The sequence below is a fragment of the Mucilaginibacter sediminis genome (assembly GCF_051903035.1).
In the GTDB taxonomy this organism is placed as follows: Bacteria; Bacteroidota; Bacteroidia; order Sphingobacteriales; family Sphingobacteriaceae; genus Mucilaginibacter.
Map to the genome: position 1 here is coordinate 4,668,466 of NZ_CP170602.1, position 57,671 is coordinate 4,726,136.

The following is a 57,671-nucleotide window of genomic DNA, read 5'->3' on the forward strand; positions in this document are numbered from 1 at the left end:
GTAAAATACTGAATAAAAAAATAAAAAATCATCCCAGTATGGTCAGACTTAATTTTATCAAAATCTACTTTTAACGAAAAAAATATATACATCGTTAACACTATGGTTATCACTACTGCGTTCAATTCATTAAGAAAACCTAACCGTTGAGTCTTGTTGACGGTTAGTATTGGGTAAAAATTCAATAATTCATCCTGAATTGTTAAATTAATAAAAAAGAAGAGCAATAAGAAACCACATGTCCAACCAATTATTCTTAGTCGATTATATCCATAATTCCACCATGCCCAATCCACGAAATCCCATGCTTTACCGAATAAACCATATTGTGAAAGTTCGTATTTCTTATACTGAATATCAACATTTTGATAACTTGAGGTCTTACCGTCTTTTTTGAATTTATCCAAAAGGCGAATGTACGTTTGTCGTATTTCTTCATCGGATGAATCTTCTTTAAACGTAAGGATCAAATTGTCGGTAAAGTCAAATTCTAAATTTGAAACATCGGTATTTGTTAATGATATGTTCAGTTCACGATATTGATCTATATTCAATTTAAGCGGTTTCAAGATTTTACTATTGATAATAGATAGCGAATCAATGTTTCCAACCCTTATTTGACTAATATTTAACGAGCAGTTCTCAATTGCAACAGAACTGTTTTTAACATTGGATGTGACGTGTATATCAATTGGATTTTTATCAATGGCACAGTCAACAAAATTCGCCGCAATTGGATTGTAGAGCCATGCAGAGACCGAGAAGACAGAATCATATTGGAATCGAACAGTAGACGTTTTAAGAATATCTTGATTACGATAGTCGTTATATTTGAAATTTATATTCGATTCATTAATCTTGATTAAGATTTTGCCAGTCTTTGCTTTTAAACCATCAATATCAAGTGATACATCTGAGTGGGTACAATTCAGCATTGATGCTTGATACGTAATGTTTTTCATATATATATCACCATAACATTCGTCAAACGATAGAGATTTGAGAGAATCATTTTCGAGTGAAAGTCCGCCTATGCCATAAAAACCAATTAGATCCCACCGCGAAAATTCTACAGGAAATAATAAGGATGAGTTTTTTATTGTTAGGGATGAAATTTTCGAAAAACTATAGTAGTGGGGGATATTTTTATCAAATACTTGGTGAGTAAAATCTTCTATCACGGCCCAATGTTCTATAAAGATGTTGCGCGGATAAATGAACTTATCGTCTTTATTATTGTAGAATTGAAGGTGTCGATAATCTTTTGATTCAAGAAGATAGGAAAACTTCTCTCCGGCATGATACATGTGTTTCGACGGCCGAATATTTAAAGTTTCGTTACTATAGAAACGTGACTTATGGGATTTGGTGTATTTAAGTCCTTGGGCAACGGCTGAAAATTGTACGAGTTGTAATAAAATAAAAAAAACAGCTCCGTAAGCTATGACGTCATGATTACGAATCAATGCAGTATCTCGTTTTACTTTCACAGTTTAAGTTTTTCTAAAATAGTAATTATCTACTATAAAAAGTGACCGAGATTTTAAACTAATATAAAGCCATTTTGGATTAAACCAGGAGTTTAGTAACGATCAAAAAGACATTCCCAGAGTTGAAAGAAATAAACAGTTATTGAAAATGCCCTGATAACAAACAGCTATAGCTTTAAATTAATTATTAACCAATAATTATTCTTTTAAGCCTATAAAAATTAACCTATTCAATCATTTTGTGATTTGATAAAATATAATTTGACATGCGAAAAAAATACGTGTAGCTTTGCGGTTACCGACCGACAAAAAGGACATAAAAAACCTTGGATTCTGGAGGAGAATCGTTTATTTCAGCGGATTTTATCCGCTCTTAAAGCGACTGCAAATGTAGTGAAAAAAGTAACACTGCAAAATATACTTTGTGAAATATTTTTTTTTGATTTATATGAACTTGATTTTTAAACACTTACAATCAGAATTGCCTATGGAAAAAGCCATGTATGAAGTCGTAATCTGACTGAATTGGCAAATAAAAAGCCCGGGTCGGAAGCCCAGGCTCTAAAAAGCAAATTTCTCTCTGCACAAATTTAAGGTGCAATTTGTTTTTTTCTTATAAAGATTATCAAATAATAAGAAAAAAGCAAGTTTTTGCAAAAAAAGTTGAATACTTAGGGGCAATCCCCTGTATTCAACTTAGCATCTAAACATTTTGTGCATTTTTTAACGGATCCCTCAAAAAAGTTTAAAAATGCAAAATGGAAACCAATCTAATTCCGGTTAAATCACCGGGCAATAATGTCACAATCGGACGTTGTTTTCAACCTGACGCTCTAATTCAATTTGAGCCTGCATTAGCTTATCTGAATAATTTACAGATCAAGACAAAATTAGCATGCTTTGGCATTAATACCCCATCAATTTTAAATAGAAAAAAAGGGATATCGCAAAACACTCTTACAATATGTAATCAAGGCTATAGGCCACTGTTGTTATATGTGCAGAAACGGAAAGTGTTTTCATATCGATGCGTGTCAAAACGTTTCTTGACCTTTTTTGAATTAAATACAATTATGAGGATATGATTTAAAGAAAAACCCGGTGTCTGCCGTAGGAAGCAAATCGACACCGGGTGAAAGATTTCTTTTTAATACAAAGTAATAAAAAGAATGGCGAGTTCACAAAAAGGATTTTTACACTTCACTGCCTTGCTTTACGAGAGATAAAGACTCACAACGAAGGCGTGGAAAAACCCAAGAACAATACCATCATGAATGCAAATATATACATAATTGAAAATCAGCTTATTGCCGACATATTACAGGCTAATCCCGGAATGACTGCAAGAGAAATTGTATGCTTTTTTGTTCCTGAAGCAAGCGAATATTTTAGTTTAATTGAAATATGCTCGTTATACATGATTCTAAGAAATAGCGAGAAAATTTTTGTCTCCAATAGTGTCTATAGTGCTTCAAGTGAATTTAAGAAATGCATTGGGAATCGAATAAACGAGCTTAACTGGAGTAAACTTAAGCAGACTATGCATTTTTAATAAAGAGCTTAACGAATAAGAGGTTATGCGTGAATAACTGTGACAGCACTAAACCCCTTGCTCTCGACCCCGTCGATCAGCAATTTTAAATAGATATGATACTTCGGCAGGCTGACAAAGTCGTCGTAGGTGAATACCGGATAGAATAGCCTTTCCATCACCTTCGCGTCGTCCAGCCCGACCCGAAACACGATCAGCGTGCCGAAGTTGGCAAGGATGGCGCTTCGGGTGTCCGCTTCCAGCTGGTCAAGGTGCTGGCAGGCCAGGAACAGGCCAAGGCCAAACTTTCGCACCTGCGGGAGCATCGCGGCAAAGGAGGTAGAAACAAAGTGCTGCGCCTCGTCTATGAACACGTAGAAGCGCCTGCGCTGTGTTATCGGTATTGATGCCCGACGCATCGCAGCGTTCTGGATGCTCGTTATGATGAAGCTGCCCAATACGGTCGCCACGTCCTCGCCGATCTCACCTTTCGATAAATTCACCAATACGATCTTCTGCCCGTTCATGCACTGTTCAAAAGACAAACCCTGTGGCTGCCCGAAGATGCCGCGCAATGTGTCGTTGGCAAGCAGCACCCCCACCTTATTCAATATCGGCTGCACGGTGCTTGCCTGCATGGCTGCGGAGTACAGGTTGTACTCGTTCAGCCAAAACGAATTCGCATATGGATTTTGCACGTGCTGCAATACCCGTGCGCGAAAAGAGGCGTCGGTTAACAGTGTCGATATGTCCAACAGCGTGGCGCCGGGATATTCCAGCAGGGTAGCGATGGCAAAGCGCAGGATATATTCCAGCTTGTCGCCCCACGAGGTCGAAAAGAGCCGCTTGAACGTAGTAATCATTTCGGAAGCAACTAACTGCCGCTGGTGTTCGGGGACATCTGCCAATGGATTGAAGGCCGGTAGATTGGCGCGGTTGGTCGCGTCAAAATATATAACATCCTTTTTGCGATGTTCTGGTACGCGGTTTAGCACCAACTCGACGGTATCACTGTGCGGGTCAAGCACGCATATCCCGTATCCCTTGCGCATGTCGTCTACTGCCATGCTGACGAGCAGATGTGACTTGCCCATGCCTGTCTTGCCCAGGCAAAATATGTGGTGCAGGCGGTCGGCGGGCTTGATGCCGAAGATACGGTTGTGGTTGCGCCAGTTGGTTTCTCCTATCGGCGTGAATGGTTTTAGTTCGTGCATACAATTATCGTATCGAAAGCAACGAATGAATTATAGTATCGGCATTTCATTGTGCGCCGTTAACCACTGATACTACCTGTCTCGCCTACGGCATGCGAAAATACAGGAATGGAAATAAAGGAACACCAGCTGCAATCGTTTATCGGACTGTACGAGCAGGAGTTTGGCGTAAGGCTGACACGAAGCGAGGCGCACGAAAAGGCCTCCGCGTTGCTGCACTATACGCGGCTGTTTATACAACCTCTTGCAGAAATTAAGGAAAATGATATAAATAACGTGTCGAACGCAAGTGAATAACTGATAAGCTTTTATACCTGAAAAGAGGTAACAGGCCACTTGCGTTCGACGACAAAAGTGTTTACCTGTTGCCTCTTTTCAGGTTTTTACTATGAAGGACGAAAAAACTATTTACATACAATACGCCCGCAAGTCTTCCGAAGGAGAAAATCGGCAGTCTTTGTCTATCCCCGCGCAATTGCGGGACAACGAGGAACGGGTGATACGCCCCAACGGGCTAACCATACTTAAGACGATTACCGATGAGGCTTCGGCTTCCACCCCGAACAACCGCCCCGGCTACACGGAAATGATGCGCCTCATCAAGGAGGGCAAGGCATCCGGCATAGTCGCGTGGCATGTCGACCGCGTCGTCCGCAACGAGCTGGAAGACGGCGAAGTCAGGTGGCTGCTGCGTTCCGGCCTGATAAGGTCAATTTGGACGCCCACCCGCGAGTACAGGAGCGAGGACAACACGCTGCTGCTGGGCATCGAGACGAGCATGGCCTCGCAGTATACGATTGACCTTGCGAGAAAGGTGAGAAACGGCAACAGGCAGATGTGGGAGAAAGGACAGCCCGGCGGTGTCGCCAAACTCGGCTATCTCAACACGAAATTCCAGGAACACGGAAGCAACTACCTGCTGGAAGACCCGGAACGGTTCCATGTATTGAGAAAGGGGTTTGAGCTGATGCTGACCGGCAAGTACAACGTGCAAGAGGTTCACGCCAAGCTGACAAGCGAATACGGCCTTATCACCCGAACGACAAAAAGGCTGGGCGGCAAGCCGGTCGCCCTGTGCGTCCTGTACAGGATATTCGCGGACCCCTTTTACTGTGGCCGCTTCTATCGAAACGGCAGGCTGTACAGGGGTTCCTACAAGCCGATGATAACCGCCGAGGAATTCGATACCATACAGAAGATTTTAGGCCGCAAGAACAAGCCGATGCAGCAAAAACACGAGTTCGCATTTACTGGACTGATGAGGTGCGGCGCGTGCGGCTGCGCCATAACCGCGTCAAGGAAGCTGAAAATTGTTAAGGCCACGGGAGAATACAAGACGTACGCCTTTTATCATTGCACCAAGCGCCGGGGCAAGGAGGCATGCGGCGAAAGGCACTACACCACGGAAAAGGAAATGACCGAACTTATCGCGTCCGAAATCTCGAAGCTTAATCTCATTCCGAAGTGGAAGGAATGGGCAGTCCGCACGCTGGCAGAGGATTATCAGCAGGCTCTTGAAAACAGCAAGGAGCTGCTGTCATCCGCAAAGGGCTTTGAAAGCAGGCTTCAAGCCGAACTTGGCCGCCTGATTGACCTTAGAATTGCCAATGACCTGACCGAAGAGCAGTACAGGAGCAAGAAAGCGGAGCGCGAGGTAGAGCTGATTCTCATACAGGAAAAAATCAAGAGAATGGAATCCGGCTTTGACCTGCAAAAAAAGCAGATTGACGACCTGTTTGATTTCGTCGAAAACATAACGGAACGGTTCAAGGCGGCAAGCTACAGGGAACAGCGAAGCATCTGCGCCTATTTCGGTTGGAACTGGGTTTTGCAAGGAAAAAAGCTAACGTTTACAAGGCAAAGCTGGTTCTACGACATCGAAGAACTGAAATCCTTTTACGAGGCAAACAAAGGGGCGTTGGAACCGATAAAAAGCTATATAGAATTTAGACAAAGTCCCTATTTTGAGCGGGTACTTATCACTTTGCGGAGGCTGCGAGAGAGCATTAGAACCGAGGAAAGGCAAAACGCCCCGGTCGGAACCGAAGGCGCATTGCAGGATCAGGGCGAAATTGTGATTTGAGACAATGTGTCTCACGTTGCGGAGGCTGCGAGAGAGCATTAGAACTGAGGCGCAATAATTAATACGTTCAGCTTGACGACTAAATTAAAGGTCACTTTTTTACAAAAAAGAAATGCATGCAAATTTATTTGGTAACAATCTTGTTACAATTAAAATATTTTTTTATTCTACTTTTAAGGTTTAAGAGGCTTAGTTTCCTCAAATGAGAATGTATACGCCTATAGGGGCGATCTTTACTTAAAGGGCTTAAAATAGCGTTTAGCGGTTGATTATCACCTTGTCAGCACCATCGTACTTTGTTAACATTTCCACATTTTCAAATATATTGAGGTCATCAGCAATCTATTGCTGATTTATATCTTTTGGTATACCTTTGGTCGTTATAATGGTATCTGAAAGGAAATCGTTATGAAAAAACACATGAACGTAGCCATATCACCCCATTCTTACCAAGACCCTTTGGAATCTTTTTTAAAGGTGCTGAATGAGCTTATAGAGAGCTTAAGTCAATCACGTAAAAATATTTTCAATAACTTTTCAAACTGTCATCAAATAAGGAAGAGCCGTAAGGACTTTGAAAAACTGATGAAGGAAATATTAAAAAAATTCGACTGTCTATCAGAAAAAGATAAAGCCACAATAGAATTAAGTACTTATAGGCTTCTGCAGAGAATCGAAGTTTTGGCTCCGAGGGCCATTTGTGAAGTGAAGGAGGATAATATCCCCATATTTTCACATTTTCTAATTTGGCAGATAAGGAAGACTTTAAAATCGTTTAGGGCTTCTCAAAAGAAAATGGCCGACCAGCTGTACCCAGACCGCAGCAAAGAGATATTATCCAATCCTGACTTGTACCAGAATTTAGTTGCTACATGGGGTGATCTTGCCAACGATTAAGTATAGGCTACTCCATGAGGAAATTGTATCGTGGTGAGGTTATTTTAGTTTGGGCTCCTGATGGAAATAATGGACTAAAACAAAGACCTGTCATAGTTTTGCGAGAAAACAAAAAGAACGATGATGCGATATCCGTTTACTGTACTACTAAGAATAATGGAGACGATGCCAACAATATTTTTGTAGAAGCAAATTCGGAAGAAGGAAAAAAAATGGGTCTGACGGAAGATACCTATATTCGCCCTAAAAGTATATTAACTATACCGTGCGTTTCTATTATAAGGCCGATAGGAAAATGCTCGTTACTGCACGAGATAGGCAGAATCATCGACAATAATATGGCAAGGTAAATAATAGAGGGCATAAAGTTATCAGCTTTCCAATTTTCGCCTTAGATTCCTGTTGCTCGTTATTTTTTTATTCTTATTTTTAATACGAATTGCAGGGTTATATCAAGATTTCTTTCGATATGTTTTAAGAACATGAATAGTTACTTGAGATGGTATGTACAGCATTATCTCAAGTAACTACGTCTATTGGTTCGGCTGTGCGACGTTGGCAGAATTAACTAACGAGTTTGAGTTTGTTTTCGAGGTCTTCCATTGAAGCCCACTCAACGCAGTTGGTAGGGGGATTCGAATCATGGTTTATCAGTGAAAGCAATAAGCATTCAACAATTTCAAATTTCTTCGGATCTTCAGAAATTGCCTTGAGGGCGTGATAAGGTTTTTCACTATCTGTAAACTCTCCAAAGTAAGCCCGTTCAAAATTGGGAAGAGAGGCCAACAGTCGTACTTTTATTTGCTCCGGGTGGTTATTTAAAGCCGCTAATATGTTAGGATTGTTGCCCCATGCGGGATTAGCCTTGTCTCCCTTTTTTGTTAGCGGAGTATCGCTATCATGCAACACGGAATAGCTCGTACCGAAATGATTGAGAATCTTTATCAATGAAACAATAGTCGCCTTTCCTCGTGCCCGGATAATATGGATGTCTTTATATTCTAAAGGCTTTTGAGCTTTAATATAATTGAACGCAGTATATTCGGTATCGCCCTCAACGATAATTACCTTTCCCCCAAAAAAGAATTCAGCAACGTAGGGGTCGCATATGTTCATCAGTTTCAGATTCTTCTTGTCATCTTCGTCTAACTTCACTTTATCGGGCCTAAAAACCGTTGTGCCCTGGATATCACCCTGATGGTTTCTTTCCACCTTTACTATGGTTGTATTATTTCTGGAAAAATCGATAAATATAGGGCAATGCGTGGTAACCATGACTTGCCACTTGCCAGTGGCTGGCAGATCATAGAGCACGTTGCAACAGTCACGAATAGCCGTTGGATGAAGGCATATCTCAGGCTCATCAAGCAACAATAAGTGCGGTCTTTCAATATCGCTTTTTTTCTCCTTTTGATTGTTTTCCGAAATAAACTTTAGCGCTGTCCATAAGAGAGTTCTTCTGGCTCCGCTTCCTTGTCGGTCCACTGTGCTTAGGTAGCCATCGGCGGGTCCCATTAATAACTGCGGATCTGCCTTAAACAGGCTAATGGTCTTATCCAAGTCATCTTCGGGCTTTGCGTCGAAATCTATCTTATAGTTAGGGAACACCTTATTTACCAGGTTGGTCAACTCCTGGTTTACTTCATTAATCTGCTCTTGGGTCTCCGCCAGTATCTTCTTTTGCAACTGCTTTACTTTACCCAAAAGCTGATGATACTCATTTTCCTCATCACCCGGTTGAGCGCTGAGGTTTTTTACACGATCCTTTAACCCTTTCATAAGCAGTTCTTTGATCGCTTTAGATTGAAGGTCTGGCGACTCAAAAGCGTCAACCCTGTGTGGTTCAGGCCGCCTTGAATTCGCTACGTTTGGCGCTCCCCACGGCACGTTAGAACTCCAGGTATCTTCCGCGACATGCCACCCCTCCCTTATAGGCTGCTTGTCTTCGCCGCTCCAAATCCACCGTTCCTTAACCAGCTTCTCCCCGGATGGCAGGACCTCGATCCATTTTTCATTGGGGCTATTATCATAAACAATGGTGTCAAGTTGTATTTCCGGCAGATTGTGCGAATCAATTACGCCGTTGGGGAAATCCTCTTTTCTCAGCTTAGCCTTATCCGAGCCCTGGGACATGGCAAGTTCGTACGCCTTTAAGATCGAACTCTTTCCAGCGTTGTTTGAGCCTACAAGCACAACAATCTCATCGAGATCAATTAGGACAGGATTCGGCCCGATGCACCTAAAGTTTTTTATGGATAATCTTACCAAACGAGGTTTGGGCACGTTAGGGTCTGTGGAAACAAGAGAGTGTTCAGCTTCAGCTTCTTTTTTAGGTTTGGCCATTGTGATAAATTTAGTTAGTAAATGTAGTATAGTTTTCTCATTGAACAAAGGCAACATTTAATAGGTGCCCGCGCTTATGATAAGTGGCAAAAAACGTAATTCGCTGTTGCACTTCAACGTCGGTACTACGGCAGACCGCTTCGCTTTGAAAAGAAAAAGGGTCTATCCGGCGCCGAAAGGTAATACTCCTGCGTTGTCTGATTGCCGATTGTAATAGCCGATTGGGAATTGTAGTGCGGTGAGATATATTGTTGAGATATATTAATATTCAGTAATTTAGTTCACGCTAAATATATAGCTTTATAGCACCAATCGACTTAATATATTTTAATGGAATTATTAAAAATTTACTTCACTGTTGAAAAGAATCTCGCAATCAGCGACATATTAAAACAAATGATAAGTAACAAGCTAACGGGCACATACAATAAGGATAGGAGCGGTTACTTGGCTAATGCTAATACTGCCATCAACGCGGACGAGGACATTCGCTCACAAATTAAGGAGATTTTAAAGAAAGACAAACACTCATATGAAACAGTGAGTTTCAAGGCGAATATAACCGTAGCAAATAATAATGAGAGCTGGTACATAGATTTTCCACAACATAATTTTGAAGTCAAAATAAAAGCAAAGTCGATAGTATATCACTGCTTAAAGGTCATTGATGGGAGTACTTTTGTCGGTTTTGATCCTTCTAATAATGAAATCCTTACGTTAAAGAAAGACAGTTCGGAGAAAGTATATTTTTTTGAAGCTAAAGTTTAATATTTCAAAAAATGGCAAAAGATCAATCCAAAAAACAAGCTGAGGCCACAAAAGCAGTCGCGGAGCTGCCAAAGGCTTTGAACATACCGACAGCTACTTACAGAACAGGTAAAAAACAATGCACATATAAGGGATGTACAATCAACTAATGCAATTTTTCCGACTTCAAAACTCCGTCCACCAATAGTGTTGAATTGATTATTTCTTTCCCGTCTTCAGAGAGGATAACTATAACTTCAGGGGATATAAGACTATCTTTATATATGTTGTCTACTTTATTTCTCCAATCGGACTCGAAACCGTCGATGTCTATGTTTTTTAGATCTGCATCGATTTTATTACCCCTAACGCCTTGATAGGTAAATTTTATGTTTTGCATGATTTTATAATTAGCAATAGATATAAATAATTTTCGTCACAGGCTATTTAATAGTCGCCATTAAGCAGCTTAACTGAAGTGCAACCCCACTGCATTCGCGGCAGGTTAACGATGGCTTGGCAATCGTTGACTACCCTTTTTTCGGCCCCGGCTTTACCACATTTGGCTTTGCGACCGCTGTGGGCAGCTTCTGCTGGCCGTTCTTAACTTCCACTGCCGGGTAAATCATCTTGACTTCTTTCTTCATTATCTGGTTGTTTTGTTTTTGCTTGTTCAATGATTACTTTGTCCTTTGGAAAGCACAGGTATATTTTCGGAACGTCGTACAGTTCCTTGTATTCCTTGTCCTTGAAATACCTGTAAACGGTAACTTCATTTAGCACAATTTCCTTGAACTCGTCACTTTCAGAGAACGACTGCACTGCACCGCAGTAAACGATTTCGTTGGGAATGTCTTTGACGTACACCCACGATAGGCAATTCTCGTTCAGAAAGTTGGAATAGAGGTTCTCGTCTCCATACTTGTTAGATATCCTGTATCTGATCGCGTACTTATTCAACAGGTTGTGATGACTTATATATACTGTAGCCATCGAAATTGCGAAAGCGGCAATACTCGCGCAAATAATCTCTTCATACGGAATCACCTTGCTATCTGACAGGTCCCTGAATGCGTGGAGCGTCTGGTAGTCCCACGAATCTCGCCATATTAAGTTGTGTCCGAAAACGGCAACAACATATAGCGTCTGTACCGTAAGGTAGGAAAATATCCCTTCCGTTATTGCTATAAGCACGAACATAAAGTCTGAGCGTTCCTTATGCTTAACGGTAAGCCTGCGATAGAGTAATGCAGCTACAAGTCCGGGAAATAGCAGCGCGATAAGCTTGAGGGTCAGGGCGGACATATCCATTTTTTTATTTCGATAACCCAAATCTAAAAAAATTAGTAATTTAGTTGCTAATAAACTTATCAACAGGCACGTTAAAAATAAACAACATGAATCCAATCTACATATCCTCCGCCCTTAACATTCTGTTTGTCGCCGCCTTCATGCTTGACCGAGTGTTTCGACTCAGGTCTATAAGCGAGTACAAGGATGCAAAAGCCGAAATTATCAAGTCCAAGGAGGCACAGATAGAGAGCCTTAAGCAGCAGCTTGAAATAGAAAGGAAGAACAACGACCTCGAGGTCACCGAGATGCACAAGAAGCGGTACGAGAACGTGAAGCTCATCCTAGACGAGAAGCAGGCGGAAAACGACAAGAACAAGGAGGCCTTGCTTGGACTACAGGCGTCCTTGGAAACAGCGATGAAAGAAACCGAGCTCAAGAAGAATTTGGGAGAAATGCTCCTCGCTGAACTCAACCGTGTTGAGCGAGTGAACCACACGTTGGAAACCGAGAAGAGGCTCCTTCAACAAAATTCTAACCTTAGTTTCGTCGGAAATCTGCCGTCCTTTAGGCACAGTTCATTCAATATTCAAGAGGAATACTACAAGAGCAACGAATAGTCATGATCACGCTCCTCCCCAGATATCGTTCTTTTTAAAATTGGTAATATATCACTATATCAGCTACCTAATCTACCGAGAATTTTAGCAACAAAAATACTTGAATCGGCCGGTTAGTTTTCTGTGAGCTTACCGTGCCATATTTCTTTCATTAACTGAACCAATGCTTATCTTCTTAAACTTCGGCTGATTGATAATCTGGAATTGGCGGCAAGCCTGTGATGCTTGAATAATGTTTATGCAATCGTTGTTGAAACTGATTTTGTATATATTTTTTATGTTCAGAAGCCTTTTGTTTGAATCGTAAAACTAATTTTGAGTTTGTTGGCTTTAGTTTTTTTATATTAATGTCGACGTAGACGATTTTGAACCAACGAGGATTTAATGTGATATCGGATTCAATAAACTGCTCCAAATATTCAGATGAATTTTCTCTAAGTGAAAGATTATAGGCTATGCAATACCTAATGATGTCGTTATAGGCTACTGGATTTTCTATGATATCTGACCATATGCTTTTTAAGGTACCACCAAACTGACTTGAATCAATAAACTCATTAAAAAAGCTCCTCGACCACAGGACGACATCCAAAAGCGTTTTGTTTCTTAGAGTTATTATCTCAGAACCGATAAAAGCTCCTATAATTATGGAAATCATCCCTTCAAAAACTTTCAATATGGAGATTATGGTCTTTTTTCGATTTTCATTGTCCCACAAGTGTACGGCTTTAAGTACCTTTGTGGTATTAACGATATAGTTCATTTTATCTTCGAATGATACCGGAAAGACATCAAGTTTCAAGACTTCTTTCAGCACATTAGAATCAGCCGGCGTTTTGCCAGCATAAAAAATGTTAGAATTAAGCCACCAATCTTGCAGAAAATTTTCTATGAGCAACGGCTCGTCCTTGGTTGTTAAAATTGATGCTGCTAAGTATTCTTGTAATGTTAAATGAAAGAACTTCAGGGTACCGTCTGTTTTATCCCTTACTAATAAGCTCGACCGATCGCAGAGATTGTCTAAAAACTCTTTTGGGTTAGCCAAAATGTCTATTGGTCTTGTTTTCTTTAAATTTGACAGAAATTCCTCGATCTCGTCTTCTGTAAAGGACACCTTGTTATTTTTTTGAAGATACTCAGCTAACTGCCGAATGACATATTCCTTTTCAGCAAATTTATATTGTTCCGATATTCCCTTACCTTTGTCCCATTTGTTTAAAAAAAGATCAATGAACTTCGAGTAAAGTTCAGTAATATTCTTAGGTAACTCTTTAGTGTCTATTCTCTCTTCTTTCAAAAGAATTGCGAGTAAGATGGTTGTTAAAGGCGTCTTTGGAAAGGAGTTTAATAACTCGCTATTTTTTATCAAGTGCACAAATTTTCGGGCTTGGCTAGGATCGGAAAGTATTTTGTTTCCTATTTGCACCATCTCGTTGTAATTCAACGGAAGTAACTCGAATTTCTCGAAATGAGTTTCAATCTTCTCATGAATCGACAAAAAATCTATTGATCTGGAAGTGAGGACAACTTGGCATTTTTGCTGCTCCGAAGCGAGCAAAATCTCTTTTATGATGCATTGTCTTGTATTATCGTCGTTAACTTCGTCTAAGCCGTCTAGCAAGATAAGAACTTCATTTTGGGTCGTCCAGTCAAATTGCTTTTGCGTCACTCTTAAATAGTAATCATTGATTATTGATGTGAGGTTGAATATGCAACCCTTACTTGTTTTATTCAACTCAAAATAAAACAGGTAACCATTTGGCTTCAGTTTAAGGAACTCTTTACCTAAATTTTTTAAAATTGTAGTTTTGCCTGAGGTTGCTATTCCATGCAATAGAAAGGGCCTTTTAGCAGTTAGAATACTGCTTAATTCTGGAAGCAATTTGATTGATACGGATAATTCCTTGTCTTCGACATATTTTCTGCGCTCTTCAAACATTTCCCGAGATTTGGTTCTTACGTTGATTCGGAAATCTTCAATAGCATTTATAGGAATGCCGTAGTCTGCTTCTAGAAACTTAATTGTATTGTTATCTTTTAGCTTTTCGATAATGTCAGCCTTTTGAACAGAATGCGAGACATCTTCAACTTCTGAGTCAGCGATTAGATTTTGTAAGTTGCTTGTCTCTATAAGCTCAGCAATGTTACTTCCTTCAAAGAACTTAACGACATTTTCGCCGTTTTGAATAGTTTCGGCGATCAATGCTCGGGTGTTATCCTTGAAGATTCCTGTTACAATGACAAAAACTTTTGTAACCTTTACTTTTCCGAACTGATGATGGTCGTACGGCTTGGCCAGTGACTCGCTTACTTGACGCTGGATATCGCCGTAAATGCTTTGCGTGGCGTCCCCTTTTTTTACAACACATGAATACCAAATCTTTTCTTTGAACTTATCCTCTTCAAAAAAAACGAGGTCTTTCCCGAACTCCTGAGTGCCATGTGTTATCTTAACTTCTCGGTAATTCATCGCATCAAATAGCTGCGAAAGAAGTACACGATACTCTGTCTCCGTTATATTGCGAATCTTATCCTTTATCTTCTTGCGCAGAGACATCTGATCCATGTTTGTTTAAATAAATTTAGGGATTAAAAAATCAAATAACGTGAATATATTCTCTTTAATCCAAAATATTATATAATTATTAATGCCCATTGATTTATCTTAATAAACGTCACAGTAATAAAAAATAGGCTAAAAGCTACTATATTTTTATCGACAAGATAATAAAGCGGAGTGACAACTCCGCTTTATTTAGCTTATTCCTATGTATTTTCCTTTTGTAGCTTCCGCACCCTCTGCCGCTCTTCGTAGATGTGCGCTGCCAGCACGGCCTCGTACAGCTTCCTGTGATAGGAGTGGTTGGTGGCCACTCCCTTGCTGTACAGGGCGGCGAGCTGCTGTGGGTACGCCTCCCTTGCGAACCTGACCATCTCGTCCGTCGAGCGGAGCAGTAGCGTTCCCTTGATCTCGATCTTGGTGGTGAGGTCAAAGGTGCAGTAGTATTCCTTCGCCAGCGCCTCGGTGCGGCGCATAAGGCGGCGTACCTCCTTGCTTAGCCCCGACTTGGAAGGTATCTTTACGATCACGTCCGTGACCGGATACCGCTTCAAGTACTGCCGGTAGCGGTTGAGAATTTTCTTCAACTTCTTGTCAGACCAGAGAGCCGGATAGTCGTGTACGTGCATTTCGATCAACTTTCCGTCCTGCAATATGCACACCCCGGTGCGCGAGGTGCCGATACTAATCCCAAATATGGTCATTGGTGTTGTAGATCGAGTTGGTAACAATATTGGTGAACAGCCGGGCGCGCGTGGTGCGCACGCTGTGTCCTGGCAATGCCAGGACGTGCATCAGCGTCGCCACTAGGAACTCGCGGGGGTACTTCTTCGCGCATGCCAGATAGAACGCGAGGGACTTCTGGTCGTTAAGCGCGTCCGAGAGTTCGTGCGCCAGCTGAAGCTCCTTCGGCGTGTACATGTTGCTTTTTATTTTGTTTTTCATAATGAGCAGTTGATTGGCTTGTAAGGTGCCGACTTTGATCGTTCGTTTCGAAAAAATTTTTGTGATTTTTCGTTTCGAACGTTATTTTTCTTTCAAAACTCGGGCGCGGCAAAAGAGCGTGTCCGTGCAGGGGGCAATTAGGAAATATTCTGTTGTGGCAGTGCGCTCGTCAGGGCAATGCTTAGAGGATAAGAAGGTGTAAGTCTATCTGCGCGACATATTCGGGATAGAGTTCGGCAGGGGTCTTGCAGTAGAGCATGCACAGCTTAATGAGATTCGTGCCGTTGGGCATCGTGTGTTCGTTTTCCCACGCGCAGAGCGCGTTTGAGTTGCTGTATCCAAGCAGGCGCGCCACTTGCAGTTGCGTAAAGCCCGCGTTCTGGCGAGTTACTCGTAACCTATTCGGAAATGGTCTTGTCTTGTAACTCACTACAATACGATAGCAACTATGACATATGAAAAAATAGTATCGGCATTTCACGGTCGACCCTTAAACACGCAACGAAGTAATTGTACCAAACGGAGGTTTCTGATTTTCGAAGAAACTGTTGATAAACGCTTCGGGCGTTCAAATGAAGATTGCATTAACACATACTTATTACAAACTAAAAACAGAATTAACACGTATATTTGACATTCAAGCAGGCACCTCGCCTGCATTGTGATAAGGTTTAGGTTTACAAGAGCCGGGTGCGAGACTTCGGCTCTTGTTATTTATACTGTCTTAATACTAACCATGAACGACATCGAAAAACAACACTTGTTTGAACAATTTGGCAAAAAGCTGACGTATGAAAGAGAGCAGCGCGGCTACAGCCTGCAAGAGTTTTCCACTATGACGGGCATCAAACCTCTCAAGTTGAGAAACATTGAGCAGGGAGCAATTCATACCCGGTTAGATGCTTTGGTTGCCATAATGCAAGTGCTCGATATGACAGCCTCTGAACTCTTGGGGGAGATTCCGGATAATAAGGGCGACGGCAATTCCGAAAAGCAAAACACCCGAATCGGGTAATAGCGCATTGTGCCGTCAACTTGCCCAGCCCTCTCTATCCAAACTCCTAAAGTGAATGGCCTCAGCCAAATGCTCCATCTTGATGTCCTCGCTCCCGGCCAAGTCGGCAATGGTGCGGGACACCTTGAGAATGCGGTCATAGGCGCGGGCGGAAAGGCCGAGCTTTTCCATTGCTTTTTTAAGCAGGTTTTGTCCGGCCTCGCTTATCTTGCAGATACTGCGCACCATTTGCGGGCTCATCTGGGCGTTGGCATGCAGGTCAGGCTTGTTGCCAAAACGCTCTATCTGGATATCCCTGGCTTTAATTACCCGCTCCCGGATTTGGGCGCTTTCCTCGGACAGACGGTCGGACGACAGTTCGGCAAAGTTTACCGGTGTCACTTCCACGTGGAGGTCGATGCGGTCAAGCAGCGGCCCCGAAATCTTGCTCAGGTATTTTTGCACCATGCCCGGAGGGCACGAGCATTCCCGGTCCGGGTGATTATGAAACCCGCACGGACACGGATTCATGCTTGCTACCAGCATCACGCTTGCCGGATAGTCGACTGAAAACTTGGCTCGCGAAATGGTCACCCGCCGTTCCTCGAGCGGCTGGCGCATCACCTCAAGCGCACTGCGCTTAAATTCGGGCAGCTCGTCAAGAAACAGCACACCGTTGTGGGCAAGTGATATTTCGCCCGGCTGGGGATTGCTTCCGCCGCCGACTAAGGCCACGTCCGAAATGGTATGGTGCGGAGAGCGGAACGGGCGGATGGTAACTAACGCATCGGATGCAGCCAGTTTCCCGGCCACCGAATGTATTTTGGTAGTTTCCAATGATTCGTGAAGACTGAGCGGCGGCAAGATAGAGGGCAACCGCTTGGCAAGCATCGTCTTTCCGGCACCCGGTGGGCCAATAAGGATAACATTGTGGCCTCCGGCTGCGGCTATCTCCAATGCCCGCTTGATATTTTCCTGCCCCCGCACGTCGCTGAAATCGCTGTCGTAACTGCCCAGGCTGTTGTAAAACTCGTCTCGGGTATTTACCACTGTTTGCTCCAGTTGTGCCGTGCCGTTAAAGAACCCGGCGACTTCCTTTATCGTCTCGACACCGTACACGGCGAGGCCGTTTACGATGGCAGCCTCACGCGCATTCTGCTTCGGCAGAATGAATCCCGCAAAGCCTTCCCTGCGCGCCTGAATGGCAATCGGCAACGCTCCTTTGATAGGTTGCAACCCGCCGTCAAGCGACAGTTCGCCCATGATGACATATTTTTCCAATTGCTCCGATTCCAACTGTCCCGATGCGGCAAGCACCGCGGTGGCTATGGTGAGGTCATAGGCGGAGCCTTCCTTTTTGATGTCGGCCGGAGCCATATTGACCACTACCTGCTGCCGGGGCATCTTGAAGCTACAGTTGCGCAGCGCCGAATCAATGCGAAAATAGCTTTCCTTGATCGCCACATCGGGCAATCCAACAATAAAATACTTGGTACCGGGCGCGATGTTGACCTCCACGGTGATGGTGATCGCCTCTATCCCGAATACTGCGCTGCCGTAAGTTTTAACTAACACAATGATGAGGTTTAATTGCGCACAAGATAGATTTTTTTTGCGATTTGAAGCGCGGTGGAGCAGACCAATTAGGATGCTTCATATTCCTGTACCCAGGTCGACCGTGAAGCGCAAATGCATATCAAAAAAACACCCCTATGAGGGGTGTTGAGGTAGGCAATTGGGCAATTGTTGCCATACGGTTTCGATCAGTTGTCTTGTGCTTGGGTACGCCACCGGCTTCCCGTACTCCCATCGCTTGACCGCATCAACGGACACTGCTAAACGACTTGCGCACTGCTTGAAGTTAAGTCCATAACAGTGTCGTATCTGTTTCAACTTTCCTGCGAGACTATCGGTTTCGTGGTCAAAAGGGTAATAGTCGAGAAAGGAAATAATCGCGGGATAGTGGTGCACTTGTGGTTGAGACCGCTCGTTTTCCCAGTATGTTAGCGTGTCCTCGGAAATGCCAAACTGTGCGGCAACCTGCTTCTGCAACAGCCCGCCTTCAATTCGCCTTTTCCTGATGTGTTCGCCGATAGTCTTCGGGTTTGGATTGTATTGGGGAACATTAGGTTTTTTCACTATTTTACGGGATGGAAGAAACGTTCTCACAGGGATGCCCCTGCGGCTATTACAACCATCCCGAAAAAGAATGTATTTGCCCGCCGGGAATGGTGCAAAAATACCTGAGCAAAATATCCGGCCCGTTGTTGGACAGAATCGACCTGCATGTGGAGGTTACCCCGGTTAATTTCAACGAACTATCGTCAGACAGGCTGGCCGAAAAAAGTGAAAACATCCGAGAACGCGTAATCAAAGCCCGCGAAATTCAGATAGAACGCTTTGGCAACCGCCCCGATTTACATGCCAACGCCCAAATGAGCCCCCAGATGGTACGCGACTTGTGCAAAATAGATGCCGCCGGCCAAACCCTCCTGAAAAAAGCCATGGAAAAGCTTGGCCTGAGCGCCCGCGCCTATGACCGCATCCTGAAAGTGGCCCGCACCATTGCCGACCTTGCCGCCAGCGAAGAAATTAAACTGGAACACCTGGCCGAGGCTATTCATTTCAGGAGTTTGGATAGAGAGGGCTGGGCTGGGTAATTATAGTTAAAACAGAGGCTTAAGGTAAAATAGTCTATATTGTAGATATCAAACTGCGCGGGTTAATCTTCATTAATGCTTTATATCTGATATGCGGTTTGGAAATTATTTTGCTTCTCCTTAAAAAAAACAGGAAAGCAACTGGCGTGTATATTGGATGTTTTCTTTATATTAGACGCCAAAACCGAACCTTATTGACCTGCGCTCAACTCAATCAATCAAACTTTTTAATCAAAATGAAAAAACTATCAATTCTGTCTTTGCTTTTAATGCTGTGCATTACATTTAGCTATGCGCAAAGTAAAAAAGTAGCTGTGGTTACTTTTTATGCTGTGAAGAAAATTGGCGTTGCCGATTTTGGCTCAGCTGCTACCATTGCTGTTTCTAAACTTGTTGACGATCCTAATTTTAACATGTCACCACTTCTGGTGAATTTTCATGATCAATTTTTTAACACCTATTCAAAAGAATTTCCTTTTGAGCTTTTGCCAGAGACGCAGGTGATTACTAATGCCGACTATAAAGCATTTACCCCGGCGGGCGAAGCAACAGGCGGGGTTTTGAAAGACAATTATAATATAGCTATTGAAGGCTATAAAGTGGTACTACCTTTAATGGGGCATAGCAACGAAGATGCTTTGCTTAAGATATTTAGCCAGGCCGATGGCGTTATGAAAGTTTATATTGATTTTGACCTGGTTAAAATTGGTTTTGGCGGAATGGGTGTAGTTAAAGTTAATGCCCATGCCAATATTGCACTGTTCAATAAAGCAGGAGATAAAGTGTTTTCTATCAAAGAAGACGCAAAATCAAAAGGTGGGAGCGCGCTTATTGGCGGTGTACCTGTTTTGACTGCTGAAAAAATATTGCCAATGTGCGAAAGTGCATTGACAGAACTGATGAACGCGCTGCAAAAAGATTTACCTAAGATGGTAAAAAAGTCCGATTCGAAATTGTAAGGTATTATCGCTGCTTTTAACAGCAAGCTATTTAAATTTACTATCACTGTGGCAAAGTCTCAATTCGAAAGATTTGAGACTTTTTATTACATTTATATCACCTCACTAGCAGGTAATGAAACTTCGGACCACTTTGTACAATTAAGAATACTAATACCTCACTTCGATTGCTCAATCAGTTGCTTGGCTATTTCTATTTTGGCATCGACAAGCTTGCCGGCGATAGTTGGGTCGGCAAGCATTACATCTTCGTCGTCTATTTCAATACTGTTTAGTATGGCCAGGGATGTACCTACTGTACTTGTTTTTTGCAGGTTGGTGGTATAATCAAGCGCCTGTTTTAAAGTAGAGTTGTATATGGCTAAAAATGTGCCGCCAATTAACTGGGTAATTATGCCTGCCGATGTTGACAAAATGGATACCAACGATGTGTTTTTATCGGTGCTATCGCCGCTGATAGCCTTACCAATGCCCCAAAATATCAGTATAAAACCGATGACCATTACAATAACGCTCAGTATAAAAGTCCAGGTATTTTGTTCCAGGTTACGGCGGTAGTAGGTATCAAGGGTAGTTTGGGCCGATACCCAGCTCAGCCTGATATCCTTTGGGTTATTACTGGCATTTAGCTGAGCCCTGGCGCGTTCGGCTTTGTCGCGCTCCAGACTTATCCGGTACCCGGTTATCAACAGCAAAAAAATGTCGACACCTAAAAATACCGCAATTGGCGTTGCCCATGGCGACCACCAATTACCGCCGGTTATAAACTGGCTGAGGCCATACTTGTTAAAAAAGGATTTTGATACCGTATTTTGCACCCTATCGGTCAATTCATTGGGATTATAGCCTGCCGTATCTGAAAGTTTGCTTAAACTTTCAATCACCTGCTTATCATTATCCATGCGGATAACGCTATCTGTTGTCATAAAGCGGTCTATCGGTATTGCCATGTAGCCGCCGTGAGCCATTTCATGCGTCATATCTGTACGTACGCTATCAATATATTGGGGCGTGAGCTTTTTGTTAAGATGCCTGGCAAGTACCTTGTTTGTAGACAAAATAAGGTCTATTGACCTCGATTTTTCAAAAATATAGTTCACCCTGAAATAAGAGGCCAGCAGATAAAATACGATACCCAATATAATCGTAAGCATTTGTATCCGGTAAGCCATCCGCATGTATTGAAGTACCGACCTTACAGGCTTGGTGGACTGTTGTATTGAGGGGGCGTTAAGTGGTTGGGCCATGAGCTGTGAAGATTAGGTATACTTGTAACGAAATGGGCTGTTTAAAGGTACATTTTTTTGTTCAACAATAATCATAACAAATTGTAACAGAGGATATAAATAAACGAAAGTGATTTTATCCCACCCTTGAGCGCGATAAAAAATCGTTCGCAAATCATCAAAGCACAATCATCGGCCAGCCTGTTGATATATCGCCTTGTCATCCTAAAAAACAACAAAGCCCCGCAATATTTCTATTGACGGGGCCTCTCCCCTATTTATTAACCTAACGGCCAATTTCTTTTAATGACAGCGCACGCTAAATTTAGCAGTGATGTTTAGGGTATTGCTGCCTGCATCATAAATAGCCGAGCCATTTATACCGCTTGCAGACGGTAAAGTGAAGTTTCGCGGCGCCATGGTAAACACCGATGTTTGGTACCATACGTAGCTATTGTAAGCGTACATGTAATATTGATCGCCGTTAAATAATTTAATGCTATACCTGCCATTGCTGCCTGTAATACCTGCGCCAAAAGCATATTGGATAACGCCCCGGTTTACGTAGGCGTAAGTCCATGCGTTTTGATTGAGCCGCGCTGCACCAACATCGTAAAGGAAAAACCAGCCTGAAGGTAACAAGTTGATGTTTTTATTGCTGCAATAGCCCTGCATATTAAGGGTAACATTGATGAGCGAAGGCGTAGCCGGGCTACCAAAACTCAAATCGACAGAACCCTGGCTGCATGGGTTAAACAGGCCGGTTTGTGCAAGTATGGGCAGCCGCGGGTTAAGGTATAAGTTAAAGCTGCTGATAACAACCTTGCATTGCGCAATGCTGGGCACATATGGAAATACTACTACATCGCCATCGTGTACAAATTCGCCATGGGCGCCGGCCAGGTATTGGTTGTTGGGTGTAACAATGGTTACATCATAAATACCGCTGTTGCCCGCCCCGCAGTGAATGCGCACGGTTAGCGGCGTAAAACAGGTGCCGTATGGATGCCCGGCCACCGCCCAACTCCAATCAAGGTTAAAGCAGCACAGATGCGAGGTTTCAAAATTGGCAATAAGGTTGCCGCTGCTATCATTAGTTATAGTTACATCGCCTTCGCTTTTCCATTGCCCGGTTTCTTCGGTAAGGCTCCATAGCGGCACGGTGTCGCCGGCTTTAATATTATTGCCGGTAATAAAGTTTGTGGTGTTAGGATCCAGCTTCATACTCACCTGTATAGGCTGCGAAAAATGCCTTACCTGTGTACCGGCAGCCGACATTTTAATGGACAATAAACCCGCCGACACAAAGTTGATGGCATTGCCGCCATTAACCTGGTTGCCCGCCTTATCTATCACATTGGTAGGGCTAAAACCTCCGGGAAAGGCTCCGTATGAAGTTGTAGAAACGGCGCTGAAATCAACAATATTGGATGTTAACGCCGATGCGTTTATAGCCGAGCCATCTGCATCAAGCATTTCTGTGCCGGGTAAAATTTTAATCTGTGCCGTTTCAACCATGCCCGACCGTTGCGGCAGGTTAAGGGTTGCCCCGGCAGATACGCCGTTGGATAAGGGTGTGGTAGTTGCCAAAACAGATGTACCTGCTGGTGGGTTGGCATATTCAACCACGCCAACATCAACAATTTTTGCACTATCTTTTGTAATGGTAACGGTTTGCACTATGGGCGCATACCCTGGGATATCGGCCGATACATTGAATGTTACCGGCGACGAAGGAGAGGGAGCAGCGTTGGCGGTAAGCGATAAAGGTAAAAAGCCATGCGAGGCCTTAAAATCGCTGGTCGATCCACCGTCCATTTGTACCAGTGCTGCATCTCTGCCGGTTATTTTAACATCAAAATCGCCGGGCTGATTAGTGGAATTTGCATTAGCGTTGGCAAAACGTAATAACACAGGCGCTTTGGTAAGCGTGGTTTCGTTAATGGTGAGTGCTATGCCTTCATTGGGTTTCCGGCAGCTATTCAGGGTTAGTACCAGTACCATGCACGCAATCATTAAAAAAATATTAATAAGCGCACTACCCTGTTTTGCCGGGTTAATTTGTGAGTGGAGTTTAAAGGTGTTTTTCATGATGATATTTTATCTGATTCGTAAATTAAAATTGAGCTGAACAACAGGCATCCAACGATAGCCCTGCATATTTTTATTGAATTGTATATTATTGGCGTCGTTATCTGATAGTAGCTTTGTGCCCGTAAACGAAGTGCCTGGCCTGGATAGGTAATATGTACCAACATCAAGGTTTACATTTAAAAGCCGGCCCGGAAATCCTTTAAAAAGGGCGATGCCCAGGTAAGGCGCAACACCTTTCCACGTAACATCGGCCTGCAGCACACCAATCTGATCTTTGGTGAGCGATTGGCTCCCGATGTTATAACCACCAGATGGTGTAATAACGGCAGTTGCCTTACCTTGTGTAATATATGAGGCACCGCCTACCAGCCGGAAGCTATTGGTATTAAAAGGCGAATAATCGGCCAGCAAATGAACATTAGAGAAACTGGTTGAAAACTGCCCCTGTACCGGGAAACCGAAAAACTGGAAGCCCCTGTTTGCATTTATCGGGATGATACCAAAGCCAAGCCGGCCGGATAATTTTGGCAAAAAACCATATTTCACATCGGCGCCTATGCCCTGGCTGCCAACAAGTACCTGTAAGGATATGGGCGAAACAAACTGCGCGGTATTGCCGCTGCCGGTTTCCGTTTTGGTGTTACTTTGCTGTGCATAGGCAACAATGTAAAAAAACATGGTTAAAAGAGTGGAGATAAAGGTTTTCATTGGTATTGGGTTTAATAGGTGTTTTTATTTTGTCGGGTAAGCGCCGTGATGCATATCAGCATTATTGCTATTGTTACAAGGATATATTCCATGGCTTTGGGGTTTAACGTATTAGTTGTTTGTGTATCTTGTACCGTTTGTTAAGGCTACAACAGTGCTGCTTTCCGGTGCAATTATTAGTTGTTTTTAACGATACAATTTTATGGGGTGGCGGCAAGGCGTGCAATACAAAGCTGTTTGTATTTTTTGCGGCGGTAATAAAACATAGGTTTACAAGTAATTAGTACGATGGAAATGACAACTGAAAAACTATCAGTGATCATAGCAGATGATCATACATTATTTATAAACGGGCTCAGCATGTTATTGCAAAATGAGCCGGATATTGAGATCATGAATACGGCGGCAAATGGGAAAGAGGTGTTGGGGTTGCTGCATACTCATACGCCCACGCTGGTATTGCTTGATATTAACATGCCGGGCATTAATGGCTTCGAGGTGCTTAAACGGATAAAGTCTTACTATCCCAAAATAAAGGTGGTAATGCTATCTACCTATAACGAACAACACCTTATTGAAAAAGCAAAGGCCACCGGCGCCGATGGTTACCTGTTTAAAAATGCCGAAAAAGAGGAGCTATTGAGGGTAATGCGGCAAGTAGCCCAGGGGCAGCAATGCTTTCCGTACAAACCGCCGGTTGTTAACTCCACATTTGATGACGCCGACCCTTTTTTAAAGCAATTTCAGCTTACGAAAAGAGAAACCGAATTGCTGCAATTTATCAAGCAGGACTATACCAACCAGCAAATGGCCAATCACCTGCACTTAAGCATTTATACTGTTGAAACACACCGCAAAAACATCATGCAAAAACTGAATCTGAAAAACCCGGTGGAACTTACGAAGTTTATATTGCAGTATAATTTGTAAAGGGGGGTAAGTTTGCAGGTAAAGTGACAGCATCATAAGCGGGTTGGGGAAATTTCGGGATATGGTGAATGCACACGGATGTTAACGGTTATCTTTTAAACTGCTGTTGAAGCAAAATAACCCGCCGGCATTTTTTAAATGCTGGTTTTCATTCATCCCTAAAACCCATCAAACACAAAATTTTCTTTAATCAGCGGTTTGCGGGGCAGCATATCGGGGCGGGTGGCGGTTTGGTATACAAACGAGGCCACAATGATGGCAGCTTGTTTAAGGTCGTCAATTATCAGGTGGTCATAATCGTCCAGGTTGCTGTGATGAGTGCGGGTTTCGTAATCAATAGGATCCTGCACAAACTGAAAACCGGGGATGCCCGCCCAATCGAAACTGAGGTGGTCTGTTGAGCCAGTGTTGCTCATAGTTACGGTTTGGGCACCCAGATCGGCAAATGGCTTAAACCATTCCGTAAATATGGGTTTTACAGCCTGGTTATTTTGGGCATAAATACCCCTTATTTTGCCGGTGCCGTTATCAAGGTTAAAATAGGCTGATACTTTTGCTTGTTCGGGTTTTAGGGCGAATGTTGTACCATCCATAAAATGTTTTTTTGCATAATTAAAAGAACCTAACAAGCCCTGTTCTTCACCGCTCCAAAGGGCTATACGGATGGTTCGTTTAGGTTTAAGTCCCAATGAATCCAGCAATCTCACGGCCTCCATCATCACAATACAGCCGGCGGCGTTATCAGTGGCACCCGTGGCGGCCTGCCATGAATCAAGATGGCCGCCAAGCATTACCAGCTGGGGTTTCAGTTTAGCATCGGTGCCAGGAATTTCGGCAACCACGTTGTAGCCTTTGGGATCATCGGTTGTGAGGTTGCCGCTGATATTTAAAGCCAATTCTACTTTGTGGCCGGATAGGATGAGCCTTTTTATTTTTTGCCCGTCTTCGGCCGACATGGTTACTTTGGGTACGGTTTCGGCCGCGGTTGTTTTGTAACCGCCATAACCCTGCACAACCACGGTTCCGTTATGGTTATTGCTGCCGGTAGTAATGTGGGCCAGCGCACCGGATGATTTAAGCAATTCATCAACCTTCGCAAAAATTTTGAAGTAGCCTTTATACATCTGTATCGTCGATTTATCAATCATGTAGGCATCTTTAAGATTAGCCAGGGCAGTATCTGCCAATCGGGTTGCCGATGGTTCAAATCTTTCGGCGCTACTGGCGGCACCGCCGGTTACCAACACAAATTTGCCTTTAAAATCGGCTGCATGGCTGGCCAGGTAAGCGGTATCCATGGCGTTTGCAGGTGTAAGCAGTATTACCTGCCCCTGCTGTAAGCCTTTGGTATTAGCGCTCCATGGGCCTGGATATGCCCGTACAGATTGCACATACGGAGCACGCATTGATATGCTAAAATCCTGCACCTCCCATTGCTTGCCAAATTCGCCCCAGGGCTCCATTTTAGCATTGGTTAAGCCCCATTTTTTCATAGTTTCAACAGCCCAGGTGGCGGCCCGCTTGTAGCCGGGCGAATTGGTGAGCCTTGGCCCCGAAACATCTGTAAGGTAATGCGCAATTTGCGGAATTTGGGAACTGTTAAGCTCGGCGTTCCTGATTTTACGGAAGGCCGCTGTATCAATGGTTTCCTGCTGCGCATAAGTTGCCGTGCAGGCAAAAAGGCTAAGGCTCAGTATCGTTTTAAAGCTGAAGTATTTCATAATGTGGAAGTGATAGTTAAAAGTAGAGATTTTTTTGATGATATGAATGCCGGATTAAATTATGTACAGGAAATGTGAAACCTTGACCGGACTGAGTATGTTTTTTACATAAAACCACAGCGTAAACTTAAATTTTGATGCGCTTATGACTTAGGCTTCCGTTATTTGTTATCCAAGCAACAAGACTATCATGACATTTGATTTTACAAACAAAAGGGTTTTAATCACGGGCGGATCGCGCGGTATAGGGCGGGCTTGCGCGCAGTTATTCGCAGCTGCGGGTGCACAGGTTGCTATAACCTACTTAAGCAATCAGCAGGCCGCCGAAGAAACAATTGCCTTGCTGCCGGGAACCGGGCACAGTGCATGGCAATTGGCAATACAGGATGCCAGCGCGGTTGAAACCTTTATGAAGGCTTTTATAGCAAAGCATAACGGGATTGATGTATTGGTGAACAATGCGGGTGTATTCCTGGAACACAAGATTATGGATGCTGATTATACTCACTGGCTGGCTATGTGGAAACAAACCATTGATGTTAACCTGATGGGTGTTGCCAACCTGTGTTACTTTGCAGGCCGGCAGATGGCGGAGCAGGGCGGCGGTAAAATAGTGAACATTTCATCCCGTGGGGCATTCCGCGGTGAGCCTGATTGCCCTGCTTATGGTGCAAGTAAGGCAGGGCTGAACTCCCTGAGCCAATCATTGGCTATTGCATTGGCGCCAAAGGGTGTAAGCATACATGTTATAGCGCCAGGGTTTACAGAAACAGATATGACTGCCGACATTTTGAACAGTCCGGCCGGGCAGGCAATAAAAAACCAAAGCCCTTTTGGCCGCGTGGCAAATACCCAAGAGGTGGCCAAGTTGGTAGCAATTTACGCATCACCGGAAATGGAATTTAGCAGTGGCGGTATAATTGACATTAACGGCGCATCGTACCTGCGCAGTTAAAAAAATAACCCCGGCCTGTTTTGCAGACCGGGGTTGAATGTTATTTAGAATAGCTGGTTATATTGCCGTATCCCTGCGTAAAAAACCGAGTACTAATGCTATTATAGCAATAACCAACAGGATGTGGATTAAACCACCTACAGAGTAAACAAACGCGCCGATTGCCCAGCCTATGATCAGGATAACGGCAATGATATACAGTAATGAATTCATGATAGATTTTTTTAATTGTTTATAAAAATTGTTTTTCAAATGATGTATTAAATCATTTACAATTTAAATACCAACTCTGTTTTCTACCTTAAATCGCCGGGAATAACGCTTTCATTGCCTGTTTGCTGTACTTAAAACAAGGTAAATAGGTTATTATTCTATACAACTTATCGATCTGCATATGAATAAACGACATTTTTAAGTTTATAAATTTATCTTGTAATTTATAAACTATCTTTTTTTGATAATCCAGAAGGGTTATTTGTTATTTAACTCCAGTTTCGCAAAGAAATCATTAAACATCAGGTTAATATCCAATCGGGTGTATACCCGGATGTTGCGGCCGCCGGCATTATAGTCGTAGCCACCCTGCGCATTTATCTTCGGGCAATTTTTAAGTACATATTCGCTGCTTGACGGATCGGCCTCAAACGATGATTGCAGGGCTGTGAGTAATACCAGGGGGCTATCTCCTAAAACATACGTTTCGCCAATATTCAGATGCCATTGCTGAATGCGCGCCATCAGGGCTTCGATTACATTACCCAGATATTTACCGGCCTCGCCCTGGGGCTTAATTTTGAGTTGCAGCTGCGAATACGGCAGCAAAGCCTGGCGGTATGCATTGCGCGGCACCTGCCACAACTTCAATTGCGAATGGTTAAAAACCGCGCGGGCTGCAGCAATATCAATATTTAAATTGTATTCGGGGTTAGAGTAGCCTGGCGGGGGCAAAGCCAGGTCGGCATATTCGGGACCGCCTATCCATATCAGGGTAAGCTTGCCGGCAATAGCTGGGTTGGTTAAAACCGCAGATGCAATTTCGGTAAGCCCGGCACCACAGACTACATATAGTGGCAATTGCGTATCGGTCCGCAAGGCCTCTTTAATAATCATATCAACTGCAGCACTTTTAACCGGGGTGGTATCGTTTAGCATCCCGGTGTTTGAGCCGGCTACTACAGGCACCCGCCCGTTCATTTTCAGGATAACTAACAGTTCTGCCGCTTTTTTTGCGGCATTGTCTGCCTGGGTTTTTGAAGGATCAAAACCATCGCCCACCTTAAGATGCGAGCCTATGATTCCCCTAACATCTACCGATTGCGATAACATCAAATGCGTAAGGGCAAATAAGCCGTCCGGGTCGCCGCTAAAATCGTTATCAATGATAATCCGCATCCGCGGCGAAACCGGCTTATTGCCGGCTGTTGATTGAGCAAGAGCAAAACCTAAGGTTATAAAGACAAGCACCGTGCAGACAAGGATAATACGTTTGATCATGATTTTTAGGGTTGTTAATTGGTAACGGCAATATAATGCTTTTACCTTTCAAATAACCGGGCCTGAAATCATTTAGCACAGCCTATTCATCATCGGCGGTTTCGTTATCTGTTAAGATGCCAAGCTTTTCCATTTTTGCCTTGCAAAGCTGGCGTATGGCCACCTGGATACCGAATTGATCGGTCAGGTCATTTTTGATGATGGCTTCCATATACATATCGGCCGAGTCGATATTATCAATCGCAGTAAAATAGCGGCACATACAGGCATAGTAATTTGCAGCTTCGGTAAGGTTAAATACCTTACGGTCGGGATAAACATATCCCAGGTCTGGCTGTCCGTTAAACACAGCAAGTACGCCTTCCGGCTCTTCGGTATCAATAAGCATATTGGCATAGCTCACTTTGGCGGGCAAATAATCGGGAAACGCAATGTACATCACTTCGGCTATCCTATAGCTCTCATCATGCTGCCTGTCGGCTTGGAGCGCCGAATGCCATAGCATATACCATGGTGCCGAACCGGTATATTTAGCAATGGCTTTTCGTACGCCCGTTATTACCAGGTCATATTCATGGTCAACCGATGCCAGGTTTAGCAGGCGGAAATATTCGTTTTCTTCTGCCGCACTATCAAATTTCATATAGGCTGTTTCTTTGGTATCGTTGCTCAGGCGATATTTTAAGCCAATAAAAGGTTGTTTAAGCGCTTCCCTGGCACCGTCTGTTCGCAAAACTTCGTCATATACCGCGCTTATTTTTTCATAACCATCCAGCAACAGTTCATTTATGCCAGCCTGTATTTCGTCAAAATCGTCGTCATCATCATCTTCTTCTTCATCGTCATCATCCCAATCCTCGTCGTCAAAATCGTCCCAGTCATCGCCATCGCCCAAAAATGTATAGTTGCCGTAGCCCGCGGTGCGGTTAAGTGTATTGATGATGGTTTGAATCTTGTGGTCGGAGTCATTAGGGCCGGGCACAAAACAGGGCATGCCATCCACGCCAAACTTTATTTCTATCAGTTCAATATCCTCGCTGTCCTCTTCTAAAATATACTGAGCAATTTCAAAGTCCTTATGCGGTTTAAAACCATAGTCTTCGGCATAGGCAACGGCGCCATAAATAATATTGTGCGCTAAAACATAGTCGCACGCTATTATCCCATAGGCCAACTTGTCTTTCCACTCGTCATATTTTTCCGGGCTCAGGTTAAACTCATATAATGCATCCTTAGGGCCAAGGCAATACATATCAACCAAAAATAGTCCGATGGTTAAATTGCCGTTTTTGTGCTTCCTGGCAACAAGGATATTGGCTATCCCTGCGGTTTCCCAATCTTCGTTTATAATGCATTCGGCAATGGGTAACAGGCGCGCCTGTGTTTTTATATATTTTTCCGCACTTAGCTGAACCGGCTTTAATGGTACTACTTTCCCTTTTTTATTTTTCGACATATGGCGTGGTAAATGTATGCTGGAACAAAATTAAACTTTACCTGGGTTTTAATCAATCCAGTAAGTATTTACCAGCAACAATGTCAATGATGTATGACGGCGAAAATTCCGTACAAATACGATATGTTTGGACGCCAAATCACGTAAAATCCACTATCATAATTAACCCAGCCCGGCCTACCTTGCACTATAATTAAACACCCCGTATGTCTGTAGCGCAATTAAAAAAACTGGATACTAATGTAGCCGCCGTGGCCACTATCGATGGCAGATCACTTAAGTTGTTTTTCAAATATTTTAAAGAGCTGGTGAACGGCCTGGAAATAAGCAATCACCGCGAAGATATTATCAACCTGATCCCCAACATCCGGAGCGTTGCCGCTACTTCGCCGTTTGTGAATAAGGCGCAGCAGTGGCCCAGGGGATACCAGGGCGATTTTGAGACTATCGGCCATCTAATATCCGGCGAAAACAAAGCTGTTCCCGGCACTACCGGACACCTGCTGGAAGATTTCTTTTTAACATCCGATATCTGCAAACAGCATATTCAAAAGGTGCAATACCAATCGGCACTGATAAAAAAAGTTGTAACCGGCAATCCGTTGGCAAGTATTATGTCGATAGGTTGCGGCACATCTGAAGATATCCGCTTAAACATCGACCTGATAAAGGGTACACAAATTGATATTACTATTGTTGATGCGGATAGGGATGCGTTGGCCTGTTCGATGCAAAACCTCGAAGCCATTAAGTATAATGTGAGTGCCGTTCATGGCAACATTTATAAAATTGCCCGCACGCTTAACCAACAATATGACCTGATTATTATTGGTGGTGTATTTGATTACTTAAGTGATAAGGCAATAACCAGGGTTTTATCTGCCTTAAAACAAAACCTGGCTGCGGGCGGGAAGATATTTTTCACCAACATTAAGCACCATAATCCCTACCGCATTTACATGGAATACCTATCAGACTGGATCCTGATTGAACGCACAGAACAGGATATTTACCGCCTGCTGGCAGATAGCGGCCTGGAAAACTATGCAGTGAAATTGCAGGTTGATGAAACCGGGCTGACTTATTTAGTTGAGGTTACCAACAAGGCTTTTTAATGCAGCCCCATCAATTGTCGTTTTTTTATATTTATCCCGATAAATCAATACTAAATAACCAACTATGTCATTCCAGGGATATTTAAAAACCATCAAAACCAAAACAGGCAAAGGCCCGGCAGACTTCAGGGCGATAGCTGAAGAAAAGGGTTTTACACAAGACGGCGAATTGAAAGCAAAAGCAGGCGACATTGTGATCTGGCTTAAAACCGACTTTGACCTTGGCCACGGCCATGCCATGGCTATTTATGCTTTGCTAAAAGGTATTAAAAACGAGGATAGCGAATAGCAAACAAAAAAGGAACTATTATCCATAGCTCCTTTTCTTTGCAATCTGGCTTTTAGATTTCCGCCTTAAGCCTTCTGCTTAATTACATTTTTTGCTTCATATCAAAATGCTCGACGGTTTTAACGCCCGTTGGCCATTCGTTAAAAGCAGAATATAGCACATATTTATTATCCTTATCAATGCCGGGAATGGTTTTGTCTATCACTTTCCTGATCACTTCATTCTCTTTTTTGATAGCTGTAGTGTCGCTTAGCTTAATATTGGTTAGGTAATATATCATCGGGAATGTGCCTTCCTTATCTTCCTGGGTAAAAATGCGTATAATTTCAAGGTGGGTTGGCGCGCCTTTAATGGGCAACGGAACCCGATACTTCGCAGATACCTGGTTTAAAACGTTGCTGTAAAACTCACCGGCTTCGGCTTCACTATCATATTTCCAGAGGCTGCTTGGTCTTGAACAATTGATAGCCGAAGCGCCGTCATTCAGGGCGTTAACCAGGAAGCCTTTTGTGTAAGCAGCCTTAGCATCTGCTAAAAGCGCTGTCATACTTTTCCCGTTTTTGGCATAGGCGTTGGTTTCCAGCTGGCTAAGTTTCCAGCCATAATCGTATTTGCAATAAAGTGCGGTTATCATATACTGGTTGGCAATGTGTTTGGGCACAAAAAAGGCAATGTACATCTCTTTAACACCGCCGGGGCAGTAAACGGTGTATTTGCCACCAGTTAAGGCCGGTTTAATGGTATCGCCATGAATGTAGCGATTAACCACGTAGTACTCGTCAAGTAACTTGTAATCATCTTCCTTAAAACGATTACTTACCAGTTCAACAACTCTTTTCCTGTTGGTAACAGCTATAAAATCCTGCGACATAATGTATTCCAGCTGGGGTTCGTCATTGGTTTTCAGCGCGGCAAACAGTTTGTCGTTTAAATCATGAAAGCGGCTTTGATCGCCTGAACTTATTTTTTCGTTTTTATAAATGCCCGGACCACTGGGGCCGCCGCAGCTTTGCAATACGGCTATGAAAAGTAAAAAGACGGATATCTTCGTAAGATGTTTAATAATATTCATTTTAATTGTAAAAGGTTCCTGTCACGATAATACTGAAATTTTAGTTATTGGCCAATAATTTACTGTAGCATTTTCGTTATCGCAACCGTAATAAGCTTAATAAACCTGAGTATCAATGAAAAAAATATTACTGGCAGGCGCCATCGCTTTGTTTTTATTCGCCTGTAAAAAAGATAATAACACCGGCATTAACCTTAACGGGAGCTGGGAATACCGGGGGACAACCTGTTATTGCCCGCCACCAACCGACAGCAGCGCCTATAAGCCGGGCAATGGCACCGTTTACAACTTTTCGGCCACTAATTACAAATACTATCTTAAACACGTTTTGAAAAAAAGCGGCACTTATAAGCTGTTTAAAGAAAACGTAAACGGCGCCGAGCGTAACCGCATCATTTTTGATAATGATTACAACAGCGAGGCAAAATATATAGGCCTTACCGGGAACAAGTTTAGCCTGGGTGGTGCTATAGGCAGTGCGGCCGATGCGCCGGTAGACTACTATGAAAAGGAATAAATGCCGCTTGCCGGGCCTTTTACAGGTATATGGTGCCTTCCATGACAATAACTGACGAGCCGCTTACCCAAATGCCGTTTTCTTCAACTTTGATATGGATTGACGATGGGTGCTTAACGGCTGTGCCCTGCAATATTCGATAATCCTGCCCTTGCTTAATATGTCCCAGCTTTTCCAGGTAACCGGCCAGTGGGCCCGCAGCCGTACCTGTTGCAGGGTCCTCATCAATCCCTATGCCGGGATTAAAAAAACGTGTTTCGGCAACATAACCGGCATCCTGGCCATTTGTGGTAAACAGGTAAAAGCCCTCAAATTGGTATTTTGCAGAGAGTTGTTTCAAAAGTGCCTTATCGGGCACCGCACGTTGCAATGTGTCCAAATCTTTTACAGGCACCATCAGGTGGGCAACTTCTGTTTCAACAACGGTGACTTTCCAGTTGTTTAACTCTAAATCTTTTAAATTCAATCCAATAGCCTTTGCAACCAAACCGGCAGGCAATTCTGTTATTATCCCGGCCGGCTGCTGTTTCATGGCCACGTACGGAAGCCCGCCATGTTGGGTAACCTGCAGCGGGATTCTTGTATCCGCGATTATTACAGACGGAGGCCCATCCTGGTGTTTAAAAATGTCCCAACCTTTTATCAAAGCCAGGCACACCGCGCCCAACAGGTTATGGCCGGCGCCTACAACCTCAAATTCTGCCGGGGTAAACGAGCGTACCTTCAGCGCGTTTTCGGTTGTTGAATAATTTACGAATGAAGTTTCGGAGTAGCCAAATTCCCGGGAAATGGCATGATACTGACTCAGCTCAAGTTCATCGTCGGTATAAACTACCGAGAGCTGATTGCCTTTATATTTCTGATCGGTAAATACATCCAGCACGTAATAATTAAGTTTTTTCATTTTTATTTAATTAACATGATGCCAAAAGTAAAGCCTGGTAGTTTATTTTTGTTATGGGTTAACCAAAGGTAACCGGTTACCTTTGGTTAACTATCAATAATTATGGCCACTATCAATATCAACGGGAACATACAGGAAGCAAGCTGCGACCAGGAATTGGCTGCCATTAAAGATAGCCTGGAAATATTGGGTGGGAAATGGAAACTGCGGATTATGCGGCACCTGAATAACCATGTTGCCGAGAAAAATACGTTTAAGAAGCTGCAGCGGGAAATTGAAGGAATTTCTGCCAAGATGCTGTCTAAAGAATTACAGGACCTGGAATTGAACCTGCTTGTTTCCAGAACAGTGATGGATACCAGGCCTGTTACCGTAAATTATTCTATCACCGATTATGGGCTAAGTGTTTTTCCCGTTACAGAAACATTAGTGCAGTGGGGGTTAAACCATAGGCAAAAAATAAAAGCCTGATATTAAAAATAGCGCAGGCGAGATAATTCATCAATACGACAGAACATACCGAATAATACGTAATTATAATTTAACATGCGTATTTTAATAAATAAAGCGCATGAGTTTTCCTGCATGGATTCGAACCACGATCAACTGAACCAAAATCAGTTGTGCTGCCAATTGCACCACAGGAAAATAAACTGAGGCTGGTACAGGATTCGAACCTGCGAACATTCCTTTTGCAGAGGACTCCCTTAAACCACTCGGGCAACCGGCCAAGGCATTATAAAATTATCTTTATCCGCTCATCGCATCGTTTTAGTTTTAACTGCATTTATGTAAACAACTGTTTTATAGTGGAAATAAAAGGACTTGAACCTTTAACCGACACCGTATAAGGGTGCTGCTCTGACCATTGAGCTACATTTCCATAGTAGGGTAACCCGGGCTCGAACCGGGAGCCTCTCCGTTCCAAACGGAGTAATCTGACCATTGATATACTACCCTGTAAAACAAAAAATCCCCTTAGGTTTATCTAAGAGGATTGCGTTAGTTTATATCGTTTTTATGAATACATAGCTATCTCCTCTGATAAATCAGCTGGGGGAATTGACATTGTATACATATTGTATTTTTCATGCTGCAATGATACATAAATATTTTATTAAACAAGAAAATATTAAATTATTTATTTTTAATCAACTCACCATCCCATATTTCGAGCAACTTCTCCCTTGCCTTTATGCTTTCTGCCTTAAAGGCAGCGGTCGCTAATATATACACTAATAACGCCCCTAAAAACAGACTGAAGTCGACCGGTTTGAGATTACTGTCGATGCTATCGTAAATTACACTTATTAATCCTGCAATACCGAACCCGATTGCAATCAACGTTGCAAATACCTCGACTGCGGTATACATTCTCATTGTCAAATTTATGCTGCATCCCTTTGAATTTGCTTGTATCACCCCTTTTATTTGAGGCAGAAATGAATTACGGTAAGTTATATCGGGCGAGATTTGGAACACGCCATTTGCAATGTAGCCTTTAAAATATGGTATTGGTGAAAACAAGCCCTTACCCGGTGATAAAATTTCTTCTAATTTCAGTTGCGCATCTTCATATGATAGGGCGCTGGTAATATAACAGTTTTCGTAGGGAAAGAAGTTCATAAATGCTTGGTAAGGTTACGTATAGTTACCACTCCTTCTAATCTTTTTCAAAAAAAATAAAAATAATTTTTACTGCGCAAATAGGCTGCGCAGCACCTCCTAACCTTTGTATCATCAAAACAAATAAAAGGAGGTAACAATGAAATTTAACCTGTTAAGCAAAGTAAAAAATCAGTTCACTAATCACGAGGGTGCAAAAGCGTTTGCACTATCGCCAGAGATGGAACTGTATACCCTGGTAGTAACCTGGAGCCTGAGCGATTCCTTTTACGAAAAAAACGATGACCGTATGGAGCGCCTGCGCAATATTATATATAAGTGCAAGCCCGTATTTGTGGGCAGGCTGGCAGTATATGCCCGTACCAAAATGTACATGCGTTCGGTGCCATTAGTTTTGGCTACTGAATTGGCTAAGCTGCACTCGGGCGACGATTTGGTTGCCCGGGTTACAGCCGGGGTTGTTAACCGCGCCGACGAAATAACCGAATTGCTGGCCTGCTACGAAATGCTAAACCAGCGCACAGGCCCCAAAAAACTGAACCGCTTATCAAAGCAAATGCAAAAAGGCCTGCGGGCCGCATTTAATAACTTTGACGAGTACCAGTTTGCCAAGTACAACCGCGATACCGCTATAAAAATGCGCGATGCTTTGTTCCTGGTACATCCAAAAGCAAAGGATGATGCACAGCAACTGGTGTTTAACAAAATAGTAAGCGGCACGTTGCAAACCCCATACACCTGGGAAACCGAACTATCGGCATTAGGGCAGCTTAATTACGATAGCCAGGAGGCCAAAGCGATGGCTTTTCGCAACAAATGGGAGGAGTTGATAGATAGCGGCAAGTTGGGTTATATGGCACTATTGCGTAATCTGCGAAACATACAGGAAGCCGGTGTAAGTTATGCCCATATCCAAAAGGTATGCGCAACACTTGCCGATGCCGATAAAGTGGCAAAGGCAAAGCAGTTTCCGTTCCGTTACCTGGCTGCATACCGCGAACTGTTAAGTGCCGGAAGCGTAACCCCTGTACAAGGCTTAGGTCAAAAGCTTAAAGCGCTGTTAACAGGCAACAAAGGCTATACCGGCGAGTTACTGGATGCGTTGGAAAAAGCAGTACAGGCAAGCGCGGTAAACATCAAAGGCTTCGATCACGATACCAGGGTATTGCTGGCCTGTGATGTATCCGGCTCGATGCAAACAGCGGTATCGGCAAAATCAAAAATTTTGCTATACGATGTTGGCCTGATGTTGGCCATGTTGCTGCAATCGCGCTGTAAAAATGTAGAAGTGGGTATGTTTGGCGATACATGGAAAACCATTACGGTACCACGCCACAACATATTGAACAATGTGCAGGAATTTTACAAACGCGAAGGCGAGGTTGGTTATTCAACCAACGGTTACCTGGTAATCAAAGACCTGCTTGACCGTAACGTGCAAATGGATAAGGTAATGTTATTTACCGACTGCCAGCTATATAACAGCATACCAGCAAGCGGCGATTATATCCACGCATTGTGGTTGCGTTATAAAACAACAGTTGCGCCGAAGGCAAAACTGTACCTGTTTGATTTAAAAGGCTACAGCAAGGTACCATTGCAGGTAATGCAAAACGATGTTTACCTGGTAGCCGGCTGGAGCGATAAAGTGTTTGAAGTACTGGAAGCCCTTGAAAAAGGGAATTCAGCTTTAAGCGAAATCAATAAGGTGGAAATCTGAGCCCCCTAACCCCCTAAAGGGGGAATTAAGAAAACTTCCGGCTCCCCCTTAGGGGGCTGGGGGGGCTTAAGAATGCCGTAGATCAGGATTACTTCGCCAATAAGGGGAGGGCATTGTGGCGCAAGCTGTGATGAGGGTTCGAGTCCCTAACGCGAGTCCCCGTTTCCTGGTCGTTTGTTGCTTCTTATGTTATTAAAAATAAAAAGAAGGTGTCGTAAACGAGTGTTACTTCGATTGATAACCCCCGGGTCGCCGGTTCAAGTCCGGCCTGTAGCTTAGGCTGCAGTAGCTCAGATGATAGAGCAGGGGCACCGCAAGGTGCAAGTCACTTGTTGTCAGTTACCCTTCTTGATATTATGCGCGGTCTGAAGGCCATTTTTTTAATGAATACCCAACCCTTTTTGAGGCTGGGAAACTAATAAAGGTGTCGTAAATAAGTAATACTTCGATTTGGGACGTCAGGGTCGCGGGTTCAAGTCCAGCCTGCGGATAACCGCAGTAGCTCAGTTTGGTTAGAGCATGACGCAGAAATACTTATTGCCTGTTGCCCTTTGTTAGTATCCCGGCCATCAGGGGTGGTTTAATAAAAATGTAAATAGCAATAACCGGTGGTTAAGGTGTCGTTAAACAAGTGTTACTTCGATCTCCAAAATCCCAGGTCGCCGGTTCGAGCCCGGCCTTTAACGTCAGCCTTCAAAAGCTCGCTATTGTAGCTCAGTGGTAGAGCAGGCACGTCGCTTGTTGCCAGTTGCCCTTGCCATTGGTTGTTGCTCTTCTTTATAGTTTTTTTGATTTCGCCATGCCGATCTGCCTGGGCTGCAAATCAAGTTGTTACTAACGGACTTTGGGCTAAAGCCCTTAACTTCCAATTTATGCTTATCCGCCCCTTAAAAGGGACGGCAATGAATTAAAACATTCATTGCCGTTGGCTTCAGCCAACGGACAAAGATCCAACAGAAATAGGGCTTTAGCCCAATTGGGGGATATAAATCGGCAACCTTCAGCCATATTCATTTAGCGACAACTTGATTTACGCCAGCTTGTTGCTTTGCAAGGTTTATGTTGATATATTTAACATACCAAACCAGCAAGCCATGCCCAAAGAAGAAGTAACCGATTTACTCAGGTTCCTGTACGAGTTTTCGCCCGGGGTGCGTGAAAAAGCAATCTGGCTGCGCGAATTTGTGTGGGATTTATACCCCCAGGCTAATGAACTTATTTATGACAACTACAATGCGTTGGCCTTCGGCTGGTCGCCCACAGAAAAGTTGGGCCAAACTTTTTGCTCGGTAGCTGCCTATCGCAGTGGCAATCAAAACGTACATTTTGGATTTTATTGGGGATCAGAAATTGCCGACCCACAAAACCTTTTGTTGGGTAACGGCAGTCAATACCGATACGTGCTTGTAAACAAGCTTGATGATTTCCCCAAAGATTACATAACCGCTTTAATTGAGCAGGCCTGGGAAAATTCATTGGCCAAAGTCAAGAATCCTAAGGATATTGTTCATGGCAAAACCATCACCAAAATGATATCGCCAAAAAAACGAGAAGCAAAGGCAAAAAAATAACGCCTGCCCGGCCAGTATACTTTAATTTCTCAATTATCCTTCAGCTTTATGCTTTTAGCTCCTTTTATTAGCCATTCCCAACCCGATCTTTCTCGTCGCCCGCGCTACCGTCCGACCGGCTGGCCACTTTGTATGATTTGCCAAAGCGATAGGTAAACGCCAGTGTAAATACACGGGTATCTCGTGTCAATTTAAAATACTCGGTAGCATTGGGGAATTGCGTAAGCCCTTCCATGGCGTTGGTGTAAAAAATATCGCGCGCGCTGAATTTTAGAGTAGCTCGTTTTTTTAGTATTGGCCTTGATATACCTAAAGATAGCTGCCCTGTTGGGTACAATTGCTCCTGTATATCGTTACGGGCCCTGGTGGTGTAAAAACCGGATAGCTCGGCAGTGTAAATTTTAGCAATAGTGAACTGGTTGTTGGTGTTTATGTTCAACTGATCTGCCTGGCTGGTATAGGTATTCCCATTAAAGCCTTTCAGTTGCTTATGGTTATATAATGCCTGAAAGGTAAGGCTCCACCAGTTAACCGGCGATACCGATAGTGTTGATGACAGGCCATAATTATGCGTGCTGCCTACGTTCCCCTGCGAATACAACAGGATTCCCTTGGCGGCATCGTTTAAAAACAGCTGAGAAAAGTAATTTTTTATATTGCTGTATAGCAGTGTAGTGGTAAGGAGGTTTTTGTACTGGTGGCTTAGCTCGAAATTCCAGCTGTATTGGGGCAGCAAATAGGGGTTGCCAGTTTGGTAGGTGTATTTATTGATGATAAAGTAAAAAGGGTTCAGGTTTTGAAAAATAGGGCGGTCGATGCGGCGGCCAGCGGTTAATGTAAAACTATGTGAGGAATCGGCCTGGTAGCTGATAAAGCCACTTGGGAAAAAGCCGCCATAATTTCTTTTAAAAGCTGAATCCTGCTGCAGGATATTGCCCAATTGGTGGGCTTTATAGCTGGTGTACTCGTACCGCAAGCCGGCCTGGGCGGTTACTTTAGCATACTTTTTCTCAAAAGTGCCATACACCGCGTTAATGTTTTCCTTATATAAAAACTGGTTGCTTTTACTGTAGTCTTCGGACCATAGCCCATTATTCAGGTTTTCATATAAAGCGGCGTTATCGGTGCTGCTGTAAGATGATTTATAGCCCGATTGAAACGTGCCATACTGTTCTGTTTTAATGCTGTAATCAACCTTGCCGGATAAGATACTGATGGATGTGGGGATGTTACTCCTGGACAGTTCCTGGTAGCCGCCCGGTGCAAGCAACGAGTTGTTAAAATTTTGTTCGCTTTGGATATTGTAATGCAGGTAATCAACATCGGCCCCAAGCGTTTGCGACGGGGAGATTGTGTGCCTTATGTTTAAGTTGACCGAGCCGTTTTTAAACCGGTTTTTGTTGTGGTTGGTGGTTGATATGGCCGAGTCAACCATATCGCTGGTATTTAACCAGGTTGCTACTGCGCGGTTGTTGCCGTTGCGGTTAACCAGCGTGCCGCCTAATACTACGCCAATGGTAGTTTTGTCGGTAACGGAATAATCTAACCCGGTTTTGATGGTGTTGTTGAACGATGTGCCCGAAAAATAGGAAGGCTGATCGAGCTTGGCTGTTATGTTGTTGCCGGCATCATAATACTTTCTTAGGGCATATATATTGGTGAGGTATTGCACCAGGTTCATGCTATAATTAAAAAAAGTATTGATTTTGCCGGTACGGAAATTAAGTACCAGGCTATTATTGTTTTTAGGATAAACACCCTGCCCAACCGACGATGTAAACGTGCCGTTAAATCCCTTTTGCCTATTCTTTTTGGTTTTAATATTGATGATGCCGGCATTGCCGCTGGCATCGTATTTAGCGGTTGGGTTGGTAATCAACTCTATCTGCGAAACCTGGCTCGAGCTCATGCTGCTCAATAAATTATTTAAATCGGCACCTGATAAATAGGTTTGTTTGTCGTCTATCATCACCATAACGCCGGCCTTGCCCTGAAGGGAAATGCCGCCATTCCTGTCAACACTAACGCCCGGCGATTTCTCCAACACTTCTAACACGGTAGAGCCCGTATTGGTGACCGAGGCATCAACATTTAATATGGTTTTACCATCTTTTTGCTGTACCAGTGGAGCGTGGGCCACAATATTCACCTCCTTGAGCGCCGTGTTTAAGGGCTGCAGCTTAATGGTGTCTGCATAATTATGCCCCGGAAATTTATAGGTGCGACTAAATTGCGGTTTGTAGCCTGTATAAGTTGCCGAAAATAGGTAGGAACCTGCTGGTATAACATCAAAGCGGGCTGCTCCGCGGGCATCTGCAATAGCCGATTTTACTGGCTTATCGTCTTTTATCAGTTTTACTGTAGCACCTTCTGCAGCCTGCCCGGTTTCGGTTAGTATAACAAGGGTGAAATCAGGTTTCGCGGCTCCGGAAGATTGTGCAAAGGCGATTGATGATAAAAAAAGCAAGACAAGCAGGCACCGGGTTTTAAGGGTCATATCAGCTAATGTAATCAGAATTCAGCAGTAAGACGCCTGTCAATGCAAAGTGTTACACCTGGTTACGATGCGCGCGGCAATTGTATCATTTTGCGGTATTCTTTAGGGCTGTTGCCTTTTTGCTTCCTGAAAAACTTGTTAAAGTGGCTTTCATCGGTAAAGCCAAACTCATTGGCAATTTCATTCAGGCGCTTATCGCTAAACTGCAGGCGGTGCTCAATTAGTTTTGTTTTGTAATTGATAATGTATTGCTGCAAAGTTTCGCTGGCGTGCTTTTTAAAGTAACGGCCCATATAAGCTTCGGAGATACTAAAGGTATTGCTTATTACATCGGCCTTTAGTTTTTCGGGATAATAGATATTGCTTTGCACGTATTGTAAAATATCCATTGCCTTTTCTTCGGTGCCCATGTTTAACTGCTCTGGCAGGTAGCGGGCAATGTTCCGGGCTACCACGATGATCAGCGTATTTACCAGTTGCTGAATAAGCTCTTTATTGTAAATGTCCTTATTCTCATATTCACGGATAATGGCTTCTACCATTGGCCCTACCAAGCGTTTATCGGGCAGGTTTTTAAGAATGCAGCCTGGCTGGTGATTGGCGTTGTGCAATATGTACTCCAACCGCTGGATATTTTCGTGCAGGAGGCTGCCATTTTTGAGATAGATATCGTTAAAACGCAAAAAGAAAAATTCGGTAGTAGTTTCAATATGCAGCGAATGGCAGTCTTCGGGGGTGATTAAAAACATATGCCCGGCCCGGTAATCAAAGTGATTTTTGTTGATGCATTGCCTGCCGGTGCCGGATATCACATAAATTAATTCAAAAAAGCTATGCTGATGTTCAAACTTTGGGCATTTATCTAATGTTAGATAAGCAATTGAAAATGGTTCGTACAGATTTTCCTTTACCATAAAGCAAAAATACCAAATTATAGTAAACATCTACCAATTTAATTATTTTTATTGGTAGATATTTGCCTTGTCAAAAAAAAGAAAAAATGAAAGCAATAATTTTAAAAGCATTTGGCGGTATAGAAAATTTTGAAGCCGTTAACATACCGGTACCAGCCATCAAGGCCGATGAAGTATTAATAAAGTTAAAATCCATCAGCTTAAATCCGGTTGATGCGAAAACCCGGCAGGGAAAGGGCGCAGCAGGTCGCACCAAAATGGAGTTGCCTATAATTTTAGGCTGGGATATCTCGGGCGTAATAACCGAAGCAGGCAGCGAGGTTACCGGTTTTAAATCCGGCGACGAAGTGTTTTCGATGATTAATTTTCCGGTTTTAGGTAAAACCTATACCGAATATGTTGTTGCCAAACCATCTGAGCTGGCGATAAAGCCTGCAAACATAACCCATAACGAGGCCGCAGCAGCCACGCTTGCCGCGCTTACAGCATGGCAGGTTTTAACTACCAAAGTAAAAGTTGAAAAAGGCGATAGGGTGTTAGTTCATGCTGCCGCGGGCGGTGTTGGCCACTACGTGGTACAAATGGCCAAGCATTTGGGGGCCTACGTTATTGGTACATCATCGGCAGCCAATAAAGATTTTGTTTTGTCATTAGGTGCAGATGAGCACATAGATTATAAAACACAAAAAATTGAAGAAGCAGTAAGTGATATTGATTTTATTTTCGATCCGATAGGTGGTGCAAATACCGAACAGTCGCTCCATATCGTAAATAAAGGAGGTGCGGTAATCTGTATCTTACATGCTTTCAACGACGAGTTGCTTCAAAAAGCAAAGGAATTAGGCGTACATGGCCACAATGTACTGGTTTACCCAAGCGGCGATGATATGAAAACCATTGCAGGCTTGTTAGAAAAAGGCATCATCAAATCGCATGTATCCAAAGTTTTCCAGCTGGAGCAGGTGGGTGAAGCGCATACCTTGCTGGAGAGTGGAAGGGCTGTGGGGAAAGTTGTGGTGGAGATATAAAATAAAGACACTTTTTTTTAAACTTACGAGGTTTTTCAAACTTCGTAAGTTTTTCTGCGTCATCCATTTATTGCCACTTGCTTTCCCTGTTATGGCTACAAAATATCAAAAATTATATCTTTGATATAAATGCAATACCTTTCCATCGGTCAAAACATCATCCAGGGCATCAAACAAACCAGCTACCTGGAGTGGCTTGGGGCCGCTACTACTATTGCCTGCGTTTACCTGGCGGCGCGGCAAAACATCTGGAACTGGCTAGCCGGCATTATTGCAGTGATAGCCTATATGGTGGTGTTTTTCCAGAGTGGTTTATTTGGCGACGCCTATTTACAAATCTATTTCCTGGGTACGGGCGTTTATGGCTGGTATTTTTGGCTGCGGAAAAAAGAGCGGCAAGAAAAGCCGGTAATTAGCCTTAGCCACAAAGAATATTTACTGGTGCTATTGATCACATTGCTGCTATCGGGACTAATGGGTTTGTATCTTCAGCACTTTACCTCGAGCACGGTGCCCTATATCGATGGCTTTTGCACTTCGGTAAGCTTTATGGCCCAATTGCTGATGACCCGGAAGATTCTGCAAAACTGGGCGCTGTGGGTATTTGTGGATATCTGCTATGTGCCGCTGTACATCTACAAAAACCTATATGTAACTGCTATTTTATACGTTATCCTGCTCGTTTTAGCCACCATAGGTTATATTGACTGGAACAAAGAATATAAAGGTAAGCCTTGAGTCGAAAGGCTTAAGTTATATGTCAGGGAAATGGTATTTACATATAAAACAAGTGGGGATACAAAAAAGGACTTGAGGCTTTCAGCTTAAGACTTTCGGCTTAACTAAAAACCATTTCGCTATCAGCCCAGCCGTCTAACTCCTGCGGGTTGTGGCTTACTATGATGGTGGTTATATTTAGCTCTTTCAACAATTCTTTTAATGCTGCTATCAGTTCCGTTTTCATTTTTGAGTCGAGGGCCGAAAAAGGTTCGTCCATTAAAAGCAACCGTGGTTTGGTAGTCAATGCCCGCAATATAGCCAGGCGTTGCTGCTGGCCGCCCGATAGATAATCGGGTTTATGCGCTTGCAGCGATTCTAATTTGCCCAGTAATAACAGGCGGTTTATCCAGTTTTCGTCAGCGGTTGCATATTCCAGGTGCTGCCGAACGGTCATGTTGGGAAACAGGGCATACTGCTGGAAAACAAACCCGATATTTCTTTTTTGGGTTGATAGGTTGATATTTGTTTCCGCATTAAACCACGTTTCATGATCTGCTTTAATAACCCCTTTGTCGGGATTGATAAGCCCTGCTATTACTTTTAAAAATGTTGTTTTGCCCGAGCCTGATGGCCCGTGTATTTTGGTGATGCTGCCCGTTGCAAATTGTTTATCAATATGCAATACCTGCTGCCCGTGATAGGCCTTTAGCTTCTTTTCAATATTGATACTGATCATCCTAAAGGGCTTTTGGCTTGATATTTATTAAATACAAAAACAGCTATCACCATCACAAACGTTATGGAGAATAAAATGAGCGAGTAGTTATTGGCCGATGCATAATCCATTTTCTCTACCGAATCATAAACCGCGATGGAGGCTACACGGGTAACGCCGGGAATATTGCCGCCAATCATCAGCACAACTCCAAATTCGCCCAGTGTGTGCGCAAAGCTAAGTACAATAGCCGTCAATAGCGATGGTTTGATATTGGGCAATAACACACTCTTAAATGTTTGCCAGCTCGATTTGCCCAAGGTATATGAGGCCTCGGCCAGCGCAGCGGGCAACTGTTGCAATGCCGATTTTACCGGGCCAATCATAAAAGGCATGCTATAAATTACCGATGCCAGCACCAGGCCCGGGAATGAAAATACAAGCTGCACATCAAAGTTATCATGTAACCATTTGCCCAAACCATGTTGCGGGCTAAAAGCCAGCAACAAATAAAACCCCAATACCGATGGTGGCAGTACCAATGGCATGGTGATAATAGCCTCCACAATGATTTTAAAAAACGACCGCCCCCGGGATAGCCACCAGGCAAAAGGCACCCCCACAATAAACAACAGCGCCGTGGTAACGCCTGCCAGCTTTAAAGTGAGCCATATTGGGGATAAATCCATCAACAAAAATAGTGGTTATTGCATACGGTAGCCATAGCTTGCAAAAATACTTTTGGCCGCCGGGCTTAATATATACCAGTAAAACTTTTCGGCATCGGGGTTGCCTGCGCCATGTTTTAACAACACCATGCCCTGTAAAATAGGTTTATAGTATTTAGGGGCAATAATTTTGTAGTACAGCGCCATTTTAGGGTTAGTCTCTTTTATTAATGATTGGGTGGTAAAACCAACATCGGCCACACCGGTAGTAATGTAAGTATTTACCTGCGAGATGCTCTCGCCATAAACGGCTTTAGATTTTACTTCGTCTAAAATACCTTTAAATTTCAAAACCTCTTCGGCAGCTTTACCGTAAGGAGCGATGGCCGGGTTAGCTATAGCTATTTTCTTTACCCTCGCAGTTAATAGCAACCGCTCCCAATTCTCAAATCCAATGTTTTGCGAACTACAGATAATAAGGCTGCCCTTGGCGTACACCACTGGTTGCTTGGTAGCAAAGCCTCCCTTATAAAGTGCTTCGGGGAAGTTCATATCAGCCGACAAGAACACATCAAAGGGCGCTCCGTTGCTAATTTGCGCTACCAATTTACCGGATGAACCTACGATGGGTGAAATGCTGATCCCGGTTTTTTGTTTAAAATCCTTTTGCAACACTTCAATAACCGATTGCAGGTTAGCAGCAGCGGCAACCCTCACATTTTGAGCAAAAGCAGGCAACTGCAACATTGTGCAAATGGCCATCAGAAAAATTTTCATTGGCTTGCTATTGTATTTTTTATGCTTCATGGGTATCTCTTTTATTTGTTTGGTAAAGGCAGCCGAATTAGCTCTTTTTTAGCTTAATGGTGTTGCCAGGCCTCTTAAACACTACAAATATAAGCTTGTTTCGCGGTTAATTGATTGATGCCGGCTGCGTTAAAATTCGTAAATGATATGATTGCCCCGGGTGTGGTTTTTATATATGTTCGGCAAGTTTGTTTACTTTATAAAAAAAAACAAAAAGATAGCTTAAAAAGACATTTAAGCCTAATAAAAATCATATTAAATAACTGTATTATACACCTTTAATAGGATTATAAAAAGAAATATATTATCATTGTACCCGGCCTGACGCTAACCAAATTAAACAGCTTTCGTGCCCGCAAAACCAAGCTGCGGGTACGAAAGATAATTACCCCTTTTACCTGCGTATGTGTAAACTTTTAACGAGATACTTTCCCGCCGTTTTACTATCGTTTTTTTACATTATTACCCCCGCTTCCGCCCAAAATATTGTCCGGCTGGATGACCATGTTAAGCAGCATATATTTGAATACAAACAGGTTTATTATTTTGAAGATACCATCGGCCGCCTGCAGTTTACCGGCGATGGCCTGCCAGCTTTTGATAGCCGTTTTAAAGTAAATCCCGAGCCAACACCTGTTACCAGGAACGTAAATTCTACCTATTGGTACCGCATCAAAATTGGCGGTAACCCTGCTACCAAAAATAGTTGGCTGCTGGAGTTTTTTGATCAAACGATTGATAGTATTACCGTTTATTCGCCGATAGCCGCAAATAAATATACACCCATACTTTTGGGGAGCAGCCGCCCGTTTTCAGAACGGTTTTATCACCATAAAAACTTTAGCCTTAATTTAAATAACCCCGGAACGGGCGACGCGATTTATTACATCCGTATCCGGTCGCACCATTCGGTTAACGTAATTATGGTGTTGCGCACCGTGAGCTGGTTTATCAGTTATGCACTGGATGAATATTTCTTTTTCGGTGTTTTTTATGGGATGATCCTGGTTTTCGGCCTGTATAACCTCATGATGTTTATTGCCATGCGCAAGGTGCAATACTTATATTACATTGCCTACAACATTAGCATTGGCCTTTATGAAATGTGCGCCGATGGAATTGCCTACCAGTACATGTGGCCAAATAACCCGGGCTGGAATCAATATGCTTATGGCATAGCCCTGTTTGCCGCCAGTATATTTGCCGTGTTGTTTACGCAAAGCCTGCTCAATTTAAAAGTGAACGCGCCGCGTTTATATAAAGCTACCAGCTGGGTTATTGCACTGCGTTGCCTGTTTTTTGTGGCGTGTATCACCATAAACAATAGCTGGTTCAATTACAAGATCATCGAGTTTATACCGTTACTCCTGGCATTTTACGCTGGCTGTTATACCTGGGCAAAAGGGTACAAACCGGCCCGTTTTTTTGTTATCGGGTATTTGTTTTTACTCACGGGTTTTATCATCAAAAGCTGTATTGCCCTAAACATGTGGTGGCTGCCTGTTACCGAGTTTGATTATTACAGCCTTAGCGTTTGCTTTATTACCGAAATGCTATTCATCTCCTTTGCTATTGGCGACAAGGTACGCATCCTGAAAAAAGAAAAAGACGATGCCCAGGTGGCTATCATTAAGCAGATGAAGCAGAACGAGGAGCTAAAAGATGTGCTAAACAAACGCCTGGAAGAACAAGTACAGGAACGCACCAGGGAATTGGTTGAAAAATCATCCATGATAGCCGACCAGAACGAGGAGCTACTATCTGTAAACGAATTGCTGCAGCAGCAAGCCGAAGAAATTTCGCGCATGAACGTGCTGCTTGAGAAAGACAATGTTACGTTGCATAACGATATTGAAAAGGTGACTCACGACAGGGTGATGTCGGCAGAAGTTGATTTTGAGGAGTTTAGCAGGATTTACCCCGACAGGGAAACCTGTTTTAAATTCCTGAGTAATTTGAAGTGGGAAAATGGTTATGCCTGCCGCAAGTGTAATAGTACACATTACGGGGGCGGGCACCTGCCGTACAGCCGCCGTTGTTCCAAATGCGGTTACGAAGAATCGGTGATTGCTTATACCATTTTACAAAATACCCGCATTCCCATCAATAAAGCTTTTTACATGATTTTTTTGATGTACTCCACAAAAGGAAAAATTTCGTCACATAAATTATCAGAAATACTATCTATCCGTCAAAGTACCTGCTGGGCATACAGCACCCGTATTAAAAAGGCCATGGAGGCTCAGAAAAAAGAGATTAAAAACGCCGGCTCAAAGGGCTGGAGTAAGTTGGTGATTGATAACTCGGTAGATTAGTTTGGAAAGCTTAAAGCGGAAAGCAAAAGGCGGAAAGCTGAAAAGCGATTAGATCCGGTTCAGGGCAAACGCATCTAAATTGGGTTAACATAACTTAACAGATTTCAGATATGCAATTTATAAATACCTGGCAATAAGCAATTTATAATATTACATGGTTAACATTAAAGTGGCGTTTTGCGCAATTTAGCGTATTTATACTTTGTGCCTGTTGTTGGTCAAAACAATACCAAAGCGATCTGGATCTCTTAATCAGGATCAGACTATAAAACACCCGGTATCGCTTGATGCTTATATAGTCTTATACCTCATTGGCTTATTCCTTTCGCTATATTAAATAACAGGTCATCACAGCTAAATCTCCTATAAATACAAAGCCGGCTTAAGCCGGCTTTGTATTTATTAGTTCATCTGCACATCTGAAATTTGCATATCTGCACATCTGCTTACTGTACCTGGAACATGTTGTTAAAGTTTGTGCCATCCGGATAGTAGCCCGAAATTACCAGGTTACCATTGCGCAAATTGGTGATCACCTTATCAATATCGGCTACGCTGTTTATCGGCGATTTATTGATACTGGTGATGATTGAGCCCACTGGAATTTCGAAGCTATCAAACACCCTGCCTTCCCGAACCTGGGTTACCATAACACCAGAGTTTACATGGAATTTTGCCTTTTGAGCCGGGCTTAATGGCTGAAAGCTTGCTCCAAGCTTGTTAAACAACTCCTCGGCCGATTTTGATACCGCTGCAGTTTTGGTACCAGTAGGATTGGCGTCTGCTTTAAGCGTTACTGCAAAGGTTTTCTCTTTACCATCGCGCAGCACGGTCATGTTTACTTTGTCGCCGGGCTGTAAGCGGCCTACGTGCTCCTGTAAATCAGACGATTCATAAACAGGCACGCCCTCTACTTTTTCAATGATATCGCCCTTCTGGATACCGGCTGCTTGCGCGCCACCGCCCTCAACCAGGTCGTTAACATATAAGCCGGTTGTATTGTTGATGTTTAATTTTTGTGCTACATCAGGGTTAAGTTCGGTAAAGCTTACACCAACAAAGCCACGTTTTACAGTGCCATATTTTTTAATATCGTTCAGTACTTTTTTGGCCAGGTTAACCGGGATAGCAAAGCCGTAGCCTTCATATGAGCCGGTATGCGATGCTATCGCGGCGTTAATGCCTATCAGCTCGCCTTTTGTGTTTACAAGGGCTCCGCCGCTGTTACCTGGATTAATGGCAGCATCTGTTTGGATAAACGATTCAATCGCCTTGTTTAATTTTGGTGTGGTTTGCTGGTTACGGGTACGGCCAAACGGGTTGCTCTCGTCCTGATTGTCTTCGCTGCCAATAATGCCTATGTTGCGGCCTTTGGCGCTGATGATACCAGCTGTAACGGTTGAATTAAGGTTAAAAGGGTTACCTACTGCCAGCACCCATTCGCCTACGCGTGCATCGTCTGAGTTGCCTAATTTTACAATAGGCAGGTCGGTAGCGCTGATTTTGATCAGGGCAAGGTCGGTGCTTGGGTCGGTACCAATCACCTTAGCCTGGAAGGTACGGTGGTCGTTGGTAGCTACGGTAATTTTATCGGCTTTTTCAACCACATGGTTATTGGTTACAATGTACCCGTCATTAGAGATGATTACGCCCGACCCTGATGCCATTTGCGGCCCCTGCGGGCGTATGCGCTGGCCAAACATGTCGCCAAACATCTGCTCAAACTGGTCTTGCCCGCTACTACCCGATTGGCTGCTATAGGTAGTACGAATGTAAACCACCGCAGGCGTTACAGCAGCAGCAGCCTCGGTAAAATCAAGCGAGCCGGTTGAGGATACCACCGGTGCCGATGGGTTACTGGTAAAATAAACTTTTTGTTTGTCTTCGAAGCTTAGGTTGTCAGAATATTTGTTTTCGATAACCTTGTAAGTGCCTAAAGCCATGGCTCCTCCAACAAAAGCGGTTAATAATGTTAAACCAATCTTTTTCATCTTTATATTTGCCTTTCTTTATTTTGTTTATAATTAACAAATCAAATTTAATACCATATAGACTACATAAGCAACGATAAGTTATCAGGTTTTTTGTTAAAATTTGTTAAAATGATTTTACTTAAACTGTAACCATTGTTGTTAAAGAATTGTTTGGGTTAAGTAGTTGATACTAAATGACATTATTGTGAAGTTACGATTTTATAAATACCAGGGGGCCGGTAACGATTTTATACTGGTGGATAACCGCGAAAATATAGTAGATCATAACAATCCGAAGCTGATTGCCAGCCTTTGCGACCGCCGTTTTGGCATCGGCGGCGATGGTATGATGTTTTTGCAAAACAAGGAGGGCTTTGATTTTGAGATGGTTTATTATAATGCCGACGGCCAGCCCAGCAGCATGTGCGGCAACGGCGGCAGGTGTATTGTAGCCTTTGCAAAATTTTTGGGTGTGATTGACGCCGAAACTGAATTTTTGGCTGTTGACGGACCGCACCATGCCAAAATTTCAGCTGAAGGCAACTGGGTAAGCCTGCAAATGATAGACGTAAAGGAATTGAAAACCGACCTGGATGCCTACGTGCTCAACACCGGATCGCCACATTACGTTAAATTGGTTGACGACCTGGCCCACCGCGACGTTTTCCATGAAGGCAAAGCCATTCGCAACAACGCCACCTACCGCGAAAAAGGCATCAATGTAAATTTTGTTGAACCAACCGATGATGGATACTTTGTGCGCACTTTTGAGCGGGGTGTAGAGGATGAAACCTTTGCCTGCGGAACGGGAGTTACAGCTGTAGCGCTTGCCATGGCCAGCCACAACCAGCAAACCGGGCACATTGATACGCCTATAAAAGTATTGGGCGGCAACCTTAACATCCGTTTTAATTACGACGGCAAAGTTTTTACCGATATATTTTTAGAAGGCCCCGCTGTGCAGGTGTTTGATGGCGTAGTGGAGATATAATTATTTACTTTTTTTAAATATAAAAGGCCGCACATTTGTTGCGCGGCCTTAACAGTATTAACTGATATTATATAAAGAACGATACAAATCAATTCGGGTTTTTAACAGGTGCGCTTCCTGCACCAGGCGGGTTTAGCACCACCTCATCTGCCGGCACATCCCAATAATCAAGGAAATTATAGTTGATAGTTGCATGCGTGCTTAATACACCATTGGGCGATAGTATAACCGCATTAGTGCGGCCTCCGCCTTTTGATATATCATAAATTACGCCCCATCTCCTGGCATCGTAAAATGCTGTTCCTCTGAACAATAAGGCAATGCGTCTTTCTTTGCGCAGCTCTTCTTTCGCGGCAGCCAAAGTCAACCCGGTACCTGAGACCTTTGCAAGGCCGGCTCCCTGGTAAGTTCTTACCTTGTCTATACTTGCTAACCCAAGATCAATCTGACCGGTATTGATCAGCGCTTCTGCTTTCATCAACTCATTTTCTTCGTAGCTTGCACCTATATAAACTTCTTGCTTACCAGCTGTTTTATTGGCAAGCTGGATAGCGCCACTATCCGGGACAGCGTCAATTTTCGCATCATATAGCTTCCATCTTGTGCTAAAAGTAAACCCGCCAACCTGATTGTAGAATGGCGTAACTTGTAAAAAATTTTGAGCTAAACGTTTATCCTTCGGTTTAATATCCTGTATCAGCCTTTCGCTTATTGTAAAACTGCTTGCAGTTTCGTCACCAGCAGTATTAACAGCCACTGATCCTCCGCCTGGTGAAAATACGTAGTTATTCTCTGTTGAAAATCCCGCAAAAACATTATCGGTGGACTGAATGCCAGCAGCGGTTAATGTCAGGATAGTTTGCCAATTGGCGGCTGTCATGGCAGATGTACTGGTGTTAGCCAACAGGTTACGCGCCATTAGTGTATTTATGCTATGTACAAACATGGCCGGGGTAGGCACTTTGCCATTGCCTACCTGGAAAAATGAAGGGATCAACTTTCCCATTAAAGCGGTGTAGGTATCGGTAGCGGTTATTCCATTCAAAATAGAAGCTGCCTGCGCCAGGTTTTTGTTTGATTCTGCTAATAAGGCGGCGCTGTTAACATAAATGGCATTTGTTGCACTTACTTCATTGTTAATAAGACCTGCATAGTAAACCGAACCCAGCCTTGCGTAAGCATAGCCTTTCCACCAGTAAGCCCAGGCTTTGTAAGTGGCCAGCTTTGTTGCCGCATCGCCTGATAAACTTACCGAACCTGCCAAAGCAAGAATTTGATTACATGCATTATTTAACCCATACATGCTTTGCCATTCATAGTAGAACATATTCTGGCTTTGCTTATCACGGGTGTTATTAAGCCTTAAGTTTGCTATCTGGGGCTGGGTGTTTACTACTTTTGTTCCATCATCAAGTATCGCATAATCGGGCACATTAACAAGGTTAACGTTTTGATTTGCAGCCTGTGCCGATACATCATCAGCCAATAATTCATGATATCCATAGCATAGGGAGAAAAAGCTATCTCCTAACCATCCGTCACCATTTACAAAACCATTAATGTACACGCTTCCAGCCGCAAGCGAGGTTAAGCCCGATTCTGTTTTTGCCTGTTCAAGCGTAGGCGAATTAGGGTTTTTTACGTCTAATTCCTTTTTGCAGGACGACACAGCAAAACCAGCTAAGAGTACTGATGTTATAATATATTTATATTTTTTCATTTTATTTTATTTAAAGTCAATTAAAACCCAAGATTTAAACCTACCTGGTATGATTTGCTGTTAGGTGTAGAATCATGATCTACCCCTCTATCAAACGGAGAATTAGATGTGCCGGAGCTGATTTCCGGATCAAACCCGGCATACTTGGTAAAGGTTAGCAAGTTGCGGCCTGTAAATGTTAAAACTGCCCTTTTGAATACCTTTTTACTTATAAGGCGAGAGAAATCATATCCCAGATAGACGTTTCTCAATCGTAAAAAAGAGGCCCCTTCGTAAAAATAATCCTTAGTGCCGTTTCTTGCACCATTTACCCCCCCAATAATATCTGCATAAGCGCTTCTGTAGTAAGCAGTGTATGCGGCGGATGTGCCAGCTATATTAACAGCTTTGTCATAATCGCCGCTTATGCCATCCCGGTATTGCCATTCCCTGGTTTGGTTATAAAGGTGGCTGCCGTAAACCCAGTCAAACTGGAAACCAAATGAAAGTGATTTATAGGTAAAGTTGTTTATAAACGCCGCGTTGAACTTAGGGTTTGGATCGCCGAAGGAAGAAGCCTCGCTTGCAAATTGAATCCCCTTTGTAGCTATATTAACAACCCGACCATCAACAATTGTATATTTACTGTAATCGGCAGGGAGTATGTATGGCACGCCCGCGCTGTTTGTCTCGCTCAGGCTTGTTAGTGCTTTATTGCCAAAGATCTGACCAATCTTTTGACCGGCAGTCAAAGTTAAAAAGGTGCTACCCGCTGCTGTATTCAGGATGATTGGTGCGCCACTGGTGCTGGTTATCATTGTTGTTGCCTTACTAAAATTGGTTGTGAAATTCCAGTTAAAATCCCTGGTTTTCAGTATGCCAATATTTAATGAAGCCTGAATACCGTGAGAAGAAAGGCCTATTGCATTGGTTTTTATTTGATTGCCGCCCGTTGATGGAGCTGTATTGATATTGTAAATAACGTTATCTGACTTACGGTTCCAATAGGTACCACTAACATTGATTTCGCTAAACCAATTGCCCGATGCTCCTTTTATAGCTATATCGGTACCAATTTCATATTCTTTTGAAACCTCTACTTTTAAGTTCGGGTTAGCAAGTGAAGTTGGCAAGTTAAATGTAAGGGCCGAACCAAGGTTTCCGGGGTTGATAGTAGGATATCTGTCAAAAGGCATTGGTTGAGTACCAGCCTCGCCGTAACCGCCCCTTAACTTAAATTCAGGGATTACGTTGCCCAAAGCTGAGTTTTTCCAGAAATCAAACGACGACGGCCTGATATAACCGTTTGCATTCGGGAAAGTAAACGGCTTTGAACCGCCACCAAACGCCGATGAATAATCGCTTCTGAACCCGCCGGCTACGCCGCCATAATCGCCGAAGTCAATTTTCTGGTTTACATAAAAACCGTAGGTAATAAATGGAGTGGTGTAATCATAAGCCACTGCCTGTGTTGCTGTTTGGTTAAAATTATAAATAGCGTATTCCGGCAACTCCAATCCATAGGTATTGTATTGTTTATCAACATTTTTTCTATAATCGTAACCTACCAACGTGCTTGTTGTAATGGGCAAATTGATATGAAAATCTTTTTCAAAGTCGGTTTTAATAATTGCCGAAGCATTAAAGTTTTGGAACGTAGTGCTGCTGGTATTTTTGTCTAACTCGCCTTTAGGGTTAGCGGCATAGGCGCCATAGTACGAGCCAAGATCGATAGCGGTAAGCGTACCCGACTGATTTTTGTAAATAGTATTTTGTTCGGTATGTTGATAATTGATCCCGTATTTGGCGTTTAATGTTATGAACTTATTGATTTTGTAGTCGGCCTGTATATTTTGCAATATATCTTCCCGGTTTGACACCCGGTTTGCCCATTGGGTATAATAATTGGGGTTAGAGCCATTTACGCTGACTGTACCCGAGTTTAACGATAATGGATAACTGCCATCGGCATTTTTTTGATTAAAATCGTAATACGGCGACGCATTTAAAACATCAAATATCCCGCCGGCATTACCAATACCGTAATTTGGATTAAGTGTGTTTTTGGTATAAATAAGTTGCGTTATCGACCGGATTGTAAATCCTTTGAATAATTCAGCGCCAATATTCGCGGTTAAGTTTGTCCTGTCGTTATAACCGTTGTTCCTGATATTACTTTGCTGATGGTTATTAGATATGGTTAAATTATAATCAGAATTATCATTGGCACCCGAAATTGCTGCGCTATTATTAGTTGTATACGCTGTTTTAAATAATTGTGCCAGGTGGTCATAATATTTTAAGTTGGTACCGTATTGCTGATGCGCAATATTTAACGGGTTTGACATCGCCGTAGGATGGCCGTTTGACGGATCGGCACCGTATGCCCATTGAATGCCCAGGTATCTTCCATCCTGATTCCTTACTACCGGGTTGCCTGATGCATCAATAAATACACCACTGGCATCAACTTTAAAGCTGCTCAGTTTTGCCTGGTGTACATCCCCTATATTCAAATAGTCACCCGCACTTACGCTTGATGTGATATCTATCCGGGCCTTACCTAATTTACCTTTTTTAGTGAAAACCTGTATAACCCCATTTGCACCCTGTGCACCATATATAGTTGAAGCGGCAGCACCTTGTACAATCTCAATGTGGTCAACTGTAGCAGGATCAAGCTGACTAATATCAGTTGACCGCGATTCGATACCATCCACCAAAATCATGGGCGATGTACTACCCTGAACGGTGTTTATACCTCTTAGTACAATGTTGGTTTTTGCCCCGGGGGTACCGTCGACAGATGAAATTTGGGCACCGGCAACCTGACCTATCAGACCCTGGTCAATAGAAGCTTGCGGAGAAGATGAAAGGCTTTTGCCTGCAACAGCTTCAACGGAGATGCCTAATTTAGCCTTACTGGTAGCCACACCCGATCCTGTTACAACAACCTCGCTCAGTTGCTTAAAATCGTTAGCTAAAGCTACATTTACAACCCCGGTGCTACCAATTGGCATTTCGGTTTTCGCAAACCCAATAAAGGTAAAAACCAGTGTGGTACCCGACGGAGGCACGTTGATTGAAAATTTACCGGAAGCGGACGTTTGGGTTCCGATGTGTGTACCTTTTACGGTAACACTTACACCGGGAACAGGTAAGCCATCATCCTTGCTTGTAACAGTACCGGTAATGGTTCGGTTTTGGGCGTACGCATATTGGCAAAATAATGCCAATAGTATCCCCATCAAGTTTTTGAGAAAACTTTTTTTCATACTTTAATCAGTTAAATAGTTAATAGTTGTTAAATAACAAGATAGCTTGTAACATTTGCATTACAAATGAGGAGTTGATTTTTAGCAATGAAGTAAAATAGCGGCTAAATCAGGGGCCTATATTATGTGATTTATATTTTTTTGGCGACTTAATTTGAATAAATGCAATAAACAGACACCAACAAAGTGTATAATGCACACAAAAAGCATCTTTTATTAAACTTTTGTTATTCAAAAGTTAATTCATCAAACAAATTTTGACAAAAACAACTTCGTGTTTCTATTCATTTCGCCAATTATGGTAAAAAATACAATAAATTTTCGATAAAATTTGAATA

At 43.1% G+C, this 57,671-nt stretch carries 49 protein-coding genes, 4 tRNA genes and 1 pseudogene (1 of these 54 running past the window's edge); 21 read left to right on the forward strand and 33 right to left on the reverse strand.

The features are described 5' to 3' along the window. Both ACFGVS_RS19065 and ACFGVS_RS19070 read right to left on the reverse strand, forming a co-directional pair. On the reverse strand, positions 1-1,490 hold the 5' portion of the coding sequence (locus ACFGVS_RS19065; protein ID WP_439695169.1) for a hypothetical protein. 52 nt of this gene lie to the left of the window's left edge; 1,490 of the gene's 1,542 nt are visible here — the first part of the coding sequence; it begins with the start codon at positions 1,488-1,490; the stop codon falls past the left edge of the window. A gap of 1,575 nt (positions 1,491-3,065) precedes the next feature. After that, positions 3,066-4,235 (reverse strand): type IV secretory system conjugative DNA transfer family protein, encoded by a 1,170-nt coding sequence (locus tag ACFGVS_RS19070; RefSeq protein ID WP_439695170.1) that lies wholly within the window; start codon positions 4,233-4,235, stop codon positions 3,066-3,068. A gap of 108 nt (positions 4,236-4,343) precedes the next feature. Between ACFGVS_RS19070 and ACFGVS_RS19075 the strand changes: the two genes are divergently transcribed. The 4 genes from ACFGVS_RS19075 to ACFGVS_RS19090 all read left to right on the forward strand — a co-directional run bounded on the left by ACFGVS_RS19075 (position 4,344) and on the right by ACFGVS_RS19090 (position 7,565). After that, on the forward strand, positions 4,344-4,532 hold the full coding sequence (locus ACFGVS_RS19075; protein ID WP_439695171.1) for a hypothetical protein: 189 nt from the start codon (positions 4,344-4,346) through the stop codon (positions 4,530-4,532). Positions 4,533-4,623: 91 nt separating this feature from the next. Next, complete coding sequence (locus tag ACFGVS_RS19080; protein WP_439695172.1) at positions 4,624-6,318, forward strand: recombinase family protein; 1,695 nt, start codon at positions 4,624-4,626, stop codon at positions 6,316-6,318. Positions 6,319-6,726: 408 nt separating this feature from the next. Further along, complete coding sequence (locus ACFGVS_RS19085; RefSeq protein ID WP_439695173.1) at positions 6,727-7,215, forward strand: hypothetical protein; 489 nt, start codon at positions 6,727-6,729, stop codon at positions 7,213-7,215. 14 nt (positions 7,216-7,229) lie between these two features. Then, complete coding sequence (locus tag ACFGVS_RS19090; protein WP_439695174.1) at positions 7,230-7,565, forward strand: type II toxin-antitoxin system PemK/MazF family toxin; 336 nt, start codon at positions 7,230-7,232, stop codon at positions 7,563-7,565. Positions 7,566-7,779: 214 nt separating this feature from the next. On the opposite strand, the gene ACFGVS_RS19095 is transcribed toward ACFGVS_RS19090, so the two are convergent. Further along, positions 7,780-9,558 carry an ATP-dependent nuclease gene (locus tag ACFGVS_RS19095; protein WP_439695175.1) on the reverse strand — a complete coding sequence of 593 codons (1,779 nt, stop codon included), beginning with the start codon at positions 9,556-9,558 and terminating at the stop codon, positions 7,780-7,782. Positions 9,559-9,888: 330 nt separating this feature from the next. Here ACFGVS_RS19095 and ACFGVS_RS19100 point away from each other — a divergent pair, with 330 nt between their 5' ends. After that, positions 9,889-10,326 (forward strand): hypothetical protein, encoded by a 438-nt coding sequence (locus ACFGVS_RS19100; RefSeq protein ID WP_439695176.1) that lies wholly within the window; start codon positions 9,889-9,891, stop codon positions 10,324-10,326. 145 nt (positions 10,327-10,471) lie between these two features. Here the strand turns inward: ACFGVS_RS19100 and ACFGVS_RS19105 are convergent, their stop codons facing one another. Both ACFGVS_RS19105 and ACFGVS_RS19110 read right to left on the reverse strand, forming a co-directional pair. Continuing rightward, a complete protein-coding gene (locus ACFGVS_RS19105; RefSeq protein WP_439695177.1) occupies positions 10,472-10,705 on the reverse strand; it encodes a hypothetical protein in 234 nt (77 codons plus the stop codon). Positions 10,706-10,908: 203 nt separating this feature from the next. Further along, positions 10,909-11,616 carry a hypothetical protein gene (locus ACFGVS_RS19110; protein ID WP_439695178.1) on the reverse strand — a complete coding sequence of 236 codons (708 nt, stop codon included), beginning with the start codon at positions 11,614-11,616 and terminating at the stop codon, positions 10,909-10,911. Between the two features lie 86 nt (positions 11,617-11,702). Here ACFGVS_RS19110 and ACFGVS_RS19115 point away from each other — a divergent pair, with 86 nt between their 5' ends. Continuing rightward, a complete protein-coding gene (locus tag ACFGVS_RS19115; RefSeq protein ID WP_439695179.1) occupies positions 11,703-12,215 on the forward strand; it encodes a hypothetical protein in 513 nt (170 codons plus the stop codon). A gap of 175 nt (positions 12,216-12,390) precedes the next feature. On the opposite strand, the gene ACFGVS_RS19120 is transcribed toward ACFGVS_RS19115, so the two are convergent. From ACFGVS_RS19120 to ACFGVS_RS19135, 4 genes are all read right to left on the reverse strand, one after another. Next, positions 12,391-14,781 carry an NACHT domain-containing protein gene (locus ACFGVS_RS19120; RefSeq protein ID WP_439695180.1) on the reverse strand — a complete coding sequence of 797 codons (2,391 nt, stop codon included), beginning with the start codon at positions 14,779-14,781 and terminating at the stop codon, positions 12,391-12,393. 200 nt (positions 14,782-14,981) lie between these two features. Further along, positions 14,982-15,479, reverse strand: coding sequence for a hypothetical protein (locus ACFGVS_RS19125; protein ID WP_439695181.1), 498 nt, complete (start codon positions 15,477-15,479; stop codon positions 14,982-14,984). Then, on the reverse strand, positions 15,460-15,720 hold the full coding sequence (locus tag ACFGVS_RS19130) for a hypothetical protein (RefSeq protein ID WP_439695182.1): 261 nt from the start codon (positions 15,718-15,720) through the stop codon (positions 15,460-15,462). The genes ACFGVS_RS19125 and ACFGVS_RS19130 overlap by 20 nt, the downstream gene beginning before the upstream one ends. A 181-nt stretch (positions 15,721-15,901) precedes the next feature. Further along, positions 15,902-16,201, reverse strand: coding sequence for a helix-turn-helix transcriptional regulator (locus ACFGVS_RS19135; protein ID WP_439695183.1), 300 nt, complete (start codon positions 16,199-16,201; stop codon positions 15,902-15,904). Positions 16,202-16,456: 255 nt separating this feature from the next. Between ACFGVS_RS19135 and ACFGVS_RS19140 the strand changes: the two genes are divergently transcribed. Further along, positions 16,457-16,735, forward strand: a complete 279-nt coding sequence (locus ACFGVS_RS19140) for a helix-turn-helix domain-containing protein (protein WP_439695184.1) — start codon at positions 16,457-16,459, stop codon at positions 16,733-16,735. Positions 16,736-16,750: 15 nt separating this feature from the next. Here ACFGVS_RS19140 and ACFGVS_RS19145 read toward each other — a convergent pair whose 3' ends face one another. Then, positions 16,751-18,289 carry a YifB family Mg chelatase-like AAA ATPase gene (locus tag ACFGVS_RS19145; RefSeq protein WP_439695185.1) on the reverse strand — a complete coding sequence of 513 codons (1,539 nt, stop codon included), beginning with the start codon at positions 18,287-18,289 and terminating at the stop codon, positions 16,751-16,753. Between the two features lie 135 nt (positions 18,290-18,424). Further along, on the reverse strand, positions 18,425-18,853 hold the full coding sequence (locus tag ACFGVS_RS19150; RefSeq protein WP_439695186.1) for a helix-turn-helix domain-containing protein: 429 nt from the start codon (positions 18,851-18,853) through the stop codon (positions 18,425-18,427). Positions 18,854-18,888: 35 nt separating this feature from the next. On the opposite strand from ACFGVS_RS19150, the pseudogene ACFGVS_RS19155 reads away from it, so the two are divergent. Next, a pseudogene (locus ACFGVS_RS19155) lies at positions 18,889-19,374 on the forward strand (ATP-binding protein); the annotation flags it as partial. A 98-nt stretch (positions 19,375-19,472) separates the two neighbouring features. Further along, entirely contained in the window at positions 19,473-20,333 is an 861-nt protein-coding gene (locus tag ACFGVS_RS19160) for a hypothetical protein (protein ID WP_439695187.1), read from the forward strand. Between the two features lie 158 nt (positions 20,334-20,491). On the opposite strand, the gene ACFGVS_RS19165 is transcribed toward ACFGVS_RS19160, so the two are convergent. From ACFGVS_RS19165 to ACFGVS_RS19175, 3 genes are all read right to left on the reverse strand, one after another. Further along, positions 20,492-21,580 (reverse strand): TRADD-N-associated membrane domain-containing protein, encoded by a 1,089-nt coding sequence (locus ACFGVS_RS19165; protein ID WP_439695188.1) that lies wholly within the window; start codon positions 21,578-21,580, stop codon positions 20,492-20,494. A 282-nt stretch (positions 21,581-21,862) separates the two neighbouring features. Next, on the reverse strand, positions 21,863-23,650 hold the full coding sequence (locus ACFGVS_RS19170; protein ID WP_439695189.1) for a hypothetical protein: 1,788 nt from the start codon (positions 23,648-23,650) through the stop codon (positions 21,863-21,865). Between the two features lie 9 nt (positions 23,651-23,659). Next, positions 23,660-24,361: a hypothetical protein gene (locus ACFGVS_RS19175; protein ID WP_439695190.1), complete on the reverse strand. Its 702-nt coding sequence runs from the start codon at positions 24,359-24,361 to the stop codon at positions 23,660-23,662. Between the two features lie 288 nt (positions 24,362-24,649). Here ACFGVS_RS19175 and ACFGVS_RS19180 point away from each other — a divergent pair, with 288 nt between their 5' ends. Beyond that, the gene (locus tag ACFGVS_RS19180; RefSeq protein WP_090651525.1) at positions 24,650-25,291 is read left to right on the forward strand and encodes a response regulator; all 642 of its coding nucleotides are present in this window, start codon (positions 24,650-24,652) and stop codon (positions 25,289-25,291) included. Between the two features lie 158 nt (positions 25,292-25,449). Here the strand turns inward: ACFGVS_RS19180 and ACFGVS_RS19185 are convergent, their stop codons facing one another. Next, positions 25,450-27,012, reverse strand: coding sequence for a M20/M25/M40 family metallo-hydrolase (locus ACFGVS_RS19185; RefSeq protein WP_439695191.1), 1,563 nt, complete (start codon positions 27,010-27,012; stop codon positions 25,450-25,452). 190 nt (positions 27,013-27,202) lie between these two features. Between ACFGVS_RS19185 and ACFGVS_RS19190 the strand changes: the two genes are divergently transcribed. Further along, positions 27,203-27,967 carry an SDR family NAD(P)-dependent oxidoreductase gene (locus ACFGVS_RS19190; RefSeq protein WP_439695192.1) on the forward strand — a complete coding sequence of 255 codons (765 nt, stop codon included), beginning with the start codon at positions 27,203-27,205 and terminating at the stop codon, positions 27,965-27,967. A gap of 57 nt (positions 27,968-28,024) precedes the next feature. On the opposite strand, the gene ACFGVS_RS19195 is transcribed toward ACFGVS_RS19190, so the two are convergent. The 3 genes from ACFGVS_RS19195 to ACFGVS_RS19205 form a co-directional block, all read right to left on the reverse strand. Then, positions 28,025-28,180 carry a lmo0937 family membrane protein gene (locus tag ACFGVS_RS19195; protein ID WP_439695193.1) on the reverse strand — a complete coding sequence of 52 codons (156 nt, stop codon included), beginning with the start codon at positions 28,178-28,180 and terminating at the stop codon, positions 28,025-28,027. Between the two features lie 258 nt (positions 28,181-28,438). Further along, complete coding sequence (locus ACFGVS_RS19200; RefSeq protein ID WP_439695194.1) at positions 28,439-29,461, reverse strand: nucleoside hydrolase; 1,023 nt, start codon at positions 29,459-29,461, stop codon at positions 28,439-28,441. A gap of 82 nt (positions 29,462-29,543) precedes the next feature. Beyond that, positions 29,544-30,917 (reverse strand): hypothetical protein, encoded by a 1,374-nt coding sequence (locus ACFGVS_RS19205; protein WP_274210698.1) that lies wholly within the window; start codon positions 30,915-30,917, stop codon positions 29,544-29,546. A gap of 206 nt (positions 30,918-31,123) precedes the next feature. Here ACFGVS_RS19205 and ACFGVS_RS19210 point away from each other — a divergent pair, with 206 nt between their 5' ends. Both ACFGVS_RS19210 and ACFGVS_RS19215 read left to right on the forward strand, forming a co-directional pair. Beyond that, on the forward strand, positions 31,124-32,032 hold the full coding sequence (locus tag ACFGVS_RS19210; RefSeq protein WP_274210699.1) for a class I SAM-dependent methyltransferase: 909 nt from the start codon (positions 31,124-31,126) through the stop codon (positions 32,030-32,032). A 64-nt stretch (positions 32,033-32,096) separates the two neighbouring features. Next, a complete protein-coding gene (locus tag ACFGVS_RS19215; protein ID WP_439695195.1) occupies positions 32,097-32,321 on the forward strand; it encodes a DUF4287 domain-containing protein in 225 nt (74 codons plus the stop codon). 82 nt (positions 32,322-32,403) lie between these two features. On the opposite strand, the gene ACFGVS_RS19220 is transcribed toward ACFGVS_RS19215, so the two are convergent. Then, a complete protein-coding gene (locus tag ACFGVS_RS19220; protein ID WP_439695196.1) occupies positions 32,404-33,393 on the reverse strand; it encodes a hypothetical protein in 990 nt (329 codons plus the stop codon). Between the two features lie 115 nt (positions 33,394-33,508). Here ACFGVS_RS19220 and ACFGVS_RS19225 point away from each other — a divergent pair, with 115 nt between their 5' ends. Further along, the gene (locus tag ACFGVS_RS19225) at positions 33,509-33,910 is read left to right on the forward strand and encodes a hypothetical protein (RefSeq protein ID WP_090651518.1); all 402 of its coding nucleotides are present in this window, start codon (positions 33,509-33,511) and stop codon (positions 33,908-33,910) included. Between the two features lie 19 nt (positions 33,911-33,929). On the opposite strand, the gene ACFGVS_RS19230 is transcribed toward ACFGVS_RS19225, so the two are convergent. Next, positions 33,930-34,814 (reverse strand): PhzF family phenazine biosynthesis protein, encoded by an 885-nt coding sequence (locus tag ACFGVS_RS19230; protein WP_439695197.1) that lies wholly within the window; start codon positions 34,812-34,814, stop codon positions 33,930-33,932. A gap of 102 nt (positions 34,815-34,916) precedes the next feature. Here ACFGVS_RS19230 and ACFGVS_RS19235 point away from each other — a divergent pair, with 102 nt between their 5' ends. Next, complete coding sequence (locus ACFGVS_RS19235) at positions 34,917-35,285, forward strand: winged helix-turn-helix transcriptional regulator (protein ID WP_439695198.1); 369 nt, start codon at positions 34,917-34,919, stop codon at positions 35,283-35,285. A 105-nt stretch (positions 35,286-35,390) separates the two neighbouring features. Here ACFGVS_RS19235 and ACFGVS_RS19240 read toward each other — a convergent pair. The 5 genes from ACFGVS_RS19240 to ACFGVS_RS19260 all read right to left on the reverse strand — a co-directional run bounded on the left by ACFGVS_RS19240 (position 35,391) and on the right by ACFGVS_RS19260 (position 36,440). Beyond that, positions 35,391-35,462: transfer RNA gene (locus ACFGVS_RS19240), tRNA-Gln, on the reverse strand. A gap of 8 nt (positions 35,463-35,470) precedes the next feature. Continuing rightward, a tRNA-Cys gene (locus ACFGVS_RS19245) sits at positions 35,471-35,544 on the reverse strand. Between the two features lie 80 nt (positions 35,545-35,624). Beyond that, positions 35,625-35,697 (reverse strand) — tRNA-Ile (locus tag ACFGVS_RS19250). A 4-nt stretch (positions 35,698-35,701) separates the two neighbouring features. Next, a tRNA-Pro gene (locus ACFGVS_RS19255) sits at positions 35,702-35,774 on the reverse strand. 177 nt (positions 35,775-35,951) lie between these two features. Continuing rightward, on the reverse strand, positions 35,952-36,440 hold the full coding sequence (locus tag ACFGVS_RS19260) for a hypothetical protein (RefSeq protein WP_439695199.1): 489 nt from the start codon (positions 36,438-36,440) through the stop codon (positions 35,952-35,954). Positions 36,441-36,579: 139 nt separating this feature from the next. On the opposite strand from ACFGVS_RS19260, the gene ACFGVS_RS19265 reads away from it, so the two are divergent. Both ACFGVS_RS19265 and ACFGVS_RS19270 read left to right on the forward strand, forming a co-directional pair. Continuing rightward, positions 36,580-38,160, forward strand: a complete 1,581-nt coding sequence (locus tag ACFGVS_RS19265) for a TROVE domain-containing protein (protein WP_439695200.1) — start codon at positions 36,580-36,582, stop codon at positions 38,158-38,160. Between the two features lie 1,094 nt (positions 38,161-39,254). Then, positions 39,255-39,731, forward strand: a complete 477-nt coding sequence (locus tag ACFGVS_RS19270; protein ID WP_439695201.1) for a hypothetical protein — start codon at positions 39,255-39,257, stop codon at positions 39,729-39,731. A gap of 67 nt (positions 39,732-39,798) precedes the next feature. Here the strand turns inward: ACFGVS_RS19270 and ACFGVS_RS19275 are convergent, their stop codons facing one another. Together ACFGVS_RS19275 and ACFGVS_RS19280 are read right to left on the reverse strand one after the other, a co-directional pair. Then, the gene (locus ACFGVS_RS19275) at positions 39,799-42,228 is read right to left on the reverse strand and encodes an outer membrane beta-barrel protein (RefSeq protein ID WP_439695202.1); all 2,430 of its coding nucleotides are present in this window, start codon (positions 42,226-42,228) and stop codon (positions 39,799-39,801) included. 62 nt (positions 42,229-42,290) lie between these two features. Then, complete coding sequence (locus tag ACFGVS_RS19280) at positions 42,291-43,142, reverse strand: helix-turn-helix domain-containing protein (RefSeq protein WP_439695203.1); 852 nt, start codon at positions 43,140-43,142, stop codon at positions 42,291-42,293. An 86-nt stretch (positions 43,143-43,228) separates the two neighbouring features. Here ACFGVS_RS19280 and ACFGVS_RS19285 point away from each other — a divergent pair, with 86 nt between their 5' ends. Both ACFGVS_RS19285 and pnuC read left to right on the forward strand, forming a co-directional pair. Next, on the forward strand, positions 43,229-44,170 hold the full coding sequence (locus ACFGVS_RS19285) for an NADP-dependent oxidoreductase (protein ID WP_439695204.1): 942 nt from the start codon (positions 43,229-43,231) through the stop codon (positions 44,168-44,170). A gap of 129 nt (positions 44,171-44,299) precedes the next feature. Next, a complete protein-coding gene (gene pnuC / locus ACFGVS_RS19290; RefSeq protein ID WP_439695205.1) occupies positions 44,300-44,908 on the forward strand; it encodes a nicotinamide riboside transporter PnuC in 609 nt (202 codons plus the stop codon). Positions 44,909-45,008: 100 nt separating this feature from the next. On the opposite strand, the gene ACFGVS_RS19295 is transcribed toward pnuC, so the two are convergent. From ACFGVS_RS19295 to modA, 3 genes are read right to left on the reverse strand one after another with little or no spacing between them, the layout of a single operon-like run. After that, positions 45,009-45,626 (reverse strand): ATP-binding cassette domain-containing protein, encoded by a 618-nt coding sequence (locus ACFGVS_RS19295; RefSeq protein WP_439695206.1) that lies wholly within the window; start codon positions 45,624-45,626, stop codon positions 45,009-45,011. Then, positions 45,623-46,294 carry a molybdate ABC transporter permease subunit gene (gene modB / locus ACFGVS_RS19300; protein ID WP_439695207.1) on the reverse strand — a complete coding sequence of 224 codons (672 nt, stop codon included), beginning with the start codon at positions 46,292-46,294 and terminating at the stop codon, positions 45,623-45,625. Before modB ends, ACFGVS_RS19295 begins: the two co-directional genes overlap by 4 nt. A gap of 15 nt (positions 46,295-46,309) precedes the next feature. Continuing rightward, positions 46,310-47,080: a molybdate ABC transporter substrate-binding protein gene (gene modA, locus ACFGVS_RS19305; RefSeq protein ID WP_439695208.1), complete on the reverse strand. Its 771-nt coding sequence runs from the start codon at positions 47,078-47,080 to the stop codon at positions 46,310-46,312. A gap of 404 nt (positions 47,081-47,484) precedes the next feature. On the opposite strand from modA, the gene ACFGVS_RS19310 reads away from it, so the two are divergent. Continuing rightward, positions 47,485-49,395: a 7TM diverse intracellular signaling domain-containing protein gene (locus tag ACFGVS_RS19310; protein WP_439695209.1), complete on the forward strand. Its 1,911-nt coding sequence runs from the start codon at positions 47,485-47,487 to the stop codon at positions 49,393-49,395. Between the two features lie 446 nt (positions 49,396-49,841). Here the strand turns inward: ACFGVS_RS19310 and ACFGVS_RS19315 are convergent, their stop codons facing one another. Then, the gene (locus ACFGVS_RS19315; protein ID WP_090651505.1) at positions 49,842-51,386 is read right to left on the reverse strand and encodes a Do family serine endopeptidase; all 1,545 of its coding nucleotides are present in this window, start codon (positions 51,384-51,386) and stop codon (positions 49,842-49,844) included. A 187-nt stretch (positions 51,387-51,573) separates the two neighbouring features. Between ACFGVS_RS19315 and dapF the strand changes: the two genes are divergently transcribed. Then, a complete protein-coding gene (gene dapF, locus ACFGVS_RS19320; RefSeq protein ID WP_274210716.1) occupies positions 51,574-52,359 on the forward strand; it encodes a diaminopimelate epimerase in 786 nt (261 codons plus the stop codon). Positions 52,360-52,447: 88 nt separating this feature from the next. Here dapF and ACFGVS_RS19325 read toward each other — a convergent pair whose 3' ends face one another. Together ACFGVS_RS19325 and ACFGVS_RS19330 are read right to left on the reverse strand one after the other, a co-directional pair. Then, positions 52,448-54,079, reverse strand: coding sequence for a RagB/SusD family nutrient uptake outer membrane protein (locus tag ACFGVS_RS19325; RefSeq protein WP_274210717.1), 1,632 nt, complete (start codon positions 54,077-54,079; stop codon positions 52,448-52,450). A gap of 20 nt (positions 54,080-54,099) precedes the next feature. Then, positions 54,100-57,333 carry a SusC/RagA family TonB-linked outer membrane protein gene (locus ACFGVS_RS19330; protein WP_439695210.1) on the reverse strand — a complete coding sequence of 1,078 codons (3,234 nt, stop codon included), beginning with the start codon at positions 57,331-57,333 and terminating at the stop codon, positions 54,100-54,102. Between the last annotated feature and the right edge of the window lie 338 nt (positions 57,334-57,671).

What these genes read in the sequence shown, in the direction of transcription:
- ACFGVS_RS19175 (WP_439695190.1), bottom strand. Translation starts at nt 24,361, where the DNA reads ATGAAAACCTTTATCTCCACTCTTTTAACCATGTTTTTTTACATTGTT.
- ACFGVS_RS19130 (WP_439695182.1), bottom strand. Translation starts at nt 15,720, where the DNA reads ATGAAAAACAAAATAAAAAGCAACATGTACACGCCGAAGGAGCTTCAG.
- ACFGVS_RS19070 (WP_439695170.1), bottom strand. Translation starts at nt 4,235, where the DNA reads ATGCACGAACTAAAACCATTCACGCCGATAGGAGAAACCAACTGGCGC.
- ACFGVS_RS19225 (WP_090651518.1), top strand. Translation starts at nt 33,509, where the DNA reads ATGAAAAAAATATTACTGGCAGGCGCCATCGCTTTGTTTTTATTCGCC.
- ACFGVS_RS19235 (WP_439695198.1), top strand. Translation starts at nt 34,917, where the DNA reads ATGGCCACTATCAATATCAACGGGAACATACAGGAAGCAAGCTGCGAC.
- ACFGVS_RS19085 (WP_439695173.1), top strand. Translation starts at nt 6,727, where the DNA reads ATGAAAAAACACATGAACGTAGCCATATCACCCCATTCTTACCAAGAC.
- ACFGVS_RS19185 (WP_439695191.1), bottom strand. Translation starts at nt 27,012, where the DNA reads ATGAAATACTTCAGCTTTAAAACGATACTGAGCCTTAGCCTTTTTGCC.
- ACFGVS_RS19260 (WP_439695199.1), bottom strand. Translation starts at nt 36,440, where the DNA reads ATGAACTTCTTTCCCTACGAAAACTGTTATATTACCAGCGCCCTATCA.
- modB (WP_439695207.1), bottom strand. Translation starts at nt 46,294, where the DNA reads ATGGATTTATCCCCAATATGGCTCACTTTAAAGCTGGCAGGCGTTACC.
- ACFGVS_RS19215 (WP_439695195.1), top strand. Translation starts at nt 32,097, where the DNA reads ATGTCATTCCAGGGATATTTAAAAACCATCAAAACCAAAACAGGCAAA.
- ACFGVS_RS19280 (WP_439695203.1), bottom strand. Translation starts at nt 43,142, where the DNA reads ATGGTAAAGGAAAATCTGTACGAACCATTTTCAATTGCTTATCTAACA.
- ACFGVS_RS19090 (WP_439695174.1), top strand. Translation starts at nt 7,230, where the DNA reads ATGAGGAAATTGTATCGTGGTGAGGTTATTTTAGTTTGGGCTCCTGAT.
- ACFGVS_RS19265 (WP_439695200.1), top strand. Translation starts at nt 36,580, where the DNA reads ATGAAATTTAACCTGTTAAGCAAAGTAAAAAATCAGTTCACTAATCAC.
- ACFGVS_RS19195 (WP_439695193.1), bottom strand. Translation starts at nt 28,180, where the DNA reads ATGAATTCATTACTGTATATCATTGCCGTTATCCTGATCATAGGCTGG.
- ACFGVS_RS19100 (WP_439695176.1), top strand. Translation starts at nt 9,889, where the DNA reads ATGGAATTATTAAAAATTTACTTCACTGTTGAAAAGAATCTCGCAATC.
- ACFGVS_RS19105 (WP_439695177.1), bottom strand. Translation starts at nt 10,705, where the DNA reads ATGCAAAACATAAAATTTACCTATCAAGGCGTTAGGGGTAATAAAATC.
- ACFGVS_RS19165 (WP_439695188.1), bottom strand. Translation starts at nt 21,580, where the DNA reads ATGGCCCAACCACTTAACGCCCCCTCAATACAACAGTCCACCAAGCCT.
- ACFGVS_RS19170 (WP_439695189.1), bottom strand. Translation starts at nt 23,650, where the DNA reads ATGAAAAACACCTTTAAACTCCACTCACAAATTAACCCGGCAAAACAG.
- ACFGVS_RS19275 (WP_439695202.1), bottom strand. Translation starts at nt 42,228, where the DNA reads ATGACCCTTAAAACCCGGTGCCTGCTTGTCTTGCTTTTTTTATCATCA.
- ACFGVS_RS19140 (WP_439695184.1), top strand. Translation starts at nt 16,457, where the DNA reads ATGAACGACATCGAAAAACAACACTTGTTTGAACAATTTGGCAAAAAG.
- ACFGVS_RS19095 (WP_439695175.1), bottom strand. Translation starts at nt 9,558, where the DNA reads ATGGCCAAACCTAAAAAAGAAGCTGAAGCTGAACACTCTCTTGTTTCC.
- ACFGVS_RS19295 (WP_439695206.1), bottom strand. Translation starts at nt 45,626, where the DNA reads ATGATCAGTATCAATATTGAAAAGAAGCTAAAGGCCTATCACGGGCAG.
- ACFGVS_RS19080 (WP_439695172.1), top strand. Translation starts at nt 4,624, where the DNA reads ATGAAGGACGAAAAAACTATTTACATACAATACGCCCGCAAGTCTTCC.
- ACFGVS_RS19325 (WP_274210717.1), bottom strand. Translation starts at nt 54,079, where the DNA reads ATGAAAAAATATAAATATATTATAACATCAGTACTCTTAGCTGGTTTT.
- ACFGVS_RS19330 (WP_439695210.1), bottom strand. Translation starts at nt 57,333, where the DNA reads ATGAAAAAAAGTTTTCTCAAAAACTTGATGGGGATACTATTGGCATTA.
- ACFGVS_RS19210 (WP_274210699.1), top strand. Translation starts at nt 31,124, where the DNA reads ATGTCTGTAGCGCAATTAAAAAAACTGGATACTAATGTAGCCGCCGTG.
- ACFGVS_RS19115 (WP_439695179.1), top strand. Translation starts at nt 11,703, where the DNA reads ATGAATCCAATCTACATATCCTCCGCCCTTAACATTCTGTTTGTCGCC.
- ACFGVS_RS19315 (WP_090651505.1), bottom strand. Translation starts at nt 51,386, where the DNA reads ATGAAAAAGATTGGTTTAACATTATTAACCGCTTTTGTTGGAGGAGCC.
- ACFGVS_RS19110 (WP_439695178.1), bottom strand. Translation starts at nt 11,616, where the DNA reads ATGGATATGTCCGCCCTGACCCTCAAGCTTATCGCGCTGCTATTTCCC.
- ACFGVS_RS19120 (WP_439695180.1), bottom strand. Translation starts at nt 14,781, where the DNA reads ATGGATCAGATGTCTCTGCGCAAGAAGATAAAGGATAAGATTCGCAAT.
- ACFGVS_RS19190 (WP_439695192.1), top strand. Translation starts at nt 27,203, where the DNA reads ATGACATTTGATTTTACAAACAAAAGGGTTTTAATCACGGGCGGATCG.
- ACFGVS_RS19200 (WP_439695194.1), bottom strand. Translation starts at nt 29,461, where the DNA reads ATGATCAAACGTATTATCCTTGTCTGCACGGTGCTTGTCTTTATAACC.
- ACFGVS_RS19230 (WP_439695197.1), bottom strand. Translation starts at nt 34,814, where the DNA reads ATGAAAAAACTTAATTATTACGTGCTGGATGTATTTACCGATCAGAAA.
- ACFGVS_RS19285 (WP_439695204.1), top strand. Translation starts at nt 43,229, where the DNA reads ATGAAAGCAATAATTTTAAAAGCATTTGGCGGTATAGAAAATTTTGAA.
- modA (WP_439695208.1), bottom strand. Translation starts at nt 47,080, where the DNA reads ATGAAGCATAAAAAATACAATAGCAAGCCAATGAAAATTTTTCTGATG.
- ACFGVS_RS19270 (WP_439695201.1), top strand. Translation starts at nt 39,255, where the DNA reads ATGCCCAAAGAAGAAGTAACCGATTTACTCAGGTTCCTGTACGAGTTT.
- ACFGVS_RS19125 (WP_439695181.1), bottom strand. Translation starts at nt 15,479, where the DNA reads ATGACCATATTTGGGATTAGTATCGGCACCTCGCGCACCGGGGTGTGC.
- ACFGVS_RS19310 (WP_439695209.1), top strand. Translation starts at nt 47,485, where the DNA reads ATGTGTAAACTTTTAACGAGATACTTTCCCGCCGTTTTACTATCGTTT.
- ACFGVS_RS19220 (WP_439695196.1), bottom strand. Translation starts at nt 33,393, where the DNA reads ATGAATATTATTAAACATCTTACGAAGATATCCGTCTTTTTACTTTTC.
- ACFGVS_RS19075 (WP_439695171.1), top strand. Translation starts at nt 4,344, where the DNA reads ATGGAAATAAAGGAACACCAGCTGCAATCGTTTATCGGACTGTACGAG.
- ACFGVS_RS19180 (WP_090651525.1), top strand. Translation starts at nt 24,650, where the DNA reads ATGGAAATGACAACTGAAAAACTATCAGTGATCATAGCAGATGATCAT.
- ACFGVS_RS19205 (WP_274210698.1), bottom strand. Translation starts at nt 30,917, where the DNA reads ATGTCGAAAAATAAAAAAGGGAAAGTAGTACCATTAAAGCCGGTTCAG.
- pnuC (WP_439695205.1), top strand. Translation starts at nt 44,300, where the DNA reads ATGCAATACCTTTCCATCGGTCAAAACATCATCCAGGGCATCAAACAA.